At 68.7% G+C, this 54,217-nt stretch carries 59 protein-coding genes (2 of these 59 cut by a window edge); 24 read left to right on the forward strand and 35 right to left on the reverse strand.

The annotated features are described in order from the left end of the window. Positions 1 to 742, reverse strand: the start of a protein-coding gene (locus tag JI746_RS05880) for a transglycosylase SLT domain-containing protein (RefSeq protein WP_201687879.1). 836 nt of this gene lie to the left of the window's left edge; the window shows 742 of its 1,578 coding nt (coding positions 1-742); the start codon lies at positions 740 to 742; its stop codon lies off the left edge, out of view. Further along, positions 739 to 1,512: a hydroxyacylglutathione hydrolase gene (gloB, locus tag JI746_RS05885; protein ID WP_201687880.1), complete on the reverse strand. Its 774-nt coding sequence runs from the start codon at positions 1,510 to 1,512 to the stop codon at positions 739 to 741. The genes JI746_RS05880 and gloB overlap by 4 nt, the downstream gene beginning before the upstream one ends. On the opposite strand from gloB, the gene JI746_RS05890 reads away from it, so the two are divergent. The 6 genes from JI746_RS05890 to JI746_RS05915 all read left to right on the forward strand — a co-directional run bounded on the left by JI746_RS05890 (position 1,511) and on the right by JI746_RS05915 (position 9,039). Continuing rightward, entirely contained in the window at positions 1,511 to 2,344 is an 834-nt protein-coding gene (locus JI746_RS05890; RefSeq protein WP_236599609.1) for a class I SAM-dependent methyltransferase, read from the forward strand. The genes gloB and JI746_RS05890 overlap by 2 nt on opposite strands. Further along, a complete protein-coding gene (rnhA, locus tag JI746_RS05895; protein ID WP_201687881.1) occupies positions 2,341 to 2,787 on the forward strand; it encodes a ribonuclease HI in 447 nt (148 codons plus the stop codon). Before JI746_RS05890 ends, rnhA begins: the two co-directional genes overlap by 4 nt. A 176-nt stretch (positions 2,788 to 2,963) precedes the next feature. Then, a complete protein-coding gene (locus JI746_RS05900) occupies positions 2,964 to 4,331 on the forward strand; it encodes an efflux RND transporter periplasmic adaptor subunit (RefSeq protein ID WP_201687882.1) in 1,368 nt (455 codons plus the stop codon). A 16-nt stretch (positions 4,332 to 4,347) separates the two neighbouring features. Next, complete coding sequence (locus tag JI746_RS05905) at positions 4,348 to 7,497, forward strand: efflux RND transporter permease subunit (protein WP_201687883.1); 3,150 nt, start codon at positions 4,348 to 4,350, stop codon at positions 7,495 to 7,497. Positions 7,498 to 7,682: 185 nt separating this feature from the next. Next, the gene (locus JI746_RS05910) at positions 7,683 to 7,952 is read left to right on the forward strand and encodes a MoaD/ThiS family protein (RefSeq protein ID WP_201687884.1); all 270 of its coding nucleotides are present in this window, start codon (positions 7,683 to 7,685) and stop codon (positions 7,950 to 7,952) included. Position 7,953: 1 nt separating this feature from the next. After that, a complete protein-coding gene (locus tag JI746_RS05915) occupies positions 7,954 to 9,039 on the forward strand; it encodes a WD40/YVTN/BNR-like repeat-containing protein (protein ID WP_201687885.1) in 1,086 nt (361 codons plus the stop codon). On the opposite strand, the gene JI746_RS05920 is transcribed toward JI746_RS05915, so the two are convergent. The 4 genes from JI746_RS05920 to moaA form a co-directional block, all read right to left on the reverse strand. Then, positions 9,036 to 9,422, reverse strand: a complete 387-nt coding sequence (locus JI746_RS05920) for a hypothetical protein (protein WP_201687886.1) — start codon at positions 9,420 to 9,422, stop codon at positions 9,036 to 9,038. The genes JI746_RS05915 and JI746_RS05920 overlap by 4 nt on opposite strands. 112 nt (positions 9,423 to 9,534) lie before the next feature. Next, positions 9,535 to 10,803, reverse strand: coding sequence for a molybdopterin molybdotransferase MoeA (gene moeA, locus JI746_RS05925; protein WP_330892953.1), 1,269 nt, complete (start codon positions 10,801 to 10,803; stop codon positions 9,535 to 9,537). Continuing rightward, positions 10,800 to 11,417: a molybdenum cofactor guanylyltransferase MobA gene (gene mobA, locus JI746_RS05930; protein WP_201687887.1), complete on the reverse strand. Its 618-nt coding sequence runs from the start codon at positions 11,415 to 11,417 to the stop codon at positions 10,800 to 10,802. Before mobA ends, moeA begins: the two co-directional genes overlap by 4 nt. Before the next feature lie 44 nt (positions 11,418 to 11,461). Continuing rightward, a complete protein-coding gene (gene moaA / locus JI746_RS05935) occupies positions 11,462 to 12,577 on the reverse strand; it encodes a GTP 3',8-cyclase MoaA (protein ID WP_201687888.1) in 1,116 nt (371 codons plus the stop codon). A gap of 246 nt (positions 12,578 to 12,823) precedes the next feature. On the opposite strand from moaA, the gene JI746_RS05940 reads away from it, so the two are divergent. From JI746_RS05940 to JI746_RS05950, 3 genes are read left to right on the forward strand one after another with little or no spacing between them, the layout of a single operon-like run. Continuing rightward, positions 12,824 to 13,534, forward strand: a complete 711-nt coding sequence (locus JI746_RS05940) for a hypothetical protein (protein WP_201687889.1) — start codon at positions 12,824 to 12,826, stop codon at positions 13,532 to 13,534. Then, a complete protein-coding gene (locus JI746_RS05945; RefSeq protein WP_201687890.1) occupies positions 13,531 to 14,700 on the forward strand; it encodes a M48 family metallopeptidase in 1,170 nt (389 codons plus the stop codon). The genes JI746_RS05940 and JI746_RS05945 overlap by 4 nt, the downstream gene beginning before the upstream one ends. After that, positions 14,700 to 15,317, forward strand: coding sequence for a hypothetical protein (locus JI746_RS05950; RefSeq protein ID WP_201687891.1), 618 nt, complete (start codon positions 14,700 to 14,702; stop codon positions 15,315 to 15,317). The genes JI746_RS05945 and JI746_RS05950 overlap by 1 nt, the downstream gene beginning before the upstream one ends. Positions 15,318 to 15,338: 21 nt before the next feature. Here JI746_RS05950 and JI746_RS05955 read toward each other — a convergent pair whose 3' ends face one another. The 6 genes from JI746_RS05955 to JI746_RS05980 form a co-directional block, all read right to left on the reverse strand. Beyond that, a complete protein-coding gene (locus JI746_RS05955; protein ID WP_201687892.1) occupies positions 15,339 to 15,971 on the reverse strand; it encodes a DUF799 domain-containing protein in 633 nt (210 codons plus the stop codon). After that, positions 15,968 to 16,327 (reverse strand): DUF4810 domain-containing protein, encoded by a 360-nt coding sequence (locus tag JI746_RS05960; RefSeq protein ID WP_201687893.1) that lies wholly within the window; start codon positions 16,325 to 16,327, stop codon positions 15,968 to 15,970. The genes JI746_RS05955 and JI746_RS05960 overlap by 4 nt, the downstream gene beginning before the upstream one ends. Further along, a complete protein-coding gene (locus JI746_RS05965; RefSeq protein ID WP_201687894.1) occupies positions 16,327 to 16,665 on the reverse strand; it encodes a hypothetical protein in 339 nt (112 codons plus the stop codon). Before JI746_RS05965 ends, JI746_RS05960 begins: the two co-directional genes overlap by 1 nt. Continuing rightward, positions 16,662 to 17,651: a CsgG/HfaB family protein gene (locus tag JI746_RS05970; protein ID WP_201687895.1), complete on the reverse strand. Its 990-nt coding sequence runs from the start codon at positions 17,649 to 17,651 to the stop codon at positions 16,662 to 16,664. The genes JI746_RS05965 and JI746_RS05970 overlap by 4 nt, the downstream gene beginning before the upstream one ends. A 217-nt stretch (positions 17,652 to 17,868) precedes the next feature. Then, positions 17,869 to 19,302, reverse strand: coding sequence for an aldehyde dehydrogenase family protein (locus JI746_RS05975; protein WP_201687896.1), 1,434 nt, complete (start codon positions 19,300 to 19,302; stop codon positions 17,869 to 17,871). Positions 19,303 to 19,333: 31 nt separating this feature from the next. Continuing rightward, the gene (locus JI746_RS05980; RefSeq protein ID WP_201687897.1) at positions 19,334 to 20,152 is read right to left on the reverse strand and encodes a metal-dependent hydrolase; all 819 of its coding nucleotides are present in this window, start codon (positions 20,150 to 20,152) and stop codon (positions 19,334 to 19,336) included. Between the two features lie 78 nt (positions 20,153 to 20,230). Between JI746_RS05980 and JI746_RS05985 the strand changes: the two genes are divergently transcribed. Next, positions 20,231 to 20,815 (forward strand): TetR/AcrR family transcriptional regulator, encoded by a 585-nt coding sequence (locus tag JI746_RS05985; protein WP_201687898.1) that lies wholly within the window; start codon positions 20,231 to 20,233, stop codon positions 20,813 to 20,815. A 93-nt stretch (positions 20,816 to 20,908) separates the two neighbouring features. On the opposite strand, the gene JI746_RS05990 is transcribed toward JI746_RS05985, so the two are convergent. Further along, on the reverse strand, positions 20,909 to 22,975 hold the full coding sequence (locus tag JI746_RS05990) for a sodium-translocating pyrophosphatase (protein ID WP_201687899.1): 2,067 nt from the start codon (positions 22,973 to 22,975) through the stop codon (positions 20,909 to 20,911). A 233-nt stretch (positions 22,976 to 23,208) separates the two neighbouring features. Here JI746_RS05990 and ppa point away from each other — a divergent pair, with 233 nt between their 5' ends. Further along, positions 23,209 to 23,751 (forward strand): inorganic diphosphatase, encoded by a 543-nt coding sequence (gene ppa / locus JI746_RS05995; protein ID WP_201687900.1) that lies wholly within the window; start codon positions 23,209 to 23,211, stop codon positions 23,749 to 23,751. Between the two features lie 113 nt (positions 23,752 to 23,864). Here the strand turns inward: ppa and JI746_RS06000 are convergent, their stop codons facing one another. Then, positions 23,865 to 25,052, reverse strand: a complete 1,188-nt coding sequence (locus tag JI746_RS06000; RefSeq protein ID WP_201687901.1) for a GNAT family N-acetyltransferase — start codon at positions 25,050 to 25,052, stop codon at positions 23,865 to 23,867. Here JI746_RS06000 and JI746_RS06005 point away from each other — a divergent pair. The 3 genes from JI746_RS06005 to JI746_RS06015 are packed head-to-tail and all read left to right on the forward strand — an operon-like array spanning position 25,039 to position 27,581. After that, positions 25,039 to 26,703 carry an NAD+ synthase gene (locus JI746_RS06005; protein ID WP_201687902.1) on the forward strand — a complete coding sequence of 555 codons (1,665 nt, stop codon included), beginning with the start codon at positions 25,039 to 25,041 and terminating at the stop codon, positions 26,701 to 26,703. The genes JI746_RS06000 and JI746_RS06005 overlap by 14 nt on opposite strands. A gap of 22 nt (positions 26,704 to 26,725) precedes the next feature. Then, positions 26,726 to 27,064, forward strand: coding sequence for a P-II family nitrogen regulator (locus JI746_RS06010; RefSeq protein WP_201687903.1), 339 nt, complete (start codon positions 26,726 to 26,728; stop codon positions 27,062 to 27,064). A 16-nt stretch (positions 27,065 to 27,080) separates the two neighbouring features. Beyond that, on the forward strand, positions 27,081 to 27,581 hold the full coding sequence (locus JI746_RS06015) for a cupin domain-containing protein (protein WP_201687904.1): 501 nt from the start codon (positions 27,081 to 27,083) through the stop codon (positions 27,579 to 27,581). Positions 27,582 to 27,707: 126 nt separating this feature from the next. Here the strand turns inward: JI746_RS06015 and JI746_RS06020 are convergent, their stop codons facing one another. From JI746_RS06020 to JI746_RS06040, 6 genes are read right to left on the reverse strand one after another with little or no spacing between them, the layout of a single operon-like run. Beyond that, complete coding sequence (locus JI746_RS06020; protein ID WP_201687905.1) at positions 27,708 to 28,295, reverse strand: LOG family protein; 588 nt, start codon at positions 28,293 to 28,295, stop codon at positions 27,708 to 27,710. After that, entirely contained in the window at positions 28,292 to 28,696 is a 405-nt protein-coding gene (locus JI746_RS06025) for a diacylglycerol kinase (protein ID WP_201687906.1), read from the reverse strand. The genes JI746_RS06020 and JI746_RS06025 overlap by 4 nt, the downstream gene beginning before the upstream one ends. Before the next feature lie 34 nt (positions 28,697 to 28,730). Further along, positions 28,731 to 29,225 (reverse strand): RDD family protein, encoded by a 495-nt coding sequence (locus JI746_RS27570; protein ID WP_236599610.1) that lies wholly within the window; start codon positions 29,223 to 29,225, stop codon positions 28,731 to 28,733. Next, positions 29,222 to 30,040 (reverse strand): DUF3106 domain-containing protein, encoded by an 819-nt coding sequence (locus JI746_RS27575; protein WP_236599611.1) that lies wholly within the window; start codon positions 30,038 to 30,040, stop codon positions 29,222 to 29,224. The genes JI746_RS27570 and JI746_RS27575 overlap by 4 nt, the downstream gene beginning before the upstream one ends. A 12-nt stretch (positions 30,041 to 30,052) precedes the next feature. After that, positions 30,053 to 30,472 (reverse strand): DUF3619 family protein, encoded by a 420-nt coding sequence (locus JI746_RS06035; RefSeq protein WP_201687907.1) that lies wholly within the window; start codon positions 30,470 to 30,472, stop codon positions 30,053 to 30,055. Then, on the reverse strand, positions 30,469 to 31,035 hold the full coding sequence (locus JI746_RS06040) for an RNA polymerase sigma factor (RefSeq protein WP_201688181.1): 567 nt from the start codon (positions 31,033 to 31,035) through the stop codon (positions 30,469 to 30,471). The genes JI746_RS06035 and JI746_RS06040 overlap by 4 nt, the downstream gene beginning before the upstream one ends. A gap of 269 nt (positions 31,036 to 31,304) precedes the next feature. On the opposite strand from JI746_RS06040, the gene JI746_RS06045 reads away from it, so the two are divergent. The 7 genes from JI746_RS06045 to JI746_RS06075 all read left to right on the forward strand — a co-directional run bounded on the left by JI746_RS06045 (position 31,305) and on the right by JI746_RS06075 (position 40,803). After that, positions 31,305 to 33,080, forward strand: coding sequence for an acetolactate synthase 3 catalytic subunit (locus tag JI746_RS06045; protein ID WP_201687908.1), 1,776 nt, complete (start codon positions 31,305 to 31,307; stop codon positions 33,078 to 33,080). A gap of 212 nt (positions 33,081 to 33,292) precedes the next feature. Then, entirely contained in the window at positions 33,293 to 33,784 is a 492-nt protein-coding gene (gene ilvN / locus JI746_RS06050) for an acetolactate synthase small subunit (protein ID WP_201687909.1), read from the forward strand. Positions 33,785 to 33,823: 39 nt separating this feature from the next. Continuing rightward, positions 33,824 to 34,840: a ketol-acid reductoisomerase gene (gene ilvC, locus JI746_RS06055; RefSeq protein WP_201687910.1), complete on the forward strand. Its 1,017-nt coding sequence runs from the start codon at positions 33,824 to 33,826 to the stop codon at positions 34,838 to 34,840. A 181-nt stretch (positions 34,841 to 35,021) separates the two neighbouring features. Beyond that, entirely contained in the window at positions 35,022 to 35,834 is an 813-nt protein-coding gene (gene pssA, locus JI746_RS06060; RefSeq protein WP_201687911.1) for a CDP-diacylglycerol--serine O-phosphatidyltransferase, read from the forward strand. Between the two features lie 428 nt (positions 35,835 to 36,262). Continuing rightward, entirely contained in the window at positions 36,263 to 37,954 is a 1,692-nt protein-coding gene (gene leuA / locus JI746_RS06065; RefSeq protein ID WP_201687912.1) for a 2-isopropylmalate synthase, read from the forward strand. Then, positions 37,939 to 39,489, forward strand: coding sequence for a 2-isopropylmalate synthase (locus JI746_RS06070; protein WP_201687913.1), 1,551 nt, complete (start codon positions 37,939 to 37,941; stop codon positions 39,487 to 39,489). Before leuA ends, JI746_RS06070 begins: the two co-directional genes overlap by 16 nt. A 273-nt stretch (positions 39,490 to 39,762) precedes the next feature. Further along, positions 39,763 to 40,803, forward strand: coding sequence for a serine hydrolase (locus JI746_RS06075; protein WP_236599612.1), 1,041 nt, complete (start codon positions 39,763 to 39,765; stop codon positions 40,801 to 40,803). A 161-nt stretch (positions 40,804 to 40,964) separates the two neighbouring features. Here JI746_RS06075 and JI746_RS06080 read toward each other — a convergent pair whose 3' ends face one another. The 4 genes from JI746_RS06080 to JI746_RS06095 form a co-directional block, all read right to left on the reverse strand. Continuing rightward, complete coding sequence (locus JI746_RS06080) at positions 40,965 to 41,762, reverse strand: IclR family transcriptional regulator (RefSeq protein WP_201687914.1); 798 nt, start codon at positions 41,760 to 41,762, stop codon at positions 40,965 to 40,967. A 51-nt stretch (positions 41,763 to 41,813) separates the two neighbouring features. Further along, a complete protein-coding gene (locus tag JI746_RS06085; protein WP_330892954.1) occupies positions 41,814 to 42,635 on the reverse strand; it encodes an arginyltransferase in 822 nt (273 codons plus the stop codon). Continuing rightward, the gene (gene aat / locus JI746_RS06090; protein WP_201688183.1) at positions 42,632 to 43,381 is read right to left on the reverse strand and encodes a leucyl/phenylalanyl-tRNA--protein transferase; all 750 of its coding nucleotides are present in this window, start codon (positions 43,379 to 43,381) and stop codon (positions 42,632 to 42,634) included. Before aat ends, JI746_RS06085 begins: the two co-directional genes overlap by 4 nt. Before the next feature lie 87 nt (positions 43,382 to 43,468). After that, a complete protein-coding gene (locus JI746_RS06095) occupies positions 43,469 to 43,858 on the reverse strand; it encodes a PilZ domain-containing protein (RefSeq protein ID WP_201687915.1) in 390 nt (129 codons plus the stop codon). Positions 43,859 to 44,050: 192 nt separating this feature from the next. Here JI746_RS06095 and JI746_RS06100 point away from each other — a divergent pair, with 192 nt between their 5' ends. From JI746_RS06100 to JI746_RS06110, 3 genes are all read left to right on the forward strand, one after another. Next, the gene (locus JI746_RS06100) at positions 44,051 to 44,221 is read left to right on the forward strand and encodes a hypothetical protein (RefSeq protein ID WP_201687916.1); all 171 of its coding nucleotides are present in this window, start codon (positions 44,051 to 44,053) and stop codon (positions 44,219 to 44,221) included. 134 nt (positions 44,222 to 44,355) lie between these two features. After that, entirely contained in the window at positions 44,356 to 44,559 is a 204-nt protein-coding gene (locus JI746_RS06105; protein ID WP_201687917.1) for a hypothetical protein, read from the forward strand. 42 nt (positions 44,560 to 44,601) lie between these two features. Continuing rightward, positions 44,602 to 44,991, forward strand: coding sequence for a 4a-hydroxytetrahydrobiopterin dehydratase (locus JI746_RS06110; protein ID WP_201687918.1), 390 nt, complete (start codon positions 44,602 to 44,604; stop codon positions 44,989 to 44,991). Here JI746_RS06110 and JI746_RS06115 read toward each other — a convergent pair. From JI746_RS06115 to JI746_RS06165, 11 genes are all read right to left on the reverse strand, one after another. Then, a complete protein-coding gene (locus tag JI746_RS06115; RefSeq protein WP_201687919.1) occupies positions 44,969 to 45,877 on the reverse strand; it encodes a VWA domain-containing protein in 909 nt (302 codons plus the stop codon). The two genes, JI746_RS06110 and JI746_RS06115, sit on opposite strands and share 23 nt — an antisense overlap. Next, positions 45,874 to 46,413 (reverse strand): MxaK protein, encoded by a 540-nt coding sequence (locus JI746_RS06120; RefSeq protein WP_201687920.1) that lies wholly within the window; start codon positions 46,411 to 46,413, stop codon positions 45,874 to 45,876. The genes JI746_RS06115 and JI746_RS06120 overlap by 4 nt, the downstream gene beginning before the upstream one ends. Then, a complete protein-coding gene (locus tag JI746_RS06125; protein WP_201687921.1) occupies positions 46,410 to 47,426 on the reverse strand; it encodes a vWA domain-containing protein in 1,017 nt (338 codons plus the stop codon). Before JI746_RS06125 ends, JI746_RS06120 begins: the two co-directional genes overlap by 4 nt. Next, the gene (locus JI746_RS06130) at positions 47,423 to 48,280 is read right to left on the reverse strand and encodes a calcium incorporation protein MxaA (RefSeq protein WP_201687922.1); all 858 of its coding nucleotides are present in this window, start codon (positions 48,278 to 48,280) and stop codon (positions 47,423 to 47,425) included. Before JI746_RS06130 ends, JI746_RS06125 begins: the two co-directional genes overlap by 4 nt. Further along, positions 48,280 to 49,128: a DUF58 domain-containing protein gene (locus tag JI746_RS06135; protein WP_201687923.1), complete on the reverse strand. Its 849-nt coding sequence runs from the start codon at positions 49,126 to 49,128 to the stop codon at positions 48,280 to 48,282. The genes JI746_RS06130 and JI746_RS06135 overlap by 1 nt, the downstream gene beginning before the upstream one ends. A gap of 23 nt (positions 49,129 to 49,151) precedes the next feature. After that, positions 49,152 to 50,177, reverse strand: coding sequence for an AAA family ATPase (locus JI746_RS06140; RefSeq protein WP_201687924.1), 1,026 nt, complete (start codon positions 50,175 to 50,177; stop codon positions 49,152 to 49,154). Then, positions 50,164 to 50,520 (reverse strand): hypothetical protein, encoded by a 357-nt coding sequence (locus JI746_RS06145; RefSeq protein WP_201687925.1) that lies wholly within the window; start codon positions 50,518 to 50,520, stop codon positions 50,164 to 50,166. The genes JI746_RS06140 and JI746_RS06145 overlap by 14 nt, the downstream gene beginning before the upstream one ends. 24 nt (positions 50,521 to 50,544) lie before the next feature. Then, positions 50,545 to 51,240: a hypothetical protein gene (locus tag JI746_RS06150; RefSeq protein ID WP_201687926.1), complete on the reverse strand. Its 696-nt coding sequence runs from the start codon at positions 51,238 to 51,240 to the stop codon at positions 50,545 to 50,547. Positions 51,241 to 51,248: 8 nt separating this feature from the next. Further along, a complete protein-coding gene (locus JI746_RS06155; protein ID WP_201687927.1) occupies positions 51,249 to 52,115 on the reverse strand; it encodes a substrate-binding domain-containing protein in 867 nt (288 codons plus the stop codon). Next, positions 52,112 to 52,534, reverse strand: coding sequence for a c-type cytochrome (locus tag JI746_RS06160; RefSeq protein ID WP_201687928.1), 423 nt, complete (start codon positions 52,532 to 52,534; stop codon positions 52,112 to 52,114). Before JI746_RS06160 ends, JI746_RS06155 begins: the two co-directional genes overlap by 4 nt. A gap of 86 nt (positions 52,535 to 52,620) precedes the next feature. After that, positions 52,621 to 54,217, reverse strand: the 3' portion of a protein-coding gene (locus JI746_RS06165) for a methanol/ethanol family PQQ-dependent dehydrogenase (RefSeq protein WP_201688184.1). The gene runs 170 nt beyond the window's last position; only the last 1,597 of its 1,767 coding nucleotides appear in the window; the start codon falls outside the window, past its right edge; it ends in the stop codon at positions 52,621 to 52,623.

Genomic DNA, 54,217 nt, shown 5'->3' on the forward strand with positions numbered 1-54,217 from the left:
CCGGCATCTTCAGGTCGGTGTAGGCGATGCCCAGGCCGGCGCGCTGGTTGCGCTGGATCGCGCGGCTCACGTTGCCTTCGCCCCAGTTGTACGCGGCCAGCGCCAGGTGCCAGTCGCCGAACATGCCATGGAGCTTCTGCAGGTAGTCGAGCGCGGCACGCGTGGACTCCAGCACCGAGCGGCGGTCGTCGCGGAAAACGTTCTGCTTCAGGTCGAAATCGCGGCCGGTCCCGGGCATGAACTGCCACATGCCGGCGGCGCGCGCGCTGGAGACGGCCTGCGGATTGAAGGCGCTCTCGATGAAGGGCAGCAGCGCCAGTTCCGTGGGCATGTTGCGGCGCTCCAGTTCCTCGACGATGTGGAACAGGTACTTGCGCGAGCGGTCCGTCATGCGCTGCAGGTAGTCGGGGCGGGTGGCGTACCACTGCTCCTGCTGCCGTACCAGTTCGTTGTCCAGGTTCGGCATCTTGAAGCCGTCGCGGATGCGCGACCACAGGTCCGGCGGCGGCTCCAGGGCCGCCACGGGCTGCGAGCTCAGGTCCGAGCCCGTGAGCGCCGACAGGTTGCCCGAGGGGATCACCGCGGGTGCGCTGGGCGCGGCCTGCGCAAGCGGGGCGGCCTGCGCCGGCGGCTCCTTCTTCGCCGCACCGAGGTCGGACACGGGCGCGCCCGGCCCCGAGGTGGTGGCACAACCGGCAAGGGCCAGCATGGCGGAAAGCGCGAGCAACTTGTACTTCGTCATCTGAACCCGTTCTTCCATTGGCGCAGGGCCGCGAACACCGCAACCGGATCTGCTTCGTCCGCCCCGTCGTGATCGTGGGCGGCCCGCGCGACGGCCGGAACGCCGGTACGCAGGAAGGGATTGATGCTGCGCTCCAGCCCGATGGTGGAAGGCAGCGTGGGCTCGCCACGCGAGCGCCGCTGCTCGCATTGTTGCCGGTAATGCTCGAGCTGCACATTGTCAGGCTCGACGGTTGTGGCAAATTTCAGGTTTGAGAGTGTGTATTCGTGTGTACAACACACGCGGGTGCCGGCGGGCAGGGCCGCGAGCTTGCCGAGCGAATCCAGCATCTGCGCCGGCGTGCCTTCGAACAGGCGGCCGCAGCCGCCGGAAAAGAGCGTGTCGCCGCAGAACAGGAGCGGCGCGCCATCGACCTCTTCACAGAAGTACGCGATGTGGCCTGCCGTGTGGCCGGGGACGTCGAACACCTGGAAGGTCAGGCCCAGGGCCTGGATGCGGTCGCCTTCGGTGAGGCTTTGCAGCGGCGGCGGAATGCGTTCGCGGGCCGGGCCGAACACCCGCGCGCCGGTCGCGTCGCGCAGCGCATCGAGGCCGCCGATGTGATCGGCATGGTGATGCGTGACTAGAATCGCTTCCAGTTGCAGGCCGCGCCCGGCGAGGAAGTTGTGCACGGGGTCGGCGTCGCCTGGGTCGACGACCAGCGCCCGCTGTCCGTCGTGCAGCAGCCACAGGTAATTGTCCTGGAAGGCGGGCAGCGGGATCAAGTTCATGAGCGACGCGATTATAGGAATGCACGACTGGTTCGAAACCCCGCCCGGCAGGTATCTGCTGGCGTGGGAGCGGGCCGAGTTCGATCGCGCCGTGGCCGACATCTTCGGCTACCACGCGCTGCAGGTGGGGCTGCCGGAGCTCGACGCGCTGCAGGCCAATCGCATGCCGCACAAGTGGCTGGCCCTGAGCGAGGCGAAGTCGCTGCAGTCCCCCGTGAAGCCGGACATCGTCACCAGCTTCAGCGCGCTACCCTTCGAGGAGAACAGCCTCGACCTGGTGGTGCTGCCGCATTCGCTGGAACTGAACGTCGATCCGCACGCCACCCTGCGCGAGGTGGAGCGCGTGCTCGTGCCCGAGGGCAAGGTGGTGATCTGCTGCCTCAATCCGGCGAGCCTGTGGGGGCTGCGCCAGCGGCGCGCGCATCTCTATAGGCGCCTCGGCTTCGGCGAGCTCTACCTGCCGGACGCCGGCGACTTCATCGGCTACTGGCGCCTGCGCGACTGGCTGCGTCTCCTGAGTTTCGAGGTCGAGACCAGCAGCTTCGGCTGCTGGCGCCCGGCCTTCGCCAGCGAGAAATGGCTGGATCGCTTTGCCTGGATGGACGCGGTGGGGGAGCGCTCGTGGCCGATCTTCGGCGCGGCGTACTTCATCGTCGCCGTCAAGCGGGTGCGCGGCGTGACGCTGCTGTCGCCCGCCTGGAAACGCGCGAAGCGCCCCGCCAGGTCGCCCGTGCCGGTCACCAACCGCAGCCGGCGCGAACGGCGCGCCGGCGCGCTGCGCAGCGGCGCGTATTCCGAGCCGGAGCATCGGCAAGCGACACCCATCGAATGAACCAGATCGAGATCTACACGGACGGGGCGTGCAAGGGCAATCCCGGTCCGGGGGGCTGGGGCGTGCTCCTGCGCTCCGGGGCCACCGAGAAGGAACTGTATGGCGGTGAGGCCAGCACCACCAACAACCGCATGGAGCTGATGGCGGTGATCCAGGCGCTGGAGGCGCTCAAGAGGCCGTGCGCCGTCACGCTCTACCTCGACAGCCAGTACGTCCTCAAGGGGATCACCGAATGGTTGCCCGGCTGGAAGGCCAAGGGCTGGAAGACGGCCAGCAAGCAGCCGGTGAAGAACCAGGAGCTCTGGCAGCGGCTGGACGAACTGGTCACCCGCAGCGGGCACGTGGTGGACTGGCGCTGGGTGCGCGGCCACAACGGCCATCCCGGCAACGAACGGGCCGATGCGCTGGCGAACATGGGGGTGCAGAGCGTCCAGCGCCGGTGACCGGCCGTCCGCCGGCTTTGTAAAGCAGCGGTAAAACGACCGAACGCACGCCCCGGCATGCGAGTCTCAGGGGAGGTGCCGATGCTGATCAGCGAACCTGCTGTTACATTGCGTCGTCAGCCGCCAGGAAGGCGGCAGCGCGAGTGCGCACCAGCATTTTCCGTGGATCAGCTCACATGGCCTTGAAGTCCCTGCATACCGCTGTCGCGGCGGTCGTGATCGCCTCTGCGTCCGGCGCCGCGTGGTGGTACCAGCAACCGCACCGCGCTAAAGAGGCCGGCACCGAAACGACCCGGCCGGGCGCTGCGGCCGCGAGCGGCGCACCGGCGAACGGTCCCGCCCGGGCGCCTTCGGTGGAGGTCGCACGGGTGGAGGCGCAACGCATCAGCGACGACGCCCAGGCGGTGGGCAGCCTGCGCTCGCGCCAGAGCGTCATTCTGCGGCCTGAAGTCTCCGGCCGGGTGACGCAGATCAACTTCCGTGATGCCGACCGGGTGCGCCGCGGGCAGGTGCTGGTCCAGCTCGACGACCAGCTGCCGCGCGCGCAGCTGCAGCAGGCGCAGGCCGAACTCTCCATCGCGCGCGCCAACCACAAGCGCAACGAGGAGCTGGTGGAAGAGAAGTTCATCGCGCAGCGCGCGGTGGACGAAAGCGCGGCCAACCTGCAGGTCGCCGAAGCCAAGCTGGAACTCGCCAAGGCCACGCTGGCGCGCCTGAAGATCGTCGCGCCCTTCGACGGCGTGGCGGGCATCCGCAACATCAGCGTGGGCGACTACCTGAAGGACGGCGCGGACATCGTGAACATCGAGGACCTCGATGCGATGTACGTCGACTTCCGCCTGCCGGAGCGCTACCAGGCCAAGGTGCGGCCGGGGCAGGTCGCGCTGGTCGATTTCGATGCGCTGCCGGGCCGGCGCTTCAGCGCACTGATCCAGGCCGTGGACCCGCTGCTGGACGCGAACGGCCGTTCGGTGGGCGTGCGCGGTTGCATGGACAACCGCAATCTCGACCTGCGCCCGGGCATGTTCGCGCGCGTGACGCCCGTGTTCGGCATGCGCGACGACGCGCGGGTCATCCCCGAGGAAGCCATCGTGCCGCAAGGCGGCCGCCAGTTCGTCTACCGGCTCGCCCCGGGGCCCGATGCCGAGACGCGTCGCGCGCAGCGCGTCGAGGTCAAGGTGGGCATCCGCCAGCCGGGCAAGGTGGAGATCACCGAGGGCCTGAACACCGGCGACCTCGTCGTCACCACCGGGCAGCAGCGGATCAAGGAGGACGGCATGGCCGTGCACGTCCTCGACCTCGCCGGCCGCGGCGGCAACGCGGCGGGTGGGCCGGTGGCCGGAGCCGCTGGCGGCACCCAAGCCGGCGCGCGCAACGCGCCGGTCCAGTACGAGATGGTGCCGCTGCGCCCCGGCAATCCCTGCGGCCATGTGGCGAACGCCACGACGCGGCCCGCGGCCCAGCCGCGCCCTGCCCAGGCGCCCGTGCGCCCGGCCGCGCCGCTGCCGCGTCCGGAAGCCAAGCGCGCTTCCGTCGCCGGCTGAGCGCCAGGAGCTTTCCATGCAACTTCCCGAAATAGCGATCCGCCGCCCGGTCTTCGCGACCGTGCTGTCGCTGCTGATCCTGCTGGTGGGGCTGGTCAGCTTCAGCCGCCTGGCCGTGCGCGAGTACCCGAAGATCGACGAGCCGGTGGTGACCGTGAGCACCAAGTACGCCGGCGCGTCCGCCGAGGTGATCGAGTCGCAGGTCACCAAGCCGCTGGAGGATTCCATCGCCGGCATCGACGCGGTGGACGTCATCACCTCCATCAGCCGCCCCGAGCAGAGCCAGATCTCGGTGCGCTTCCGGCTGGAGAAGGACGCCGATGCCGCCGCCGCGGAGGTGCGCGACCGCACCTCCCGTGTGCGCAACCGGCTGCCGCAGGCCATCGACGAACCGGTGATCGCCAAGGTGGAGGCCGATGCCTTCCCGGTGCTCTGGCTGGCCTTCACCAGCGACAGCCGCAGCGCGCTGGAGATCAACGACCTGGTCAACCGCATCGTCAAGCCGCGCCTGCAGACGGTGACCGGCGTGGCCGACGTGCGCATGTATGGCGAGCGCAAGTACGCCATGCGCGTCTGGCTCGATCCCGACAAGCTGGCCGGCTACAACGTGACCACGCAGGACGTGGAGGACGCGATCCGGCGCAGCAACCTCGAGCTGCCGGCCGGCCGCATCGAGTCGCAGCAGCGCGAGTTCAGCGTCACCTCGCAGACCGACCTGGTGCGGCCCGCGCAGTTCGGCGAGATCGTGATCCGCAACGTCAACGGCTTCCCGGTGAAAGTCCGCGACGTGGCGCGGGTGGAGGAGGCGCCGGCCGACGAGCGCAGCGGCATGCGCCTGAACGGCCGCAGCGCCATCGGCACCGGCGTGATCCGCCAGGCCACCGCCAACCCGCTGACGCTGGCGCAGGGCGTGCGCGAGATGATCCCGCGCCTCAAGCAGGACTTGCCGCCGGACATCAACATCGACGTCGCCAACGACAACTCGCTGTTCATCGACCGCTCGGTGCGCAACGTCTACCGCACCATCGTCGAGGCCATGATCCTCGTGGCGCTGGTGATCTTCGTGTTCCTGCGCACCATCCGCGCCTCCATCATCCCGATGATCACGATCCCGGTGTCGCTGGTCGGCACCTTCGCCATGATGGCGCTGGCGGGCTTCACCATCAACACGCTGACGCTGCTGGCGCTCGTGCTGGCCATCGGCCTGGTGGTGGACGACGCGATCGTGATGCTGGAGAACATCTTCCGGCACATCGAGGAGGGGCTGGACCCGTTCTCGGCGGCCATCAAGGGCGCGCGCGAGATCGGCTTCGCCGTGGTGACGATGACGCTGACGCTGGTGGCCGTGTATGCGCCGCTCGCGTTCACGCCGGGGCGCACGGGCCGGCTGTTCGTCGAGTTCGCGCTGGCGCTGGCCGGCTCGGTGCTGGTCTCGGGCTTCGTGGCGCTGACGCTCACGCCGATGATGTGCTCCAAGCTGCTGCGCCACAACCCGAACCCCACCTGGTTCGACAGCCACATGGAGCGCTGGCTGACGGCCCTGCAGAACGGTTATGCACGCGCGCTGCGGTGGATCGTGACGGCACGCTGGCGCCCCGCGGCCGGCGGGCGGGGCGGCTGGCGCGGCAAGCTGCTGCAGGCGCGCTGGCTGGTGATCCTGGTGATGATGACCAGCGCCGGCCTGATCGCCCTGGTGTGGCCCTCGATGAAATCGGAGCTGTCGCCGCTGGAGGACCGCGGCACCATCCTGGCCAGCATCAATGCGCCGGACGGCTCCACGCTGGAATTCACCGACCGCTACGCGCGCGCACTCGAACGCATGGGGCAGCAGTACCCCGAGTTCGACCGCATCTTCGCCAGCCTGGGCAATCCCACCGTGTCGCAGGGCAGCGTGGTGTACCGCACCATTGACTGGGACGAGCGCAAGCGCACCACCCTGGAGATCGCGCGCGAGCTGGGCCCCAAGTTCAACTCGCTGCCGGGCGTGAACGCCTTCGCCGTCACGCCGCCCTCGCTGGGCCAGGGCTTCCGGGAGCGGCCGGTGAACTTCGTGATCCAGACCTCGGACAGCTACGAGAACCTGAACCGCGTCGTGCGGCAGATGCTCGACGAGATCGCGAAGAACCCCGGGATCCAGGGCGTCGACGTGGACCTGCGGCTGAACAAGCCGGAGCTGCGCATCGACGTCGACCGCGCCAAGGCAGCCGACATGGGCGTGAGCGTGGAGGTGGTGGCGCGGGCGCTGGAGACGATGCTGGGCGGCCGGCAGGTCACGCGCTACAAGCGCGACGCCGAGCAGTACGACGTGATCGTGCAGACGCAGGCGAGCGGCCGCACGACGCCGGAGGCCATCGACACCATCTACGTGCGCGGCCGCAACGACACCATGATCCCGCTGTCGGCGCTGGTGAAGACGCACGAGAGCGTGAGCCCGCGCGAGCTGAACCACTTCGGGCAGCGCCGTGCGGCGGCCATTACCGCCAACCTCTCGGCCGACTACTCCCTGGGCCAGGCCCTGAAGTTCATGGACGAAACCGCCGCGCGCGTGCTCAAGCCCGGCTACACCACCGAGCTGAACGGGACGTCGCGCGAGTTCCGCAACTCGCAGGGCGCGCTGGCCATCGTGTTCGTGCTGGCGCTGCTGTTCATCTTCCTGGTGCTGGCGGCGCAGTTCGAGAGCTTCGTCGATCCGCTGGTGATCATGCTGTCGGTGCCGCTGTCGATGATCGGTGCGCTGCTGGCGCTCAAGTGGAGCGGAGGATCCCTGAACGTGTACTCGCAGATCGGCCTGATCACGCTGGTGGGCCTGATCACGAAGCACGGCATCCTGATCGTGGAGTTCGCCAACCAGTTGCGCGAGCAGGGCATGGAGATGGTCGATGCACTGGTGAAGGCCGCCTCGCAGCGCCTGCGCCCGATCATGATGACGACCGGCGCGATGGTGCTGGGCGCAATGCCGCTGGCCTTCGCGCATGGCGCGGGTGCCGAAAGCCGCACCCAGATCGGCTGGGTGATCGTGGGCGGCATGTCGCTGGGCACCTTGCTCACGGTGTTCGTGGTGCCCACGATGTACACGCTGTTCGCGCGCAGGGAGGTCCCCGGCGCGAACAAGGCCGAGGCGAGGGAAGACGCCCTGCTGCACGAAGGCGACCTCGTCGCTAAGTAGCGTCCGGGAAATCGGACATCCAGAACGCAAAAGCCGCAAAGGTTACGCAAAAGCCGCGAAAGGACATCCACTCTTGAATGTCTTTTTTGCGGCTTTTGCGTAATTTCGCGGCTTTTGCGTTCGGTTGTCCGTATCCGTCCCCACCAGTTGACGCCACCCGACGCCCGGTGTGCAATCGCCGCGCCATGCCGACCGTCGAATTCGCCCCCGCGCTGACGCGCCACGTGGACTGCCCGCGCCAGCAGGTGCAGGCGCAGACCCTCGGCGCGGCGCTGGAGGCCGCGTTCCGTGCGGCGCCGGCGCTGAAGGCCTACGTGCTCGACGAGCAAGGAGCGGTGCGCAAGCACGTGGCCGTGTTCCTCAACGGCGACATGCTGCCGCGCGAGACGGCACTGGCGCAGGCCGTCGCGGCGCAGGACCGGGTGATGGTGATACAGGCGCTCACCGGAGGCTGACATGCAGGACATCCACGTCGCGACCCGCAAGGGCCTGTTCACCGTCCGCCGCGCGGCGGACGGCTGGCGCCTGGGGCAGCCCCAGTTCCCCGGCGAACCCGTCACCCAGGTCGTGGTCGACCGCGCCGATGGCGCCTGCTATGCCGCCCTGCGTCTCGGCCACTTCGGCGTCAAGGTCAAGCGGAGCGTGGACGCAGGCGCGAGCTGGCAAGACGTCGCCGCGCCCGCCTTTCCTCCCAAGCCGGCCGAAGGGCCGCTGCAGGACGATCCCACGCCGTGGACCGTCGACCTGGTGTGGAGCCTCGAAGCCGGCGGCGGGCGGCTGTGGGCCGGTGCCATCCCGGCGGGCCTGTTCGTGTCGGAGGACCAGGGCGGCAGCTGGCGCCTGGTCGAAAGCCTCTGGATGCGGCCGGAGCGGCGCGAGTGGTTCGGCGGCGGCTACGACCACGCGGGCATCCACTCGATCGTGCTCGACCCGCGCGATGCCGGCCACTTGACGCTCGCGGTTTCCTGCGGCGGCGTGTGGCAGACGCACGACGCGGGGGGCACCTGGGCGAATACCTCGGAGGGCTTCGACGCCGGGGCGTACATGCCACCGGAGCGCCGCTACGACGGCAACATCCAGGACGTCCACCGCATCGCCGCCTGCGCCGGGCAGCCCGACGTGCTGTGGGCCCAGCACCACGGCGGCATCTACCGCTCGGGCGATGCGGGGCGCAGCTGGCAGTCGCTCGGCACGCCGGCGCCGAGCGCGTTCGGCTTCGCGGTGGCGGCGCATCCGCGCGACCCCCAGCGCGCGTGGTTCGTCCCCGCGCATTCCGACCAGCAGCGCATGCCCGTGGACGGGCGCATGGTGGTCAACGAGACGCGCGACGGCGGCGCCAGCTTCCGCACCCACGCCGAGGGGCTGCCGGCGCGCCACGCCTATCACCTCGTCTACCGCCATGCGCTGGCCTGCGCCGACGACGGCGAGACGCTGGCCATGGGCTCGACCACCGGCGGTCTCTGGGTCAGCGAGGATGGGGGTGCTCGCTGGGAGTGCCTCTCGCGCGACCTGCCGCCGATCGCGGCGGTGCGCTTCGCCTAGTGGACGTGCGCTGCGCCTGCTTCCTCGGGCTCGAGCGGGGCGAAGGCGCGGATCCGGTTGCAGGCGTCGCGCGGCGCCTCGACCGCCGAGAGGTCGCACACGGTGTTGGCCATGCCGCGGCAGCGGCTGGCCGCGTGCTCCCACAGCACGTGGACGGACTTGCTCGAGCCCTTGCGCGCTTCCAGGCGCTTGGCCGAGGCGATCGCGGTCACGCAGGTGCCGATATAGGTGTGGGCGGTGGAACTGCGGTGCCCCATCACCTTCAGGAGGTCGAGGGATTCCCGCGCCACTTCCTCCGGGGGAGCGCCGTTGCCGAAGCCGGCGAAGGCCGCGCCGCACAGGGCGACGAGCGCGAGGGCAGCCCAGAGCGTTCTTTTCAGCATGGTATCCGTCGACACAGATCGTTACAGTAACGCGGAAACGCACGCGGAGGCCATCCCCCGAACGGAGGAGAGGGCCGGACAAACCCGAAGGGCCGGCAGCCAGGCCCAGGCGCTAGAGGGCGCCTTCGAACATCATCACGTCGACGGGATCGCCCGCCGCCACGTTGCCCTGTGCGTGGTGCAGCACGATGAGGCCGTTGGCCTGCACCATGGAGCTGAGCACGCCCGAGCCCTGGTTGCCGGTGGTCCGCACCTGCAGCGTGCCGTCGGCGGCGGCCGCGACGATGCCGCGCTGGTACTCGGTGCGTCCCGGCTTCTTGCGCATCGCCTCGGCGCTGCGCGCCTTCAGGTAGACGGGTGCGGCGACCCGCGCGCCCATCATGCGCAGCAGGGCAGGGCGCACGAAGGCGAGGAAGGTGACCATCACCGCCACGGGGTTGCCCGGAAGCCCGAACAGCACGGCGTCGCCGATGCGCCCGACCGCCATCGGACGCCCGGGGCGCATGGCGATCCTCCAGAACGCGACGTCGCCCAGCTTCTTCATCATGGCCTTGGTGAAGTCGGCCTCGCCGACGCTCACGCCGCCGCTGGTGATGATCGCGTCGGCGCGCGCCGCCGCGTCGCGGAAGGCCTGCTCCAGCAGCGCCGGCTCGTCGCGAACGACGCCGAGGTCGATCACCTCGCAGCCCATTCGCGTGAGCAGCCCGTGCACGGTGTAGCGATTGCTGTCGTACACCGCGCCCTCGCGCGTCGGCTCGCCCAGGCTCAAGATCTCGTCGCCGGTGGAGAAGTAGGCCACGCGCAGGCGCCGGAACACTTCGACTTCGGCGATGCCGAGGCTCGCGACGAGCCCGCAGGCGGCCGGGCCGATGCGGTCGCCGGCGGCCAGCGCCGGCCGGCCCTGCATCAGGTCCTCGCCCTTGCAGCGCCGGTTGTCGCCCGGCTGCAGCAGGCCCGCCGGCACCTCGATGCGGCCGTCGGCGAGCGTCTTCGTGAACTCCTGCGGCACGACGGTGTCGAGTCCCGCCGGCATGATCGCGCCGGTCATGATCTTGACGCACTCGCCGGGGCCGGCCTGGCCCTGCCACGCCTTGCCGGCCAGCGCAGTGCCCACGACCTGCAGCTGCAGCGCCCCGGCGCCGAGCTGGCTGCCCGCGAAGGCGAAGCCATCCATCGCGGAGTTGTCGTGCGGCGGCACGCTGATCGGCGAGACGAGGTCGCGCGCCAGCACGCGCCCGAGCGCATCGAACACGCCGACCTTGGCCGTTTGCGCCACCGGCGCGACCAGGTGGGCGAGGAATTCCCCGACCGCTTCCGCGCTCAGCGCCCGCGGGTCGTAGCCTTGCAGCTGCGCCGCGATCTGCTCGATCGACAGGGTCACGGGGACTGCTCGAGCCGGTGCAGCTCGGTCAAGGTGTTCGCGTTGAAGAAGGCCGAGGGGTCGTCCCCCGCGCGGTCGAAGGGCACGACGATCGTCCTGTGCTGGCCGGTCCAGGCGTCGATCTTGCGACCGCCGCCCTGCGTGAACTGCACCAGGTCTTCCATCAGCTCCACCCGCAGCAGCGAGAACACCGGCTGCGTGCGCACGGCGGCGCCGTCCTCCTCGCGCGCTGCCGCCATGGCGATGTCGGCGTCCTCGCGGTCCAGCGCTTCGGCCAGGCGCGCGACGAGGTCCTGCGGGAACAGGGGCGTGTCGCAGGGCACCGTCACGAGCCAGGAGGTCTCGCAGCGCTCCAGGCCGGTGAGAAAGCCCGCCAGGGGGCCGGCGTAGTCGCCGATACCGTCCGGCCAGACCGGCACGCCGAAGGATTCGTACGCGGAGAGGTTGCGGTTGGCGTTGATCATGATCCCGCCCACCTGGGGCGCCAGGCGCAGCATGGTGTGCAGCGCGAGCGGCATGCCCCGGAAGGTCTGCAGGCCCTTGTCGACGCCGCCCATCCGCGAGCCGCGGCCCCCGGCGAGGATCAGGCCGGTGATGTCGTTCTTGTCGATCATGGCGGCGATGTTACTCGCCGGCTGCACGGGCGAGTCCGGGGCGGTCAGCCGCCGATGTAGCTCATTTCGACCCGCCGCCCGCCGCTGCCGGTATCGGCGGCCATGGTGCCGCGCAGTTCGGAGTAGTGGTCGTCGCGGCCCTGCCAGATGTGGCCGATCGCGGAGGCGAGTTCCTCGTCCGTCGCGCCGCCGCGCAGCAGGGAGCGCAGGTCGTAGCCGTTGCCGGCGAACAGGCACAGGTACACCTTGCCCTCGGTGGACAGGCGCGCGCGGTTGCAGTCGCCGCAGAAGGCCTGCGTCACGCTGCTGATGAAGCCGACCTCGCCGGCGCCGTCGGCGTAGCCCCAGCGCTCGGCCGTCTCGCCGGGGGCACTGGCCTCGAGCTGCGCGAGCGGGAACTCCGCCGCGAGCCGGGCGCGGACCTCGGCCGAAGGCATCACTTCGTCCATGCGCCAGCCGTTGGTGGCGCCGACGTCCATGTATTCGATGAAGCGCAGCACGATGCCGGTGCCGCGGAAGTGGCGCGCCATCGGCAGGATCTCGTGCTCGTTGGTGCCACGCTTGACGACCATGTTCACCTTGATCGGCCCGAGGCCGGCCTCGCGGGCGGCGGCAATGCCTTCCAGCACCTCGGCGACGGGGAAGTCGACGTCGTTCATGCGGCGGAACACCGCATCGTCCAGGCCATCGAGGCTCACCGTCACGCGCTGCAGGCCGGCTTCCTTGAGGGAGCGGGCCTTGCGCGCCAGCAGCGAGCCGTTGGTGGTCAGCGTCAGTTCGGGCGGCGTGCCTTCCACCGTGCGCAGGCCGGCGAGTTGCGAGACCAGGATCTCGATGTTCTTGCGCAGCAGCGGCTCGCCGCCGGTGAGGCGGATCTTGCGCACGCCGTGGGCGAGGAACTGGCGGGCGACGCGCGTGATCTCCTCGAAGCTCAGCAGGGAGGCATGCGGCAGGTACTGGTAGTTCTTGTCGAACACCTCCTTGGGCATGCAGTAGCTGCAGCGGAAGTTGCAGCGGTCGGTGACGCTGATGCGCAGGTCCCGCAGGGGCCGCCCGCGCGCATCGGCCACCAGCCCGGTGGCAGGAACCGGGCGCGCCGGCAGTACCGCACGCAGCGCCACCAGGCGCTGATCGACCAGCGGGATCACGCGTTCAGCCATGCCCCCATTGTGAGGCTGGGCGCATACCCGACGAACTCCCCGGTTTCCCTCACTGCGCGCCTGCGCGAAAACCCTTGTGACCGAAACGGCACGGGCGTGTGAAAACTGGCCGAGGCTGGGCAGTTTTGCGCCGGACGGCCGATGGGCACTGGACCCCGCGCGCGCGCTGCATACAGTCGCACCTGTCGTAGTTTTCCGGTGCGGGTTTTCTCGGGTTCCCGCCCGCATCAGAGGCAGGAGTACCACATGCCCCATTGGCTGACCCGCATCACCCGACCGCTCCTCGCAGCGACACTGCTGCTGGCCGGCGCCGCCTGGGCCGACGACGCGTCCAAGCACCTGGCACCCGGTTTTTCCACCCGCGCCGCGGGCTCGAAGCTCGTGGTCGTGCCCGCCGACATGGAGCTGTACTCGATCAGCGCCGGCGGCGTGATCGAGCCCCGCGCCGACTGGACCGAGGCCGCCCAGAAGAACTTCGTGCAGGCACTGGACGGCCAGGGCAAGCTGCTCGGCCCCGAGGTGTCCCGCCTCGACCTCCCCGCGGCGGACGAGATGGCCGAGATCCTCAGCCTGGAGCGCGCGGTGGCCAGTGCCATCGCCATGCACCACCGCAACGGCGACATGAAGCTTCAGACCAAGGGCGGCCAGCTGGACTGGTCGCTCGGCGACGCCGTGAAGCCCCTGAAGGAGCGCACCGGCGCCGACTACGCCCTGTTCACCTGGGTGCGCGACACCTACGCCAGCGGCGAACGCAAGGCGGCCATGATGGCGCTGGCCCTGATCGGGGCGATCAGCCTCGGCGGCGAGCAGGTCGGCCACGCCTCGCTGGTCGACCTGAACACGGGCCGCGTCGTGTGGTTCAACGAGATCGACCGCTGGAGCGGCGACCTGCGCGAGCCGGCTCCGGCCCGCGAGACGGTCGAGTCGCTGCTGAAAGACTTTCCGGTGCTGAAATGAACGATCGCCGCGCCTTCCTCCGTTCCGCCTGCCGCCACTGCGTCGGCCTGTCTGCGCTGGGCGGACTGTCCGCCATCGCGCAGGACCTCTCCAGCATCCGGGTGCCGCAGCGCTTCGGCCGCCCGGCGGCCGACACCGACGAAGGGGGCCTGTGGGGCCTCATGGACCGCGAGGAGCAGCGCATCCGGCGCAGCCCGCTCACGATCCACGACAAGGCCTTCCGCGATTACCTGCAGGACCTGGTGTGCAAGCTGGCCGGCGACTTCTGCCCGGACGTGCGCGTGTACCCGGTGCGCATCCCGCACTTCAACGCCTGGATGGCGCCCAACGGCATGATGGTCGTGTGGAGCGGCCTCATGCTGCGCGCCGAGAACGAGGCGCAGCTCGCCGCCGTGCTGGGACACGAGCTGGGCCACTACATGGAGCGCCACACCGTCGAACAGCTGCGCGCCCAGAAGGAGCACGCGGTGCTCAGCACGATCGTCGGCCTGGTGGGCGGCGTCGGCACCTTCGTCGGGCAGATCGGCCTGGCGGCGAGCCTGCTGGCCTTCTCGCGCGAGCACGAAGGGCGCGCCGACCGCATCGGCGTGCGCCTGATGAAGCACGTGGGCTACGACGGCCGCGAAGCCGCCAACGTCTGGGACAACCTGCTGCAGGAAATGAAGGTCACCGGCGGCAAGGACGCCGGCAAGAGCGGCGACATCTTCGACACCCACCCGACCAGCGCCGGCCGCCGCGACGAACTGCTGGAGCTGGCCGGCGCCGGCGGCGGCGACAAGGGCGAGGCACGCTACCGCAAGGCGATCGCGCCGCTGCGCCTGGGCTGGCTGCAGGACGAGGTCAAGCGCGGCCAGTACGAGGAAAGCCTGATCCTGTTCGACCGCATGGTGGCCCGCGATGCCAAGGACGCCGAGGCGCTGTACGCGCGCGGCGAGGTCTACCGCCTGCGCGAGGAGGGCGGCGACGCCGAGCGTGCGCTGGCCGACCTGGACCGCGCGAGCCGGCTCGCCACCGCGCCGGCCGAGGCCTTCCGTTCGCTGGGCCTGCTGCACAAGCAGCGCAACGATCCCGTGGCCGCGGCCAAGGCCTTCCAGAGCTACCTCGCGATGGCGCCGCAGGCCGGCGATGCGGCGATGGTGCGCTCCTACCTCACGGAGTTGAAGTGATGAAGCTTCTGTCGGCCCTGCTGCTCGCCCTGCTGCTGGCGGCCTGCACCTCGATGACCAAGGTGGAGGGCGAGCAGGTCGTCAACGAACGCCTGGTCGTCACCGTGCCGGGCGCCTGGAACCGGGTGGTGGACCGCTCCGAGCAGCCGCCTTACGAGAGCTGGACGCAGGAAGGGATCCCGCTGGACCACCTGCGCCTGTGGGGCGCCGTGCGGCCCGGGCAGCCGCTGCTGACCAAATGGGCGACCTACTCGCGGGCGGTGGATGCCAAGGAGCCGCGCGTCCCCACCTTCCGCACCGGCCTCACGCCGGAAAAGCTGGTGAGCCTGTTCGAGGAGGTGTATGCCACGGCCGGCACGGTGAGCATCACCAAGATGGAACCGACGCTGTTCGCAGGCCATCAGGGCGTGCGCTTCGAGTTCTCGCTGGCGCGCCGCTCCGACGACCTGCAGCTGCGCGGCGTGGGCTGGGTCTCGGTGCGCCCGGACCCGCTGTGGGGCGAAGAGCTCTACGCCGCAACCTTCGTGGCGCCGCGGCTGTCGTTCTACGACCGGCTGCTGCCGAAGGCGGAGGAGGTCGTGAAGTCGGCACGGGTGCGGGCGGGCACGTCGTCCTGATGCCAGGTCTTCGGCCTCCTGCTACTGAGCCGTCTTGCGATAGGGCCCGTTCGGAATCGCGTTCGGGCTGAGCAGAAAGACTTCCTGATTGGCCCGCTTTGTCAGGGGCATGTAGTTCGGCGCCGCCCGGGTGATCGCAGCACTCACCACTGCGCTGACAAGGGCGACCATCGGGCTGCCACCGGAATTGTTGTTCTGCGGCGAGTACTGGAGCTTCTTCTTTTCATTCCACAGCTCCGTGCCGTCCTTCGCCACCATCCGGTAGTCGAAGTCGACGGTGACGACGGTCGTCAGCAGCGCGAACTGCGCGTCCCAGCGGTTGATCGTCACATAGAGGACTGCGTCAGCACCGAAGAGCTTCGCGAGCACGGGCGTCGGTTCTTGGTGAATCCGCTCTCCCTCGTAATAGCCTTCCTGTTCCAGCACGAACTTGGTCGTATTCACAGGGAACACATAGAAGCCCTTTTCGGCCACCGGCACCGGCAGCGCGGCGAGAACGTAATTCGGAGCATCGACGTCGAGCGACTTGTTGATCGTCGGCACGACGAGCACGGAGCGCGGCGCGGCTGCGATGAAGGCGGACATGTCCTTCTTGACCGGAGCCGCGCAGCCCACCAGGAGCAGGCAGAAGGCAAGGATGGCTGCAGATTTCATTTCTTCTCTGCCTCGGTCGCGGCCGTACGCTGTATGTTGTTGATGAGGGCGGTCATGAGCTGGCTGCTTTCAGGCCAGGCCTTCTGCTCCTTCGCGTAGAACTCCGCGGCGCGTGACTTCGCTCCGGCCTGGAAGTAGAGCGTGCCCAGTTCGGCATACAGCCCTGGAGCTACCTTCTGGCCTGCACTTTCCATGGCGGCGATGTGCGTCTCCAGCTTCGTTCGCAGGGCCTCGGCTTTGGTCGGATCCTTGTAGCTCGCGTAGAGTGCGTCGTCGTACCCGCCCCAGTTGTAGAGCCCGCGGGCCGCGCAACCCGAGAGAAGGGCGACGGCGGCCGCAATGACCAGATACTTCATCAGAACTCCCTGTTGACCGTGAACGTGCGCTGAACGCCGTCGCCTACATAGAACTTTTCCTCCATGAGGGTGGCACCCATGAATGTCACCTTGAGCATGTGAGTTCCAGGCAGCAGGCGCAGGGCGGCGACCCCATCCATGTAATCGGCCGCCGTGCCCATGTGGATGCCGTCGATGAAGATATGCGCGGATCGGACCGATTCGTCGATCAGACGAAAGGAAATCTGCGGCCGCACATCCGGGATGCCCGCCTTTTCCGTCGGCATCTGCACGCAGCCAACCAGCTGAATACAGGCGATGAGTGCGGCGGCGAGCACGCCGGGCAGGTGTTTCCTCATCGTGCACCTCCATGGCGAACCACCAACTGCTCGAGCTTGTAACCCGCCAGCGAGCCGGAGACGATGCTCGCGACGGATCCTTCGTCCAGTTCAGTATTGCCGAAGAGACCGTCGATTCGGAGATCGGCGACCCGTCGGCCGGGCAGGGTGACGACAGCGCCCGTCTGCGGCGACTTGACCTGTTCCCCCTGCGTGAAGACCTCGAACTGCATCCCCTCGCGGATGCCCTGTGTCTTGCCGCCTCCGAGGAACACCCGGTTCGGTTCCGCCTTCAGGATGTATGTTTGCCAGGGCTGCGACGCCAATGCGGTGGTGAGCCGACTGGTGGCATCGGCCACGGCCTGGCGGATGGCCGTGTCGTTGAGCGTACCGTCGTAGCCTGCCTGAGAGCCGAAGCCGAAAGTGGAAGCGGTTTCTGTCGAGGCTTCACCTGCGCCGGAAGTGGCGAACACGATCTGCGCCGTCTGCACGTCGACGAGGCGAAGATCCACTTTCGCAAACGCCACTTGCTTCTTGCTCGCGGAGACGAAGCCGGATTCGCCGACGGTCTTGCGCCCGAACTCCGTGAGCGACCCGATCACCAGCAGGTTCACACCGATCAGCGCTTGTGCGTCCCCCGTCAGTTGGGCCTCGTCGCGGAGCCTGCCGATGTCTGGCCGCTCGAACACGAGGTACGCACCGGATTCACTGAGCGCCTTGCTCAGGAGATCGGACACCTGTTTGCCCAGCGGGTCGCCATGCTGGTCGCGCAGGAGCGACCGACCGTAGTTGGTTTCGTTCGTGATGCGGCCCAAAGCGATCTTGCGCTTCAGGACGGGGGAAACAGGTGGCTGCGATGCGTAAGACTGCTGCGCCGCCCGTTGCACCGCCAGCGCCGGCGCGGGCTCCTTGGGCGTGATCGGTGGCGTCTGCACGGCACAGCCCGTTGATGCAGCCGCAAGTGCCACGGCCACGAGCCGCCGCGACGCTCGTCTGGATTTGATCATCGCCCCTCCAATTTCTCTATTGGAGGAATGCTGACACATCTACTTACGCTGGGGAAGGCAATTCCTAGTGATTGTGGCGAGGAAGGCCATACCGTTGGCGAAGGCCGACACTGCACTCCCGAAGCGTTCGTGCATGAACAAAGCGGCCCGCGGGCCGCTTTGCCTTTCTGGGCCCCCGCCTTCGCGGCGGTGACGCGCAAGAGCGCGCTGACCCCCTTCACCCGTGCTTGATCGCCACCGTCTTCAGCGTCGTGAATCCCTGCAGCGCCTCGAAGCCCTTCTCGCGCCCGTACCCCGAGGACTTCACGCCGCCGAAGGGCAGCTCCACGCCGCCGCCGGCGCCGTAGTTGTTGATGAAGACCTGGCCGCTCCTCACCCGGCGCGCCATGCGCAGCTGGCGCGCGCCGTCACGCGTCCAGATGCCCGCCACCAGGCCGAAGTGCGTCGCGTTGGCGAGTTCCACCGCGTGGTCCTCGTCGCGAAAGCTCATGGCCGCCAGCACGGGGCCGAACACTTCCTCCTGCGCCAGCCGGTGCGTGACCGGCACGTCGCGCAGCAGCGTCGGTGCCTGGTAGAAGCCGGATTCGGGCGCTTCGTCCACGACGCTGCCCTGCGCCACGACCGGGATGCCGGCGTGCTGCGCGTCGGAGAGGAAGTCCCACACGCGCTGCTGCTGCGTCGCGCGGATCAGCGGACCGACGTCGAGGTCCATCGCCGCCGGGCCGACCCGCAGCTGCGTGAAGGCCTCGGCCAGGCGCTCCAGCAGCGGCTCGTAGAGGCCTTGTTCCACCAGCAGGCGCGAGCCGGCGGAGCAGGTCTGGCCCGCGTTCTGCACGATCGCGTTGATCACGACCGGCAGCGCCGCATCCAGGTCGGCATCGGCGAAGACGATCTGCGGGCTCTTGCCTCCCAGCTCCAGCGTCACGGGGCAGTGCCGCTCGGCCGCCGCCTGCTGGATGATCGTTCCCACGCTGGGACTGCCGGTGAAGCTGATGTGGTCGATGCCCGGATGGCGCGCCAGCGCGTCGCCCACCTCGTGGCCGTAGCCGGTCACGATGTTGATGGCGCCGGGCGGGAAGCCGACTTCGGCGGCCAGCTGCGCCACGCGGATCAGCGACAGGCAGGCGTCTTCGGACGGCTTGACCACGCAGCAGTTGCCCGCGGCGAGCGCGCCGCCGACGCTGCGGCCGAAGATCTGCATCGGGTAGTTCCACGGAATCACGTGGCCCGTGACGCCGTGCGGCTCGCGCCACGTGAGCACGGTGTAGCCCTCCTGGTAGGGCAGGGTCTCGCCGTGCAGCTTGTCGCAGGCACCCGCGTAGAACTCGAAGTAGCGCGCCAGCGCCACCGCGTCGGCCCGGGCCTGCTTCGTCGGCTTGCCGCAATCGCGCTGCTCGATCGCCGCCAGTTCGTCGACGTGCTCGGAAACCTTGAGCGACAGGCGCATCATCAGGCGCCCGCGTTCGGCGGCGCTCAATTTCCGCCAGGGGCCTTCGAAGCACTGGCGCGCCGCATCGACGGCGGCGGCGATGTCTTCCGGCGTGCCGCGCTGGATCGTGTCGTAGGGCTGGCCGTCGGAGGGGTCGATGACCGGCAGGGTGCGCTCGGAAGACGCGCGCACCGGGGCATTGGCAATGAAATGGAACTGCATGGCGCGATTTTGCGCCAAGGCGTGATCGCCCTCAGGTCCGGACGGGGACGTACTGGTCCGCGTGGTCCGCCAGCCAGCGCCGGGACGCCCCGGAATCCTGCTGGCGCGGATGGAAGTCGCGCCGGAAGTATTCCCGCCATGGCCGGTACGTCAGGCGCACCAGCCCGCGCTGGCCGAACAGGTAGCTCGCCGCACTGCGCCAGGTGCTCCACTTCCACAGCGTCCCGTCATGGCGCAGGTTCAGCACGGTCTGGCGCAGCGTATCGAGCAGGAAGATGGTGGTGATCCGCTTCATCCAGCGGATGCGCCACGCGTGGTCCCCGCCCAGCGCCTGGTACAGGTCGAAGGCGGTGCACTTGTGCTCGGATTCCTCGGCGCTGTGCCACAGCCAGAGCGTCGCCAGGCGCGGATCCTGGTCGCCCAGCAGGTCGGGGTGGTGCAGCAGGAAGTCCGCCAGGATGGCGGTGAAGTGCTCGTTGGCCGCGGTGATGGCGACCCAGTGGCGCACGTCCTGGCCTTCCAGCACCTTCAGCCGCTCGCGGGCGCGGGCTTCCCAGTCGTTGACCAGCCCGAGCTTTTCCAGGTGCGCGTTGTAGAGGGAGTGCAGCCGGCGGTGCGTAGCCTCCTGGCCGACGAAACCCTGCACCTCCGCGCGGAATTTCTCCTGCTGCTGCGGCGGCAGGGCCTTGAAGCCGTTGCGCACCGAATCCATGAAGAACTGCTCGCCGACGGGAAAGCTCATGGAGAGCGCGTTGAACAGTGCGGTGCGAAAGGCATCGCCCGCGCACCAGTGGCGGGCGATGGGCGCCTGCAGGTCGACGAGGAGGCGGCGGACGACGAGATCGGTCATGATGGAGCTGTGCAAAAACGCGCTGCGATCCGTCGTGAGGTGTCCGGCTCGCGGTACGATTCAGTACCAAATTTTCCCATGCAGGACTGGGCACTGTCAACTTCGCAGGAACACCGCGGCCGCCTGTTGCGCGGCATGGCCGCGGCCGTGGCGGTGAAGGGCTACGCCGACACGACGATCGCCGACGTCGTGCGGGAGGCGAGCGTTTCGCGCCGCACCTTCTACGAGCACTTCCGCGACAAGGCCGAATGCCTGATCGCGCTCTACGAGGCCGCCAGCCGCAACGCGCTCGGCGTGCTGCGCGAGGCGATCGACCCGGGGCTCGGCTGGGAGGAGCAGGTGGAGCGCGCCATCCGGGCCTACCTCGAGTGCTTGGCGAGCAACCCGCTGCTGCTGCGCACGCTGTTCGTGGAGATCCTCGGCCTGGGACCCGAGGGCCTGGAGGTGCGCCGCGCGATGCACCGCGAGATCGCCGAGTTCCTGATGCAGCTCGTGAACGCGGGCACGGCGCCGCATGCGAGCATGACGCCGGAGATCGCGATCGCCGTCATCGGCGGCATGCACGAACTGGTGTTGCAGGCGATCGAGGACGGCAAGCTCGATGAACTGCCGGTGCTGACGGCGACGGCGACGCGGCTGCTCAAGGCGGTGACGCGCGTGTGAGCGGGTGGTGGCTTGGCGGTGACGCGGATTTGAGCGACGCTCCCCCATGAAAAAGGCCCGCCGAAGCGGGCCGTTTTCACGCGATGGTTCGCGCTACGAATGGAACTTCACCACCAGCGGCACGATCAGCAGCGCCACGATGTTGATGATCTTGATCAGCGGGTTCACCGCGGGGCCGGCCGTGTCCTTGTAGGGGTCGCCCACCGTGTCGCCCGTGACCGCCGCCTTGTGCGCCTCGGAGCCCTTGCCGCCGTGGTGGCCGTCTTCGATGTACTTCTTGGCGTTGTCCCAGGCACCGCCGCCGGTGCACATGGAGATGGCGACGAACAGGCCGGTCACGATCGTTCCCATCAGCAGGCCGCCCAGCGCCTTCGGGCCGAGCACGAGGCCGACGATGACCGGCACCACCACGGGCAGCAGCGAGGGGATCATCATTTCCTTGATGGCCGCCTTGGTCAGCATGTCGACCGCCACGCCGTATTCCGGCTTGGCAGTGCCTTCCATGATGCCCTTGATCTCGCGGAACTGGCGCCGCACTTCGACCACCACCGCACCGGCGGCGCGGCCGACGGCTTCCATTGCCATGGCACCGAACAGGTAGGGAATCAGGCCGCCGATGAACAGGCCGATGATCACCATCGGGTCCGACAGGTCGAAGCTGATCTGGCGGCCGTAGGACTCCAGCTTGTGGGTGTAGTCGGCGAACAGCACCAGCGCGGCGAGGCCGGCGGAGCCGATCGCGTAGCCCTTGGTCACCGCCTTGGTCGTGTTGCCGACGGCGTCCAGCGGGTCGGTGATGTCGCGCACCGAAGCGGGCATCTCCGACATTTCGGCGATGCCGCCGGCGTTGTCGGTGATCGGGCCGTAGGCGTCCAGCGCAACCACGATGCCCGCCATCGACAGCATGGCCGTCGCGGCGATGGCGATGCCATACAGGCCGGCCAGCCAGTAGGCGACGAAGATCGCGATGCACACGCAGATCACCGGCCAGGCGGTGGACTTCATCGACACGCCGAGGCCGGCGATGATGTTGGTCCCGTGGCCCGTGGTGGAGGCTTCGGCCACGTGCTGGACGGGGGCGAACTGCGTGCCGGTGTAGTACTCGGTGATCCAGACCAGCGCGCCGGTCAGTACCAAGCCGACGGCGCAGGCGCCGAACAGCTTCATCTGGCTGCCGGTGGCAGTGATCGCGTCATCGGGCATCAGCCACTTCGTGACGAAGAAGAAGGCGATCAGCGACAGCACGCCGGCCACGATCAGGCCCTTGTACAGGGCCGGCATCACGTTCTTCATGCCGGGCGAGGCCTTGACGAAGAAGCAGCCGATGATCGAGGCGATGATCGACACGCCGCCCAGCGCCAGCGGGTACAGCGCCGCGTTCACCGGCGCCGTGGCGATGAGCAGCGAGCCCAGCACCATGGTGGCGATCAGCGTCACCGCGTAGGTCTCGAACAGGTCGGCGGCCATGCCGGCGCAGTCGCCGACGTTGTCGCCCACGTTGTCGGCGATCACCGCCGGGTTGCGCGGATCGTCCTCGGGGATGCCGGCTTCCACCTTGCCCACCAGGTCGGCGCCGACGTCGGCGCCCTTGGTGAAGATGCCGCCGCCCAGGCGGGCGAAGATCGAGATCAGCGAGGAGCCGAAGGCGAAGCCGATCAGCGGGTTCAGCAGCGTGGCCAGCTTGCGGTCCGGCGTGAGGTTGCCGTTGCCGACCAGGAACCAGTAGAAGGCCGTGACGCCCAGCAGGCCCAGGCCCACCACCAGCATGCCGGTGATGGCGCCGCCGCGGAAGGCGACGTCCAGCGCCGGGCCGATGCCGCGGGTGGCCGCCTGCGCGGTGCGCACGTTGGCGCGCACGGAGACGTTCATGCCGATGAAGCCGCAGGCCCCCGAGAGCACCGCGCCGATGATGAAGCCCACGGCGGTCTGCCCGTCCAGGAAGACGCCGATCAGGATGGCGAGGACCACGCCGACGATCGCGATCGTCCGGTACTGGCGCGCCAGGTAGGCGGCCGCACCGGCCTGCACGGCCGCCGCGATCTCCTGCATGCGGGCGTTGCCCGCGTCCTGTGAGAGGATCCAGCTGCGGGCCCAGAAGCCGTAGACCACGGCTGCCAGACCGCAGACGAGCGCCAGTATGAGCGCCGAATTGCCAGTCATCTAAGTTTCTCCTGTCGTATCGCTTCGGTCGTCGAGGGGGTCTGCAACGCCGCGGAACCCCCGCTGCGTTGCTTCCTCGTGACTCCCGCGCGACGCGGAGACGATTGGCCAACGCGGCGGACTATACCTGTGAAGCGTTTACAGAGAAATGTCGGTGTCAGGAGAGAGTGGCAGCATTGACTAAAATCAGGGTTTCCCCTGAGCGCGCCCTCCTTACTTCAACCAAGCAACCCATGTCCCTGGACCAAGTCACCCCTGGCAAGAATGTTCCCGACGCCTTCAACGTGATCATCGAGATCCCGATGAACGCCGACCCCGTGAAGTACGAGGTGGACAAGGAGACCGGCGCGATCTTCGTCGACCGCTTCATGAGCACGGCGATGCACTACCCGACCAACTACGGCTACGTGCCCAAGACCATCGCCGGCGACGGCGACCCCGTGGACGTGCTGGTCGTCACGCCGGTGCCGCTGATCCCCGGCGTGGTGGTGCCGTGCCGCGCGATCGGCGTGCTCAAGATGCAGGACGAGGCCGGCGACGACGCCAAGGTGCTCGCGGTGCCGATCGACAAGGTGCTGTCCATCTACACCCAGTGGCAGCAGCCCGAGGACCTGAATCCGCTGCGCCTGAAGACCATCGCCCACTTCTTCGAGCACTACAAGGACCTGGAGCCCGGCAAGTGGGTGAAGGTGCTGGGCTGGGAAGGCCCGGAATCGGCCAAGCAGGAAGTGCTGGAGGGCATCGAGGCGTACAAGAAGGCGCACCCGCAGGGGTGAGGGCGCTCGCGCGAGAGCCGCTTTCGTAGGCTGGCGGTGAGCCGCGCAGCGCGCGAACCCCAGCGATGCGCGAGAGCGCTGGGGTTCCGGCGCTGACGCGCGTCACCACCAGCCTACGAATCCGCCGCCGGATCCCCTTGCCGGAAGGGCGATCTCTCCTCGAGATGTTCCATGTACCTCTCGATCCCCCGTCCCTCGCGCTTCAGGAAATCCTCCACCGCATCCGCGAACGCCGGATGCGCCAGCCAGTGCGCGCTGGTCGTCTTCACCGGCATCAGGGCCCGCGCCATCTTGTGCTCTCCCTGCGCGCCGCCCTCGAAGCGGGTGTAGCCCTGCGCGATGCACCAGGCCAGCGGCTGGTAGTAGCAGGCCTCGAAGTGCAGGCAGTCCACCCGCTCCAGCGCGCCCCAGTAGCGCCCGTAGGCGACGCCGTCGCCGATGCCGATCAGGCTGCTGGCGATCGGCTTGCCGCGCCGCTGCGCGACGAACAGCAGCCAGTTCTCCGGCATGTGCGCCGCCATGCGGCGAAAGAAGTCGCGCGTGAGGTAGGGCGCGTTGCCGTGCTCGAGGTACGTGCGCTCGTAGCAGCGATAGAAGAAATCCCAATCGGCCGCTGCGATCTGCGCGCCCTGTGTGTGGCGGAACGTCACGCCCGCCTCGGCCACCTTGCGCCGCTCCTGCCGGATCTTCTTGCGCTTTTCCTGCGTGAGGCTGGCGAGGAAGGCGTCGAAGTCCGCGTAGCCGGCATTCAACCAGTGGAACTGCACGGTGTGGCGCAGCATCAGGCCGGCCCCCGCGCAGGCGGCCACGTCGTCGTCGTCCGCGAACAGCAGGTGCCATGAGGACAGCTTGTTCTTGCGGCACACCTCGAGCACCGCGCGCACCAGCGCGGCCCGCGCGTTCGCGTCGCGCGCCAGCAGCCGCGGCCCGGGCACCGGCGTGAACGGCACCGCGCTCAGCCCCTTGGGGTAGTAGCGCAACCGGTGCTGCTCGTAGGCGTTGGCCCAGGCCCAGTCGAACACGTATTCGCCATAGGAATGGCTCTTGAGATACAGGGGGCATGCGGCCTGCAGTTCGCCGTCGCGCCAGAGCGTGACGAAGTGCGGCGTCCATCCCGTGTCGCGCGTGGCGCTGCCGCTGTCGTGCAGCGCGGCCAGGTACTCGTGCCGCATGAAGGGCGAGCCGCCCGCCAGTGCGAGCAGCGCGTTCCATGCACCCGCGTCGATTTCCGCCGGTGCGCGAAGCACCCGGATACCATAGTCGTTGGAGAAGTCCGGCACGTCCGAAATGACACTCACCATTTGTACTGCCCAGCTCAACGTCACCGTCGGCGACATGGCGGGCAACGCGCAAAAGATCATCGCCGCGGCGCGCACGGCCTACGAACGCGGCGCGCGCCTGGTGCTCACGCCGGAGCTTTCGGTCTGCGGCTACCCGCCGGAAGACCTGCTGCTGCGGCCCGCGTTCATCGCTGCCTGCGATGATGCCGTGAAAACGGTGGCCCGCGAGCTCGCGGGGTTGAAGGGCCTGCACGTCGTCGTCGGGCATCCGCGCGGCGGCGACATCCGCAGCAAGTCGGTGCAGGTGCACATGCGCTACAACTCCTGCAGCGTGCTGTCCGAAGGCAAGGTGCTGGAGGTCTACAACAAGCGCGAACTGCCGAACTACCAGGTCTTCGACGAATACCGCTACTTCACGCGCGGGCAGGGCACCAGCGTGTTCCAGGTCGGCGACGTCAACGTCGGCTTGCTGATCTGCGAGGACGCCTGGTTCGAGGAGCCGGCGCAGCTCGCCCGTGCTTCCGGCGCGCAGCTGCTGGTGGTGCCGAACGCCTCGCCCTTCCACGTGGGCAAGAGCGGCGAGCGCATCGCGCGCATGGCCGAACGGGCCCAGAACGTGGAGCTGCCGATCGTGTACGCGCATTGCGTGGGCGGCCAGGACGAAGTGATCTTCGACGGCGGCTCCTTCGCCGTGAACGCGGATGGCTCGCTCGCCGCGCGCGCGCCAGCCTTCGTGGAGGACCTGTTCTACGTCACCGCCACGCCAGGGACCACCTCCTGGCGCCTGTCCGGCCCGATCGAGGGCGACCTCGGCGACGACGAGGAGCTGTGGCATGCGCTCGTGATGGGCGTGCGCGACTACCTGGGCAAGAACGGCTTTCCCGGCGTGCTGCTGGGCCTCTCGGGCGGCATCGACTCGGCGCTGGTGCTCGCGGTGGCGGTCGACGCGCTGGGCAAGGACAAGGTGCGCTCGATCATGATGCCTTCGCCCTACACGGCGGAGATCTCGTGGCTCGACGCGGCGGAGATGTGCAAGCGCCTGGGCGTGCGCTACGACGAGATCTCGATCAAGCCGATGTTCGAGGCCTTCCTGCAATCGCTCGCCAAGGAATTCGCCGGCCTGCCCGAGGACACGACGGAGGAGAACATCCAGGCCCGCATCCGCGGCGTGCTGCTGATGGCGTTGTCGAACAAGTTCGGCAGCATCGTGCTGACCACCGGCAACAAGAGCGAGATGGCCACCGGCTACTGCACGCTCTATGGCGACATGGCGGGCGGCTTCGCGGTGCTCAAGGACGTGCTCAAGACGGTGGTGTTCCGGCTGGCGCGCTGGCGCAACGCCAACGATCCCTACAAGACCGGCGCGAACCCGATCCCGGAGCGGATCATCACGCGGCCGCCCAGCGCCGAACTGCGCGCCGACCAGGTCGACCAGGACAGCCTGCCGCCCTACGAGATCCTGGACGGGATCCTTTCGCGCTACATGGAGAACGACCAGAGCATCGAGGACATCGTGGCCGCCGGCTTCGACCGCGCCACGGTGGAACGCGTCGCGCGGCTGGTGCGCATCAACGAGTACAAGCGGCGCCAGTCGCCGGTGGGCATCCGCGTGACGCACCGCGGCTTCGGCAAGGATTGGCGGTATCCTATTACCGGAAAGTTCCGCGCCTGAAGACCACCTGGAGAGAGAGTTCATGAAGCAGATCACCGCCATCGTCAAACCTTTCAAGCTCGAGGAGGTGCGTGAAGGCCTGGCGGAGTGCGGCGTCACCGGCCTGACGGTGACCGAGGTCAAGGGCTTCGGCCGCCAGAAGGGGCACACCGAGCTCTATCGCGGCGCCGAGTACGTGGTGGACTTCCTGCCCAAGGTGAAGATCGAGGTGGTGGTGAAGGACGAGGAGGTGGAACGCTGCGTCGACGCCATCATCTCCGCCGCCCGCACCGGCAAGATCGGCGACGGCAAGATCTTCGTCACCAGCGTGGAGCGCGTGGTGCGCATCCGCACCGGCGAGATCGACGAGTCCGCGGTCTGAGCGGGGCGCCGCCGCCATGGCCCTGACACTTGCGGATTTCGCAGCCCGCTGCCACGCCATCCTGGCACGCGATGGCGGCCCCGCGGGCCGCGCCGAAGTCGCCGCGCAGCTGCGCGAGGCGCTGCGCGACGAGGCTTTCGTGGCCGCCCAGTTCGGCCCCGATGCGCCGGAGCGCCGCGTCGTCTATGAAGATCCGCAACTCGGTTTCTGCATCCTCGCGCACGCGTACCAGGGCGCCAAGGAAAGCCCGCCGCACGACCACGCGAGCTCCTGGGCCATCTACGGCCAGGCGCAGGGCGAGACGGCGATGAGCGACTGGGAACTGGTCGAGCCCGCAACGCCGGAGCAGCCGGGGCGGGTGCGCTGGCTGCGCGAATACGTGCTGCGGCCCGGGGACGCGCATGTGTACAACGAGGGCGACCTGCATTCGCCGAGCCGGGCCGGGCCGACGCGGCTGATCCGGATCGAGGGGATGAACCTCGAGAACGTGCGGCGGCTGAAGTACCGGCCGGTGTGAGCGCCCCTCGTGGGCTGGTGGTGAACCGTAGGCTGGTGGTGAGTCGCGAAGCGCGAACCCCAGCGCTTCGCGCATCGCTGGGGTTTCGCTGCGCTCCACCGCCAGCCTACGAACCCCGCCGACCCCCTAGATCTCCGCCGTATCCACCCCGCCCGGGCTGCTGCGCGCAGCCTCCACCAGCTTTTCCAGCAGCGCCTCCAGGTCGTCGCCGATCGTCAGCAGCTCCATCTGCCACTCGCTCATGAAGCCGCTGTCCACGCTTTGCTGCAGGAACTGCAGCAGCGGCTGGTAGTAGCCGCCCAGATCGAACAGCCCCACGGGCTTGCGGTGGAAGCCGAGCTGCTTCCACGTCCAGGCCTCGAAGAATTCCTCGAAGGTGCCGATACCGCCGGGCATGGCGAGGAAGGCGTCCGCGCGTTCGGCCATGAGGCTCTTGCGCTGGTGCATGTTGTCGACGATGTGCAGCTCGGTGCAGTCCTGCTTGGCCCATTCGCGCTCCACCATGGAGCGCGGGATCACGCCGACCACCCGGGCGCCGGCCTCGAGCGCAGCGTTCGCCATCACGCCCATCAGGCCGTTGTTGCCGCCTCCGTACACCAGCTGGCCGCCCTGTCGGCCGATCCAGCGGCCGACCGCGGCGGCGGCGGTGGCGAAGCCCGGGTCTGCGCCGGTCCGCGAGCCGCAATAGACGCACAGGGAAAAGGCAGGATTCATGCGGAGAAGAAGCGCACCAGCGCCGTGAGCCAGACGCCGCCGGCGAAGAAGAGCGACAGGAAGACCGCCGCGCTCGCCATGTCCTTGGCGCGCTTGGACAGCGCGTGGCGCTCCAGGCCGATGCGGTCGATCGCGGCCTCGACGGCGGTGTTGAGGAGCTCCACGATCATCACCAGCACCACCGAGCCGGCCAGCAGCGCAACCTCCACCCAGCCGGCCCCGATGAAGAAGGCCAGCGGCAGCATCACGAAGGACAGGCAGGCTTCCACCCGGAAGGCTGCTTCGTCCCAGCCGGCGCGCAGGCCGGCCAGGGAATAGCCGGTGGCGTGCCACACGCGGTTGAAACCGGTGCGGCCCTTCTGCTCGTTGGCGAACTCGGGCAAGGCGTCGCGGTGGGACATGCCCGCATTGTCGCCGACCGGCCCGCGGCCCTCCTCAGGCGGCATCGACGAGCCGCGTGCCGGCCCAGGCGTCGTGCCAGAACTGCCGCTGCGGATGCAGCCGGCTGAGCCACGCCCAGACCAGCACCCAGCCGAAGAAGGCGGCCGTGACCGGTTTCCAGTCCACCAGGTGCTGCTGCGCAAAGGCGGCGACCGGCGGCAGCACCCAGATCGAGCACAGCACGTAGCGCAGCGCCGCCCGGGCAGGCGTGAGGGCCTGGCCATGGCGGTCGACGATGCGCATGCGCCAGGTCTGCATGGGCAGGGTGCGCCCCTTCACCCACGACCAGGTGAAGTACAGGCCCAGCACCACGGTGATCACGGCGCCGAGCGCCTGCCGTCCGTACAGGGCATGGCGCATCTGCGTGACGACGGAGAACACGAAGGCGGTCACCATGGCGAGCCCGAAGGCCAGGAAGGCCTCGTAGAACAGGGAGGCGAGCCGGCGCCGCAGGCTGGGCGCGACCAGTCCGGAGGCGGGCAGGCTCAAGGCAGGATCGGCGCCGGTGGCGGTGCCGGTGCCACCGGCGGCGGCGGCGCTTGCACCTGCGGCTGGGGCTGCGGCAGCAGCGTGTTGTTGTCCACCTGGCCGGGCACCCCCGCGATCCTGGCGGCGTTCTCCGGCTTCTTCGGCTTCGGGATCCGCGCCAGTTTCTGCTGCGGGACCGGCTGCACCGCCACGGCGGTGGGGGGCGGCGGCGGCTTGGCCGCCACGGCGCCGGCGGCGAGCTTGCGCTTTTCCTCCGCCGACAGGTTCTGGTAGGCCTCCCATTTGGCGCGCTTGTCGTCGGTGTTGAGCTTCTGGCTTTCGGCGAAGTTCAGCCGCGCCAGCGTGCGCTGCTGCGGCGAGAGGGCCGCCCATTCCGCCATGCGGCTGTGCAGGCGAGCCTGCTCGCCGGGCGGCATGCTGGGATAGTTGGCCGACAGGGCCAGCCACTTGCGCTTGTGGGCCTCGCCCAGCACGCGCCAGGTGCCCGAGAGAGGGGCCAGGGACTGCTGTTGCTGCGGCGAGAGTTCGGCCCAGGTGGGGCTGGATTCCGCGCGCGTGGCCGGTGCCGTGCGCACCGGTGCCGAACGCATCGGCGCCCGGGTGGAAACGGAAGGCTTGCTCGCCTGGGCCACGGTGGCCGCCGGCGCCGGCACGGGCACGGGCGCGGCGGGGGCAGCGGCGGCAGGTGCAGCGCCGGGAGCGGGTGCGGGTTTCTGGAGGGCCGGTGTTACATCCGCTGCCGCGGCACCCAGCACCACGCCCACGGCAGCGAGGCCGGTGGCGATGGCGAGGCGCAGGCGGGCGGCGGGCTGCATGGTCCGGGCTGCTTACTCGCCGCGCCCGGACTGCTTCAGGAACTGGACGAAACCGGGGTCGGCATAGGCTGCCGGCGGGAGGTCGTCGGTGAGCAGCGCAGTATCGACTTCGGCCAGCTCGCTGGCGCGGCGGTCCGTCTGGACGGTGTGGATCAGCACCAGGCCGCCCGCCAGCACGACGAGCGGCAGCACGGAGGCGATGCGGTACAGCCACGGGCGCCTGAGCGCCAGCGACGCCGAGGCGCCGCGGCCGACCACGGTGGGCGCGACGGCGGGTTTCTTGCGGGCCTCGAGGGCGCGCACGCGCACGGCCCGCAGACGTTCACGGACCTCGTACGGCAGCTCTTGCGAGCCCGCCGACAGGCGCATGGCGACCGCGCGGCCGAACTGGTCTGCCTGGCGCTGGGCGAGCAGTGAGTCCGTGATGGTCATAAGTGGATCCCTTTTGCCTTCAGTGCCTTGCTGAGGGCGGCGACCGCCCGGGAGCAGTGCGTCTTGACACTGCCTTCCGAGCAGCCCATGGCGGCAGCGGTTTCTGCAACATCCATGTCCTCCCAGTAACGCATCATGAAGGCTTCGCGTTGACGGGCAGGCAGCTCCATGATCTCCGTTTCGATCTCTCGCAAGATCTGGGCCCGGCGCGTGGCGTCCTCGGCGCTCTCGACCTGCTGTGACTGATCGGCGGAGGCGTAAGTTTCCAGCAGGTCGAATTCCCCCTCATCGGAGGCGGATTCGAAGTCGCTCAGGTTGGAGAACAGCGCATTGCGCGTCTTCTGGCGGCGGAAGAAGTCGAGGGTGCAGTTCGACAGGATCCGCTGGAACAGCATGGGCAGTTCGGCCGCCGGCTTGTCGCCATAGTGCTCCGCCAGCTTCATCATGCTGTCCTGCACGATGTCCAGCGCTGCTTCTTCCTCGCGCACGTGGTAGACGGTGCGCTTGAAGGCACGTTTCTCCACGCCCTGGAGGAAGTCCGAGAGTTCGCGTTCGGTGGCCAAGGAGTCCGGTGGGGCGGCGGTGAGCTTCGGGTTATGTGTCGCGTGCAGGCAGCAGGCGCAGCCGGGCAACCCGAAATTATGGCACCCCCGGGTCTGGCGCTCTTCTGTTGCAGTGCGATAATGCCAGCGCAAGTCACAGGCAAACGAGTCCTGGTCCGGCGGTGCGACGCGCCCGCCCATGGCCCGGTGCTCTAAGTCCCGAAGCTGCCCCACAAGGGCGGGCGAAGGGGCACCCCAAGGTTCGTAGTGCGAAACCCGAAAGGTTGATCATGGAAATCACAAGGACGGAGCTGAGCTCCGCGGCCGCCGCCTCGGCAGGCCAGACACAAGACCTCCGCGGCGCCGAAATCCTCGTCAAGTGCCTCCAGGCCGAGAACGTCAGGTACGTCTGGGGCTATCCCGGCGGCGCCGTGCTGCACATCTACGACGCGTTCTACAAGCAGGACACGATCCAGCACGTCCTGGTGCGCCATGAGCAGGCCGCCGTGCACGCGGCCGACGGCTATGCCCGCGCGACCGGCGACGTCGGCGTGGCGCTGGTGACCTCGGGCCCCGGCGTGACCAACGCCGTCACCGGCATCGCCACCGCCTACATGGATTCCATCCCGATGGTGATCGTCACCGGCCAGGTGCCCACGGCCGCCATCGGCATGGACGCCTTCCAGGAGTGCGACACGGTCGGCATCACCCGCCCCATCGTCAAGCACAACTTCCTGGTGAAGGACGTGCGTGAGCTCGCCGAGGTGATGAAGAAGGCCTTCCACATCGCCCGCAGCGGCCGCCCCGGCCCGGTGGTGGTGGACATCCCCAAGGACGTCTCGTTCAACAAGACGCCCTACACCGGCTACCCCGAGAAGGTGGAGATGCGCTCGTACAAGCCCGTCTCCAAGGGCCACAGCGGCCAGATCCGCAAGGCGGTGCAGCTGCTGCTGGCGGCCAAGCGCCCCTACATCTACACCGGCGGCGGCGTGGTCCTGGGCAACGCGACGCAGGAACTGCGCACGCTGGCCGACATGCTGGGCTTCCCGGTCACCAACACGCTGATGGGCCTGGGCTCCATGCCCGGCACCGACCCGAAGTTCCTGGGCATGCTGGGCATGCACGGCACCTTCGAGGCCAACAACGCCATGCAGAACTGCGACGTGCTGCTGGCCGTGGGTGCGCGCTTCGACGACCGCGTGATCGGCAACCCGAAGCACTTCGGCTCCTACGAGCGCAAGATCATCCACGTCGACGTGGATCCCTCCAGCATCTCCAAGCGCGTGCGCGTCGACATCCCGATCGTCGGCGACGTCAAGGAAGTGCTGAACGAGCTGATCGCGCAGATCCGCGAATCCGGCGTGAAGCCGGATGCCTCGGCCCTGGGCGGCTGGTGGGAAACGATCGAGGGCTGGCGCAAGCGCGACTGCCTGCGCTACGACCGCGGCAACCGCGACGTGATCAAGCCGCAGCACGTGATCGAGACGCTGTGGAACATGACCAAGGACGTGGAAACGTACATCACGTCCGACGTCGGCCAGCACCAGATGTGGGCCGCGCAGTTCTACAAGTTCCCCGAGCCGCGCCGCTGGATCAACTCCGGCGGCCTGGGCACCATGGGCGTGGGCATTCCGTACGCGATGGGCATCAAGCTGGCCAAGCCGGACTCGGAGGTGTACTGCATCACCGGAGAGGGCTCGGTGCAGATGTGCATCCAGGAGCTTTCCACCTGCCTGCAGTACAACACGCCGATCAAGGTCGTCTCGCTGAACAACCGGTATCTCGGCATGGTGCGCCAGTGGCAGCAGCTCGATTACGAGGGCCGCTACTCGCACAGCTACATGGACGCACTGCCCGACTTCGTGAAGCTGGCCGAGGCCTATGGCCACGTGGGCATGCTGATCGAGCACCCGAAGGACGTCGAGCCGGCCCTGCGCGAAGCGCGCAAGCTGAAGGACCGGACGGTGTTCATGGACTTCCGCACCGACCCGACCGAAAACGTCTGGCCGATGGTGAAGGCCGGGCAGGGCATCACGGAGATGCTGCTCGGTTCCGAAGACCTGTGAGTGCGGTAGGCCTGCAAGAAAACCTTCAACGCAGAAACCGCAAAAGCAGCGCAAAAGCCGCAAAAGATTCATGAGGCTTTCTTTCGCGGTTTTTGCGCGACCTTTGCGGCTTTTGCGTTAGATCCCTTCCATCCACCCCAAGACGAATCTATTGCCCGCCGAGCCCGCTGCTTACCGGCAGCGGGGGAGGGCGGCGAAAAGAGGAATCAGACATGAAGCACATCATTGCCGTGCTGCTCGAGAACGAGCCCGGCGCCCTCTCGCGTGTCGTGGCCCTGTTCTCGGCCCGCGGCTACAACATCGAATCGCTCACCGTGGCGCCGACGGAAGATCCGTCGCTGTCGCGCATGACGATCACCACCGCCGGCTCCGACGACGTGATCGAGCAGATCACCAAGCACCTGAACCGCCTCATCGAGGTGGTGAAGGTCGTCGACCTCACCGAAGGCAGCTACACCGAGCGGGAGCTCATGATGGTGAAGGTGCGCGCGGTCGGCAAGGAGCGCGAGGAGATGAAGCGCATGGCGGACATCTTCCGCGGCCGCATCATCGACGTGACCGACAAGAGCTACACCATCGAACTCACGGGCGACCAGTCCAAGAACGACGCTTTCCTGGTCGCCATCGACCGCAGCGCGATCCTGGAGACGGTCCGTACCGGCGCCAGCGGCATCGGTCGCGGCGAGCGGATCCTCCGCGTGTGACCCCATCCCCCAAAGCACATAGTTTTTCTGGAGAGACTCATGAAGGTTTATTACGACAAGGACTGTGACCTGAGCCTGATCAAGGGCAAGACGGTCGCCATCATCGGCTACGGCTCGCAAGGCCACGCCCACGCGCAGAACCTGAACGACAGCGGCGTGAAGGTCATCGTCGGCCTGCGCAAGGGCGGCGCCTCCTGGCCGAAGGTCGAGAAGGCCGGCCTGAAGGTCGCCGAAGTCAGCGAGGCCGTGAAGTCCGCCGACGTCGTGATGATCCTGCTGCCCGACGAGCAGATCGCCACCGTCTACAAGAACGACGTCGAGCCGAACATCAAGCAGGGCGCATCTCTGGCCTTCGCCCACGGCTTCAACGTGCACTACGGCCAGGTCGTGCCGCGCGCCGACCTGGACGTGTGGATGGTCGCGCCCAAGGCCCCCGGCCACACCGTGCGCAGCACCTACACCCAGGGTGGCGGCGTGCCGCACCTGGTGGCCGTGCACTCCGACAAGTCGGGCCGTGCGCGCGACCTCGCGCTGTCGTACGCGATGGCCACCGGCGGCGGCAAGGCCGGCATCATCGAGACCAACTTCCGCGAGGAGACCGAGACCGACCTGTTCGGCGAGCAGGCCGTGCTGTGCGGCGGCACCGTGGAACTGATCAAGGCCGGCTACGACACGCTGGTGGAAGCCGGCTACGCGCCCGAGATGGCGTACTTCGAGTGCCTGCACGAGCTCAAGCTGATCGTGGACCTGATCTACGAAGGCGGCATCGCGAACATGAACTACTCGATCTCCAACAACGCGGAGTATGGCGAGTACGTCACGGGCCCGAAGATCGTCACGGAAGAGACCCGCAAGGCGATGAAGCAGGCGCTGAAGGACATCCAGACCGGCGAATACGCCAAGAGCTTCATCCTGGAAAACCGCGCCGGCGCCCCGACCCTGCAGTCGCGCCGCCGCCTCAACGCCGAGAGCTCGATCGAGGTCGTGGGCGAGCAGCTGCGCGCGATGATGCCCTGGATCAAGAAGAACAAGCTGGTGGACCAGAGCCGCAACTGATGCACCTGTAGGCTGGCGGTGACCGCGCGCCGCCGCGCGCCGGGAACCCCAGCGCTTGCGCGCATCGCTGGGGTTCACGCGCTCCGCGGTTCACCGCCAGCCTACGTCCAAGCAACCGACGCCCGCGCCTCACGGTCGCGGGCGTTGTTTTTCCGTTCCTGCGGGCGCTTAAACTCTCCCCATGCACGACGGACACGAAGACGACCACTCGGCAGACGGGGTGGTGGTGCGCAAGCGGCGCAAGGGCATCTACATCCTGCCCAACCTCTTCACGCTGGCCGCGCTGTTCGGCGGCTTCTACGCGATCGTGATGGCCATGAACGGCCGCTTCGACCTGGCGGCCGTGGGCGTGTTCTGCGCGATGGTGCTGGACAGCCTCGACGGCCGCGTGGCGCGCATGACCAACACGCAGAGCGCCTTCGGCGAGCAGATGGATTCGCTCTCCGACATGGTCTCCTTCGGCGCCGCGCCGGCGCTGATCGCCTACGAGTGGGGCCTCAAGGGCCTGGGCCGCTGGGGCTGGATCGCCGCCTTCGTCTACTGCGCCTGCGCGGCGCTGCGCCTGGCGCGCTTCAACGTCAACACCGCGGTGATCGACAAGCGCTACTTCCAGGGCCTGCCGTCGCCGGCGGCAGCGGCGCTGGTCACCGGTTTCATCTGGCTGATGACGGAGTACGAGGTGCGCGGCTTCCAGGTGGCCTGGGTGATGTTCGGCGTGGCGCTGTACGCGGGCCTCACGATGGTCACCAACGTGCCGTTCTATAGCTTCAAGGACATCCAGATGAAGAAGAGCGTGCCCTTCGCGGTGATCGTGCTGATCGCCCTGGGCATCGCCGTCATCAACATCTATCCGCCCGCCGTGCTGTTCGCGATCTTCGTGATCTACGGCCTCTCCGGGTATGCGCTGTACTTCTGGCGCAAGTCGCGCGGAGAACGCGCCAGCGTGATCGCCACGTCGACCGACGAACCGGAGGAGAGCGGTCTCCACCGGTGATTCGCGGGCGGGGAGCGTGCCCTGGCGGTGAGTGGTACGCCGGTGATTCGCAGCGATGCGCCAAAGCGCTGGGGTTCGGCCTTCGGCGCTCACCGCCAGCCTACCCGACACCGTTCGCCCCCGTGCCAGATGCTGGCGGTGATTCGTAGGCTGGCGGTGAACCGCGAAGCGCGTGAACCCCAGCGATGCGCGAAAGCCCCTCGCCCCCGCGCTAGAAAACCCTGATGCGGAATCCGCAAAGTCCTGTGTTACAGTCAACCGCATGAACCGTATCGCGCTGGCCCTACTACTCATCCCCCACGGGCGGAGACGGTAGCGCGCGCGCGTATTCCCGGACAGACGGCCCGTTTGCACCAGCAGCGGGCCGTTTTTCTTTGGGGCTGCCGGTTCCACCACCACGATCCCACCAAGCGAGAACACCGATGCCGATGCTGAAGAACCCCGCGAGCAAGTACCGCCCCTTCGCGCCCGTGCGCCTGAACGACCGCACCTGGCCCGACGCGGTGCTGACGAAGCCCCCCGTGTGGTGCAGCGTCGACCTGCGCGATGGCAACCAGGCGCTGATCGAGCCGATGGACATCCCGCGCAAGCTGCGCATGTTCGAGACCCTGGTGGCGATCGGCTTCAAGGAGATCGAGATCGGCTTCCCCTCGGCCTCGCAGACCGAGTTCGACTTCGTGCGCAAGCTGATCGAGGAAGACCTCATCCCCGACGACGTCACCATCCAGGTGCTGACGCAGGCGCGCGAGCCGCTCATTCGCCGCACCTTCGAAGCGCTGCAGGGCGCGCGCCGCGCCATCGTGCACCTGTACAACGCCACCGCGCCGGTGATGCGCAGGGTGGTGCTGGCGCTGGACGAGGACGGGATCGTGGAGCTCGCCACCTCGCAAGCGAGCCTGTTCAAGGAACTCGCTGCGCAGCAGCCCGCCACCGAGTGGATCTTCCAGTACTCGCCCGAGATGTTCTCCGGCACCGAGCTGGCCTTCGCCAAGCGGGTGGTCGATGCGGTGACCGAGGTCTGGCAGCCCACGCCGGCGCGCAAGTGCATCGTCAACCTGCCGTCCACGGTGGAACACTCCACCCCGAACATCTTCGCCGACATGATCGAGTGGATGCACCGCCACCTGGCGCGGCGCGACGCCATCGTGCTCTCGGTGCACCCGCACAACGACCGCGGCACCGGCACGGCGGCCGGCGAGTTCGCCGTGATGGCCGGCGCCGACCGCCTCGAAGGCTGCCTGTTCGGCAACGGCGAGCGCACCGGCAACCTCGACCTCGTGAACGTCGCGCTGAACCTCTACAGCCAGGGCGTCGATCCGGGCCTGGACTTCTCCGACATCGACGAGGTCCGCCGCACCGTGGAGCACTGCAACCAGTTGCCGGTGCACCCGCGCCACCCGTATGTCGGCGACCTGGTCTACACCTCGTTCTCCGGCTCGCACCAGGATGCCATCAAGAAGGCCTTCGCCGCGCGCCGGGAGGACGAGCCCTGGGACATGCCATACCTGCCGCTCGACCCGAAGGACCTGGGGCGCAGCTACGAGGCCGTCATCCGCGTCAACAGCCAGTCCGGCAAGGGCGGCATCTCCTACCTGCTGGAGAGCGAGTACGGCCTCGAATTGCCGCGCCGCCTGCAGATCGAGTTCAGCCAGGTGGTGCAGGCCGTGATGGATGCCAGCGGCAAGGAACTCTCGGCGCAGGACCTTTGGACGCTGTTCGGCAACGAGTACCGCATCGGCCGCGCGCAGGTGGCGCACCAGGTGCTGGAATCCGGCGCCCCGGGCGAACGGGTCACCCTCGAAGCGGACGTGCGCATGGCCGACGGCCGCGCGCTCGCGGTGACCGGAGCGGGCAACGGCCCGATCGATGCCTTCGTCGAAGGGATGAGCCAGGCCATCGGCGAGCCGATCCGCGTGCTGGACTACCATGAGCATGCGATCGCATCGGGCGCCGACGCGCGCGCCGTCGCCTACCTCGAGTTGCGGGTCGGCGACCGCACGCTGTTCGGCGTCGGCATGGACGGCAACATCGTCTCGGCCTCGCTGAAGGCGATCGTCTCGGGCCTGCAGCGCGCCGGCCTCGCGACCGAACAAGAGGAATCCACATGGCAGACCAACTGATCATCTTCGACACGACGCTGCGCGACGGCGAGCAATCGCCCGGCGCCTCGATGACCAAGGACGAGAAGCTGCGCATCGCGCGCCAGCTCGAGCGGCTGCGCGTCGACGTGATCGAGGCCGGGTTCCCGGCCAGCTCCAACGGCGATTTCGAATGCGTCCAGGCGATCGCCCAGGCCATCAAGGAGTCGGTCGTCTGCGGACTGGCACGCGCCAACGACCGCGATGTCTCGCGGGCGGCCGAGGCGCTCAAGGGCGCGGCCCGCGCCCGCATCCACACCTTCATCGCCACCTCGCCGCTGCACATGGAAAAGAAGCTGCGGATGACGCCCGAGCAGGTGCTGGAGCAGGCGAAGCAGTCGGTGCGCTTCGCGCGCAACCTCTGCGCCGACATCGAGTTCTCGCCCGAGGACGGCTACCGCAGCGAGATCGACTTCCTGTGCCGCGTGCTGGAGACGGTGATCAACGAAGGCGCGACCACGATCAACGTGCCCGACACCGTCGGCTACGCGGTACCGGAGTTGTACGGCAACTTCCTGAAGACGCTGCGCGAGCGCATTCCGAACTCCGACAAGGCCGTCTGGTCGGTGCACTGCCACAACGATCTCGGCATGGCGGTCGCCAATTCGCTGGCGGGCGTCAAGCTCGGTGGCGCGCGGCAGGTCGAATGCACGATCAACGGCCTGGGTGAGCGTGCGGGCAACTGCTCGCTGGAAGAGATCGTGATGGCCGTGAAGACCCGCAGGGACTACTTCGGGCTCGACGTGAACATCGCCACCGAGCACATCGTGCCGGCCAGCCGCATGGTGAGCCAGACCACCGGCTTCGTGGTGCAGCCGAACAAGGCGGTGGTCGGCGCCAACGCGTTCGCCCACGCCAGCGGCATCCACCAGGACGGCGTGCTCAAGGCCCGCGACACCTACGAGATCATGCGGGCCGAGGACGTCGGCTGGACGGCCAACAAGATCGTGCTGGGCAAGCTCTCCGGCCGCAACGCCTTCAAGGCACGCCTGCAGGAACTCGGGGTGCAGATGGAGAGCGAGGCCGACATCAACGCCGCCTTCGCGAAGTTCAAGGAACTGGCCGACCGCAAGAGCGAGATCTTCGACGAGGACATCCTGGCGCTGGTGAGCGACGAGGCGGCCACGCACGAACAGGAAACCTACCGGCTCGTCTCGCTGCGCCAGCACAGCGAAACCGGTGAGCGTCCGCATGCCGAGGTCGTGATCACCGTGGAGGGCCGCGAGGTGCGCGGCGAATCCGACGGCAACGGTCCCGTGGACGCGTCGCTCAAGGCGATCGAGACGCACGTCAGGAGCGGGGCGGAGATGGTGCTGTACTCGGTCAACGCGATCAGCGGCTCCACCGAAAGCCAGGGCGAAGTGACGGTGCGGCTGTCGAACTCCGGGCGCATCGTCAACGGCGTGGGCGCCGATCCGGACATCGTGGTCGCCTCGGCGAAGGCCTACCTGAGCGCCTTGAACAAGTTGCACAGCAAGGTCGACAAGGTCCCGGCGCAAGGCGGCGGGCCGCTGTAGCTCCCGGCCCGGCGCTCCGGCCGGGCCGCGCCTGACAACCAACTCCTGAGCCATCGCGTTAGCCAGCTGTGCCGGCGGCGCAACCGTGTCCGCGGAAAAAATGACAGTCAGGACTGGGGGATTTCCCTCACTGCACAGGCAGGGCGTGAGCTTATGTTCCTAAGTCATTGATTTTTGTAAACATTGCCCCCAAACGCGCCGCTGCAGAAGTACACTTCGTCCCGTGGTGTCAGTTGTGTCCTACACCCACCGTCGTTGCTGGAGTACCCGACCTTGAACCGCCTTGTCCACGCGATCGCCATCAGTGTCCTGGCCCTGTCGCTCGCGCCCGTCGCTGCCGACGCCGCCCCGCACAAGCGGGTGGCCAAGAAGGAGGCCCACGCCAGCATCGTGAAGCGTGCCCGGGTCAGCAAGACGTACACGGTCCCCCGCAGCCCGATGGTCGCCCGGCAGAGCCGTTCGATCGTGCGCCTGGCGCCGGCCAAGCCTTCCTTCGGCGAGATGGCCGGCCTGCACGCCACGCAGGATGAGCTTGACCTGCGCTCCAGCGTCGCCCTGGTGATCGACCAGGACTCCAACGAAATCCTGCTGCGCAAGAACGATTCCGCCGTGCTGCCGATCGCCTCCATCACCAAGCTCATGACGGGCCTGGTCATCAGCGAGGCCAAGCTGCCGATGGACGAGGCGGTCACCATCAGCCAGGACGACGTCGACACCGAGAAATTCACCGGCTCGCGCCTGCGGGTCGGCGCCACGCTGACCCGCGGCGAGCTGATGCAGCTGGCGCTGATGTCCAGCGAAAACCGCGCCGCCCATGCGCTGGGTCGCACCTATCCCGGCGGCCTGAATGCCTTCGTCGAAGCCATGAACAGCCGTGCGAAGCTGCTGGGGATGAACGACACGAAGTACGTCGAGCCGACGGGCCTGTCCAGCCGCAACCAGTCGAGTGCGCAGGATCTGGCGCGCCTCGTGGCCTTCGCCTCCAACGATCCGATGCTGCGCGAGCTGACGACCACGCCCGAGCGTCAGGTCGAAGTGGGCAACCGCACGATGCAGTTCCACACCACCAACCGCCTGGTGAAGAACCCCGCCTGGGAGATCGGCCTGCAGAAGACCGGCTACATCGCGGAAGCAGGCCAGTGCCTGGTGATGCAGGCCAAGGTGGCCGGCCGCAAGCTGATCATGGTGTTCCTGGATTCCGCCGGCAAGCTGAGCCGCATCGGCGACGCCGAACGCGTGCGCAAATGGGTCGAAACCCACTCCCCCAGCGGCCTGCCGAGCCCCAACACGATCATCCGCCAAGTCAACGGGTAGACGCCGCGCGACGGTCGGGACAACCAACAACCAGAACGCAAAAGCCGCAAAGGTACGCAAAAGCCGCAAAAGACATCCTTGATGGGGATGTTCCTTTGCGGCTTTCGCGCTTCTTTTGCGGCTTTTGCGTTCTGGCTGTCCGGCTGTCCTGTTCCAGGTTCTTACGCCGCCAGCCGCTCCGTCGGCGGCTTGTAGCCCAAAGCGGCGGAGATCGCTGCGGCGGTCGTCTGCAGCTTCGACAGCCAGCTTTCGTCCAGCCGGTCGGCGGGGGCCGAGATCGACAGGCCGGCGATCAGGCGCGCCTGGTCGTCATAGATGCCGGCGGCCATGCAGCGCACGCCCAGCTCCAGTTCCTCGTTGTCCCGCGCGATCCCGTACTGGCGGGCCTTGGCCAGCTCGCGTTCCAGGATCGGCAGCTGCGTGATGCTGTTCTTCGTGTGGCCGGCCAGGCCAGTGCGGGTGGCGTAGGCGCGCACGCGCTGCGGATCGTCCACCGCCAGGAACAGCTTGCCGGTGGACGTCAGGTGCAGCGGCGCCCGGCCGCCGATGGCGCGCACCACCTGCATGCCCGAGCGCTCGCTGTACGCGCGCTCCACGTAGACGATCTCGTCGCCCTGGCGCACGCTCAGGTTCACCGGCTGCTGGATCTGCTTGTGCAACTCGCGCATCGGCGCCAGCGCGGCGTCGCGCACGTTCAGCCGCGCCTTCACCAGGTTGCCCAGTTCGAGCAGGCGCATGCCCAGGCGGTAGCTGCCCGCCTCGGGGCGGTCCACGAAGCGGCCGGTGGCCAGGTCGTTGAGGATGCGATGCGTGGTCGACGGGTGCAGGCCCGTCTTCTCGCTGATTTCCTTCAGGGAGATGGCTTCTTCCCGCGAGGCCAGAACGTCGATCAGCGCGAACATGCGCTCGATCACCTGGATGGTGGGGGTGGCGGGAGCCGTGGAGTCGGTTTTTCTCATGGGGACCGTAGTATGCCCCCGTATTTTATCTTGTGAAACCGAGCCGCGGCTTCAGCGGGGTTTGTCGCGGCGCAAAGGTCGTGGCGGTGCGACGGGCCGCGGCAGGGCCGCCGCGGGCAGCGGGGGCAGGGGCGAGCCGTCGCCGCGCTGCCATTGGCCGTCCACCAGCACCTCGTGCGGGTGGAAGCGCGACTTGTAGTTCATCTTCGGGCTTTCCTGGATCCAGTAGCCCAGGTACACGTGCGGCAGCTTCAGGCGCCTGGCCTGGTCGATCTGCCACAGCACGCTGTAGGTGCCGTAGCTCGAGGTCGGATCGGGTTCGTAGAACGTGTACACGGCGGAAATGCCGTCGTTCAGCACGTCGAGGATGGAGACCATGCGCAGCGGGCCGATGCTGCCATCCGGCTGCTTTTCCCGGAATTCCACCAGCCGCGAGTTCACGCGGCTTTGCAGCAGGAACTGCGTGTACTGGTCGATGCTGTCGTGGTCCATGCCGCCGCCGGCATGGCGCCCTGTCTGGTAGCGCAGGTACAGGTGGTAGTGCTCGGGCACGAAGCACAGCTTGAGCACCCGGGCCTGCAGGTTGCCGTGGCGCGCCCACGCGCGCCGGTGGCTGCGGCTCGGATGGAAGTCCTCCACCAGCACGCGCAGCGGCACGCAGGCGCGGCAGCCGTCGCAATAGGGGCGGTAGGTGAACATGCCGCTGCGACGGAAGCCGCTGGTGACCAGGTCCGAGTAGGCGTCGTTGTGGATCAGGTGGCTTGGCGTCGCCACCTGCGAACGGGCCTGCTTGCCCGGCAGGTAGCTGCACGGGTACGGCGCCGTGGCGTAGAACTGCAGCGTCTGGAGCGGAAGGTCCTTGAGGTGCGTCACGCGGGGGTCGTGGAGGGCGGCAAGACTGCGTCCCAGTATACGGGCTCGAATTGCCATGGTGCACTGTTGCGACGCGCCTGTGCGGCCACTTCCCGAACAAATTCGTCCCGCGGGATCTCGCGCGCCCCCAGCGAGGCGAGGTGCCGGGTGTTCTGCTGGCAGTCGATCACGCTCACCTGCGCCTGCCGGCTCCAGGCGACCAGCGCCGCCAGCGCGATCTTGGAGGCGTCCGGCACGCGGGTGAACATCGACTCGCCGAAGACGGCGCGGCCGATCACCACGCAGTACAGGCCGCCCACCAGCCGCCCGTCCATCCAGGTCTCCACGCTGTGGGCGAAGCCGGCGCGGTGGAAGGCCTGGTAGGCCTGCACCATCGCCGGCACGATCCAGGTCCCCGACTGGCCCGGGCGCTCGCTGGTGGCGCAGGCGCGGATCACCGCGTCGAAGTCGGTGTCGAAGCGGATCTCGCACTGGGCGTCGGCGACGAACTTCGCCAGCGTCTTGCGGAACGACCGGTGCAGCCTGAATTCCGCGGTGAACAGGACCATCCGCGGATCCGTGCTCCACCACAGGATCGGCTGGCCTTCGCTGAACCACGGAAAGATGCCGTTGGCGTACGCGCGCTGCAGGCTGTCGATGTCGAGCGCGCCGCCGGCCGCCAGCAGGCCGGGCGCCGGCTGCCGCTGATCCCAGGCCTGCGCCGGATCGGGGAAGGGGTCGCCAGGTTGGAGCCAGGGCAGGTGCATCGGGGTGGGCACTGTCACGCGGGAGGTGATTGTGCCCGGCCGGCGGGGCTCGCGTCCGCGGCTGGAGGAAATCGGTCGAGCGCTTTCCTAGGGCGCGCCGCGCAGCGGCCGCGGCACTCCGGCGGCGGGCTGCACCGTGTCGGCGTTGGCCACCGACACCGGCACCAGCTGCGGCCGCGGCAGCAGGCGGGCGCCGATCCGGAAGCCGCCTTCGGCGGGCTCGCTGCGCACCACCTCGGCCTCGCAGCGCAGCGGGTACTGCTGGCCGTCCAGCAGGTACTCGATCACGACCTGCACGCGCGCGCCGCTCTCGTAGCTGCGCTCGGAAAGGAAGGAAAGGCCGTTCGCGCTGATGTCCCGGGTGGTCGCCGGCGCCCCATCCACGCTCACGGGCATCGTCGCCCCGAAGCGCTCGGCCTCCCTGCGTTCCCGGCGGGGCCGCAGCGGGACCGGGATGGTGACTCCGTGTTCGGGCATGGAACTGTTCCTCGTGAACCCCGACCGTAGCCGGCGACAGGGACTGGTTTGTAGTCCGGCGCCGGGCCGACGCGTCGGACGCGGCGGATTCATGCGCGGCTTCAGTGGCGACTACGCGCCGCGAAGGCGCATTCCGACAAGACGGGCGCAGGCCGCATTCCAGCATGCGCTCGTCCCGTCGAAGGAGCCGACATGCCGCACGACAGCCGTGAAGCACGCGCTGAAACCCTCCAGGTGCTGATGCCGTGGGGATCCCCCCTGGCCGAAGGCGAGGACCCGGTGGCGGCGACGGCCTTCTGGCTCGCCGGTGGCGCCTCGCTCCTGCTATGGACGGCGGTGGCCCTGCTGCTGACCTCGGTCTAGCACTCCGGTCCTGCGGTCTGCTTGCGCTGGCCGGGCGACAGCGCGGAAAAGTCCACACTGGCGGGCGTGAAAAAAACAGGATCGTGCCGGCCGTCTGTGCCAAACTTCAGGTCATCCTGAACGCTTCCGACTTCATGCGCAGCCCGCACGTCCCCGATTCCCAAGCGCGCCTGCTGCCGGCCGGCCGGCGCTGGGGCTTCGGCGCGCACAGCGTGCTGCCCTACCTCTCCTTCGCCCTGCAATCGCGCCCCGGCCAGGCGCCGGGCGAATCGATCCGCAATCCCGTGTTCCCGCAGATGGAGAATACGCTGCCGGTCCTCCTGCGCCGCTCGCACTGAGCGGCGCGCAGGATGGCGCGTGCTTCTTCGATGGAGGCTCGCATGGCCCAATGGCGCAAGGGTTCCCCCGACGAGGTCTACTCCGAAGAGGAGATCACGCAGCGACTCGCGGCCGAACTTCCGGCCTGGTACTACGAGGACGGCTGGATCCGCCGCAAGTACAAGACCACCGGCTGGAAATCCACGCTGATGGTGGTCAACACCGTCGGCCACCTGGCCGAGGCCGCATGGCATCACCCGGACCTGGCCGTGTCGTACGCCTTCGTGGTCGTCAAGCTGGTCAACCATTCGGCCAAGGGCGTGACCGACAAGGACTTCGCGCTGGCGCGCAAGATCGAGGAAGTGCTGATGTGGCGGCCCGGCGGCGAGGAGGGCTCGCCGCTGGAGGGCACGCCCGAGGATCCGCGCTTCAAGTACCTGAAGTACGACTGAGGCGCGGCCGCCCGCCACCGAAGGCATCGGGCCGGAAATATACGCACAGCAGGGCGAGCGCGAGCAGCGCGGGCACGGCGCGCAGGTCGGTGGCCACGCTGGCGCGGCGCGCGAGTTGCGGGTCGCGCATCAGCGCCGCAAGCTGCCCCGGATCGCGCAGGGCGCTGTAGCCCAGGCCGGTCTGGGCCGCCAACGCGCGCAGGTGCGGCTCGCGCAGCTCCGACAGGTGTTCGCGCGAGGGCGGCTGGCCCGCCGGCACGTTGCGCTGGAGCACGTCGCCGGCGCGCCAGTAGCCGATGCGGTTGCCCTCCGCATCCGTGCGCGGGATGGGCTGCGGCACGCCGGCGCCTATCCCCAGCAGCCAGCCGCGTACCTGCCCCGCCTGGACGTCGTCGAAGCGAGGGAAGGCGGTGAGCGGCGGCGACTCGTGGCCATCGGTGAGGAACAGGATCGCAGGTTTGCCCTGCAGCTCCTTGGCGGCGCGCAGCGCCCAGAACACGCCCTTGGCGACCTCGCTGGCGTTGCCCCAGCGGATGCGGCCGTCGATCTCGGCCAGCGTGGCAAGCAGGTCGTTGTAGTTCTCGCAGACCTCGATCGGCGCCAGCAGCAGCAGGGTGCGGTATTCGGTGAACGCGGCCCAGCCCACGCGGGAGCCGCAGGGCAGCTCGCGCAGGGCGCGTCGCGCCGCCGCGCGGGCAAACTCCAGCCGGCTGACCGGCGCGCCGTCGATCTGCGCGTCCTCCACGTCCATGCTCTGCGTGATGTCGAACACGAGGACGGTGTCCGCCACGTTGCGCGGCAGCGGCACCGGCGGCATGAGCAGCGCGACGAGCAGCAGCAGCGTCGCGCCGGCGAGCAGGGGCGCGTCGCGCAGCAGCGCCTTCACGGCAGGTCGCTCCGCATCGCGGGCGCGGTAGTCAGGACGCGTTCGCGCTCCACCGGCGGTGCGTTGTCCTCGCCGAGCTGCTCGTCGACCTCGGGCGCGATGCCCAGGGCGCGCTCGAGGTTGTAGCGCGCGTCCCAGTCAGCGGGGTCGTCGCGCAGCGCATCGCGAAAGCTCTGCTTGGCAAGTTCGACCAGCGGCAGCGCGTCGCTCGCGTGCTTGGTGCCGTTCTTCAGTGCCTCGCGCAGGTGCAGGTTGCCCAGGTTGTACAGGACGGCGTGCCGCAGCGGCCCGTGCTCGCCCTGCAGCAGCGCCTTGTGCGCGGCCAGCGCCGCCTCGTAGCGGCCGGCGCCGGACAGCGCCAGTGCCTGGGCGAAGCGCGCTTCGGCGAAGTCGCTGGGGGCCGCGCTGGCGTCGGCCTGCGCGATCGCGCGGTTGATGCGCTCGGCCTGCACCATGCGCACGGCCTGCCACGCCGCGGGCACGGCCAGGGCGAAGCTGGCGGCGGCGAACAGGAGGTGAATGGTGCGGCGCTTCATTGCCAGGCCCGCAAGGTGACGGCGCGCAGCGCGAAGAGCAGGGCGCAGCAGGCGATTGCCGTGGCGAGCGCGGCAGCGCTGAAATCGCGCCGCGGCACGCGCTCGGTGAAGTCCAGCGGGAAGTTCTGCTGCCGGCCCACGTCTGCCACCGCCCGTGCCACGCTCTCCGGGTCGTCCGCCTCGTAGGCGCGGTAGGCGCCGGGCAGGGTCTGGAAGAAGCGGTGCAGGGCGATCTCCGGCACGGCTTCGTTGGCCTCGCCCGGCGTATCGAGCTTGAGGCTGTTGACGGAGCGCAGGTAGATCCAGGCCAGCGAGACGCGGTTGCGCAGTGCCGCCGCGTGCACGCGCTTCTTCGTGGCGGCATCGAGCCGCGCGCCGCCGTCGGACACCAGCAGCACGATGCGGCTGCCGGTGTAGGCGCGCTGGTCGTACTCCGCGATGGCGGCCAGCAGGGCGCGCCCGACGTCGGTGTCCGCCAGGCCCCGGCCGACGCTGCCGGCCGTGATGCCGGCCTGCACCACCGCGTCGTGCTGCGTGAAGCGCACGACGCGCATCGGCTGGGTGCTGAAGAACATCAGCGAGAAGCGGTCGTCCGGCCGTTCGCCGACGAAGCGCGCCAGCAGTTCGCGCGCGACCTTGCCCTTGGGCTCGCCGCGGGAGCCGGCCTGGTAGCGCAGGTTCAGGGGGTCGATGGTGCGCCAGTCGGCCGGCAGCATGCGCTCGTCCATGCTGCGGCTGCGGTCGATCAGCAGCACGATCTCGGCGCCGCGGCCGCTGCGCTGCACCAGCGTTTCGGGCCGCATCGGCCCGGCGATGGCGAGGACGATCGCCAGCAGGGCGGCCATGGCCAGGAGCCGCCACGCCCGTCCGAGCGCGGCGCCCAGGCGGTCCGGCGGCAGCCAGCCCAGGTGGGGCAAGACCAGCGCCTGCCGCCGGCGCGGCAACAGCGGCAGCACCGCCAGCGGCAGCAGGACCAGCGCCCAGGGGTGCGCGAATTCGAGCAGCGCGTTCATGGCGCATGCCGCCGTTCGAGCCGGCTGAGCCCTGTGCACAAGGCCTGCGGCGACACGGCATCCGCGGGCAACCCGGGGCCGAAGAAAAGCTGCGCGGACTGGGCGTAGAACGCCTCGATCTGCGGCCGCAGCGGCTGCAGGTGCGGCGCGCGCTGGAACAGCGCGTCCAGCGTCCCCGCGTGCACGACCCGTCCCGCCGTGCGGTCGAAGGCCTGGTGCAGCGCCTGGAAGGCCGCCGGCGCGCCGGCCTGCTGGCCGCGCAAGGTGCGCAGGGCCCTGGTGAAGGGCAGGGCCGTGCGGGCCCGCCATGCGCTCCAGCCCGCATACGCCAGCCAGCCGGCCAGGCAGGTGGCCAGGGCGGCGAGCCACAGCGACAGCGTGCGCTGCATCGCCGCGGTGTCGATCACCGGGGCCGGCCGGTCGGGACGCAGCGGCAGCGACTCGGTGGGCGCAACGGGCGCGGTGAGCGGCCCTATGCTGAGGGCGGCGGGTGCGATGCGCAGCGGCGCGGCACCGGCGGCGCCCGCCAGTTCCCAGCGCGGGACGGCGACCGTCGCCAGGCTGCGGGGCGCGTTGACGACCTGGTATTCCACCACCAGCCAGCGCGCGCCGTCCGGGGCGGCTTCCACGCGTGCCGTGCGCCGTTCCAGCCAGGCGCTCACGCGTGCCGGGCCGGGCAGCGTCGCCGGGGTGAAGGCGCGGCCTTCGCGTGCCAGCAGCACCTGCTGCACCGCGATGTCGCCCACGGTGTAGCCGAAGGGGCGCGGCTGGCGCACCACGGCGTCGCCGGCGTCCGCCAGCACCGCCGCGGTGAAAAGCACCGCGGCGAACGCGAGGGCGCGGCACCATTGCATCACGATCCCTCGCACAGATGCTCCGACAGCGCCTGCGCGTCGAAGGCACCCTGCAGGTAGAACGGCCGCAGTCCGTGCGCGCCGAACAGGCGGTCCAGTTCGGTGCGGCGCGCGAGCACCGCCTCGCGCCAGCGCGCGCGCAGGGCCGGGCGCAGCCACACGGTGCGGCCGCCGCCGCTCTCGGCGTCCCGCAGCATCGCCAGGCCGTCGCGCGCGGGCGGCTCCACTTCCGCCGGGTCCCACACCACGAGGGGGACGACGAAGGCCGGCAGCAGCATGTCGAGGACGTCGTCCAGCCCGGCCAGCGGCCAGTGGAAATCCGACACCAGGAACACGATGCCGCTGCGCCCGGCGATCAGCGTGGCGGCTTCGCGCAGGCCGGCGATGCCGCCCGGGCCGCCCTGGCTTTGCAGCAGCAGGTCGGCCAGCATCTCGCCCATGCCGCGGTGGCGCCAGGCGGCGACGCGCAGTTCGGGGTGCTCGGCGCGATCGAAGGCCACCATGCCGACGGCGTCGCCGACCCGGAAGGCGCTGTGGCCGAGGGCCTGCACGAACGCGCCCACCACTTCCAGCTTGCCCGGGGCGCCGAAGCGCATCGAGGCGGAGACGTCGACCAGCAGGCGCACCGTCATGGCGGCGCGCTGCCGGTTCACGCGCACCAGCCAGTCGGACTGCAGGCTCGCGATGCTGGCGCGCAGGTCCAGCCGGCGCGGGTCGGGCCGGGCATACAGGCTCAGGTGGGTGACGAACTCCAGTCCCGTGCCCAGGCCGCTGCCCGCGTGGGTGCCGGTGCGCTGGCCGGCCACCCGGTGCGGGGAGCGGTAGCGAAACTCCGGCACGGCGCTCATGGTGGGATTCGCCGCGAGGGGGTTCAGCGCGGCGTCGGAACGCGCTGCAGGAGCTGCGCCGTGAGCGCCTCGGCGATCTGGGCGTGGCGCATCTCGTACAGCGGCGAGAAGAACACGCGGTGGCCCATCACCGCCGGGAACACCGATGCGATGTCGTCGGGGATCACGTGCTCGCGGCCGGCGAACCAGGCGGCGACGCGGGCGGCGCGCACCAGCGCCATCATGCCGCGCGGGCTGGCGCCGGAGAGCATCAGGCGGTCCATGTCGACGCCCTCGATGCGCACGTCGAAGCGCTGCGGCGCGTGCGTGGCCTCCCACAGGTCCATCACGTAGCGCTGCAGGGCTTCGCTGACCAGCACGCTTTCCTGCACCAGCACCGCGATGTCGTTCAACTCGCGCCAGGGCACGATGCCGGGCTCCACGCGCGCCAGCAGCGCCTCGGTGTCGTGGAAGGCGGGGTCGAAGACGATGGCCCGCCGCGCCGCCTCGTCGGCGGGCGCGGCCATCCGCAGCTCGAACATGAAGCGGTCGCGCGCTGCCGCCGGCAGCTCGAAGGTCTCCTCGCGTTCGAGCCGGTTGCGGTCGGCGAACACCGTCATGTGCGGGAAGCGGAATTCGCGGTTGAACGCCGTCACGGTGCGTTCGGCCATCGCGCGCAGCAGCAGCGCCTGCACCTGCGGCCGCGCCCGGTTGATCTCGTTGAAGAAGAAGGTGGCAAGCGCGTCCTCGTGGCGCAGCAGGGGGCCGGGCTCGATGCGCGGCTTGCCCGCTTCGTCGACGTAGGTGTGGTACACGAGGTCGCCCGGCATCAGGTCCACCGTGCCCTCCACGCGCTCGAACTGGCCGCCCACCGCCCGCGCGAAGGCGCGCAGCACGGTGGTCTTGCCGACGCCGACGTCGCCTTCGAGCAGCACGTGGCCGCGCGCGAACAGCGCCACGTTGATCATCCGCAGCGCCTGCGGCTGGCCGACGACGGCGCGTGCGACCTCGGCCTCGATGCGCAGCGCCCGCGCACGCCAGCCGTGCAGCAGTTCGTCAGCGTGGGTCATCGAGGAGGCAGCTCTTGCGCGCCTGCGCCTGCAACTGGCGGAACTTGCGGATCTGCACCTGCAGCGACTCGACGTCGCGGATGTAGGAGCCGCGTTCGCCGCCGATGCTGGTGGCCTTGGAAGCCGTGCTCATGGTGACGAAGTCGTCGTAGGGCACTTCGGCGGCGATCCGGTCGATCACGCAGGAGCACTTGTTCACCATCTCGTAGTGGCCGCCGGGGTGGTCGTGGATGCACGACTCGACGTAGGTGACGCGCTCGGAGGTCGGGTAATCGTGGGCCTGCACGCAGGCGGGGGCGGCGAGCAGCGCCGCGAGGAAGCAGTGGAGCGCGGGAATTCGCATGCCGGGTTCTCCCTGAACGGGGTTCTAGTTCGTTTCGGCCATGGTGAGCGTGCGCGAGGCGCGCGGCGCGGCACCCGCCGAGGCGCCGGGCAGCAGGGCGCGCAGCTGGTAGACGCCTCCCGGCACCGCGTCGGAGAGGAGGATCGTGTATTCGGTCGCCGCCTGGTCCTCGAAGCGGTTGCGGAAAGGGTCGTCGGCGAAGGGCGCGATGCGCACCAGCCGCGCCGGCACGTCCTTTGCGCCCCAGCGGATCGTGGTGTCCGAAACCGTGGCCGCGTCGACCAGCGACTGGCGGATGCGCCGGCGGAAATGCGCCGCCTGGCCGTTGGTGGTGCGTTGCAGCCGCCGTACCTCGCCTTCCAGGAAGTACAGCACCACCGGATTGCCGCGGGCCTGCGGGATGTCCGGCAGGTTCACCGCCAGCGCTCCGGTGAGGTAGTCGCCGTGCACGTCGCAGCAGCCGGCCGCGCCCTGGCTCAAGGTGATGACCGCGCGGTCCGTCACGCGGGGCTTGCCCTCGGCCTCCTCGACGTAGACGTAGCGCAGCGCGCCCGGCTGGCGCGTGTTGGCCAGGTGGTCCTGCTGGAACACGAGCCGCTCGGCCGCCGACGGCTCGGGAGCGGCGGGCTGGGGCTGCGGCTGGGGCTGGGTCTGGGCGAACACGGGCGGCACGGCCAGCGCCAGCCAGGCCGCGGTGCAAAGCAGGCTGGCCCTCCGCATGGCGCCGCTCACTTGACGGCCGTCGGGGTGGCTTCGTCCACCAGCGGCACCCCGTACTCGCGCAGGATCGCGAGGATCTCGACGCGGTGCCTGGCGATCAGGTCCTCGATCTGCTTCTTCCACTTCGGCTCGCCGTAGCGCACGCCCATGGCCATGGCGAAGTCGAACGGCAGGCCGGGCTCGGACTTCATCGGTGCGACCAGGAGTTCGGGCGACTTCACGCGGCGGGCGAAGTAGCTGGCGATGGGACCCCAGACGATGGCGGCGTCGATGCGGCCCTGCGCCAGTTCGCGCTCGATGATCTGGCCGGGGTACTGCTCCGGGTCGGGGCTCATCATCGCGTAGGGAACGCCGCGGTCGACCAGGCCATGGCGCGCCAGCCACATCGATGCGGGCGAGCGGTCGTACACGCCGATGCGCAGGGTGCGCAGGCGCTCCGGCGGCAGCGCGAGCAGGTCCTCGGAGCTGCGCACGGCGTCCATGCCCTTGCCGCGCGGGAACACCAGGGCGTAGGTGGAGCGGTAGTAGGGCTTGGTCGCGGAGACCTGGTCGAAGCCGGCCGGCACGCCCATCACCACGTCGCAGCGGTAGGCCTCGTCGGGCAGCTTGAAGCGCAGCGTGTTGCGGATGAAGGCGAGCCGGTTGGGGAACGAGTAGTAGGTGACCGGCAGCCCGAGGTCGCGGGCGAACAGCTCGGCGATCCTGTTCTCGAAGCCCTCGCCGGCGAGGTTGGAGAACGGCATGTTGTTCGGGTCCTGGCAGACCCGGAACGCCGTGCGCGGAGAGTCGTCGGGCAAGGCCTGTGCGTGGGCCGCGTTGCCGGTCCACCCCAATGCGGCCAGCGCGAGGGCCGCGAGGGTACTTCGGGCCGTCATGAGCCGACTTCCATGGGCTCCACGCGGGCGCGCGTGATGGCCCCGTCGGAACGCCCCTTCAGGTAGGCGTAGAGGGCGTCGAGGTTGGACATCACCGTCTTGTTGGTGGCAAAACTGACCATCCCCTTGTCGAGGCGGCCGTTGGTCACGGTCGTGACGAATTCTTCCTTGGTGAGGGTCTTCAGGCTGTTGATCAGGGAAGGGCCGACCAGGCCTTCCTGGTTGGCACCGTGGCAGCGGTCGCAGGCTGCGGCACGCCAGGTGCGAAAACCTTCCATCGTGAACTTGTCGACCTTGTACCCATCGACGACCTTGTAGGGCTTGTCTTGGCCCGCGGCCGGTGCCGGTGCCTGCGCCGCGACGGTGGCCGCCGCCAGGGGCAGCGCCAGCAGGAGGGCGCGTGCGATGTTGGACTTCATGTTTCGGACTCCCCTTCCGGACTGCGATTTCGAATTGGGAAAGGCGATCGCGCGAACGAGCCGCGCGATCGCCTTGTTGCACCTGCTCAGTTCGGCAGCGTGAAGACGGTCAGTGATCCGCCCAGTTCGGTGTACTGGTTCAGTTCGCGGTAGCCGCCCACGGCGCCGAGGCCGTCGGTGTCCTTCTCGAGGCCCGCGGCCATGCCGATGCCGGCCCAGCCACCGATGCCCGAGAACACGCCCATGTACTGCTTGCCCTTGTGTTCATACGTGAACACGTTGCCGATGATGCCCGAGGGCGTCTTGAACTTGAAGAGTTCCTTGTTGATGTTCTTCGCGTCCACGCACTTCAGGTAGCCTTCCAGCGTGCCGTAGCAGGACAGTCCGCCCGCCGTGTTGAGCGCGCCGCTCCAGACGGAGAACTTCTCGGCCTTGGTCTGCACGATCTTGCCGGTGCCGGCGTCCCAGGCGATGTAGTTGCCCAGGCCACCATGGCTCTGCGGGGCAGGGTACATCGACAGGGTGGCGCCGACGTAGGGCTGGCCGGCGGTGTATTCGACCTTGAAGGGCTCGTAGTCCATGCAGACGTGGTTGGTCGGCACGTAGAACAGCTTGGTGTTCGGGTCGAACGAGGCCGGTTGCTGGTCCTTCGAGCCGAGCGCCGCCGGGCAGACGCCCTTGGTGTTCACGTCCGGTCCGTTGGCCGCGGTCGAATACTTCTTCACCGCGATCGGGCGGCCCGACTTCATGTCGATGCCGGTGGCCCAGTTCACCTTCGGGTCGTACTTTTCGGCGACCAGCAGTTCGCCCGTGGTGCGGTCCAGCGTGTAGCCGAAGCCGTTGCGGTCGAAGTGCACGAGCGCCTTGCGCGGCTGGCCCTTGACGTTGATGTCCGCCAGGATCATCTCGTTGACGCCGTCGAAGTCCCACTCGTCATACGGAGTCATCTGGTAGACCCACTTGGCCATGCCGGTGTCGACGTCGCGGGCGAAGATGGTCATCGACCACTTGTTGTCGCCCGGGCGCTGCGCCGGGTTCCAGGTGGACGGGTTGCCCGTGCCGTAGTACATCGTGTTGGTGGCCTTGTCGTAGCTGTACCAGCCCCAGGTGGTGCCGCCGCCGATCTTCCACTGGTCGCCCTGCCAGGTCTTGAGCGAGGAGTCCGGGCCCACCGCCGCCATGCGGCCGTCGGTCCAGGTCATCGTCTTCTGCGGGTCCATCAGCATCTCGGCGTCCGGGCCGGTGCTGTAGGCGCGCCAGACCTGCTTGCCGCTGTTGATGTCGTAGGCGGTGATGTAGCCGCGCACGCCCCATTCGCCGCCGCTGATGCCGGTGATGACCTTGTCCTTGAAGACGTGGGGGGCGTTGGTGTTCACCGCGCCCAGCTTCGGATCGCCGTTCTTCACCGACCAGACCACCTTGCCGGTCTTCGCGTCGAGCGCGACGAGCATGCTGTCGGCCTGCTGCAGGAAGACCTTGCCTTCGGCATAGGCCAGCCCGCGGTTGACGGTGTCGCAGCACATCTGCGGGATCACGGCCGGATCCTGCTTCGGCTCATATTTCCAGATCAGCTTCTGGGTGTTCAGGTCCATCGCGAACACCTTGTTCGGGAAGGGCGAGTGCAGGTACATCATGTCGCCGATGACCAGCGGCGAGCCCTCGTGGCCGCGCAGCACGCCGGTG

The organism is Ramlibacter alkalitolerans, assembly GCF_016722765.1.
Lineage (GTDB): Bacteria > Pseudomonadota > Gammaproteobacteria > Burkholderiales > Burkholderiaceae_C > Ramlibacter > Ramlibacter alkalitolerans.

Coding starts and splice junctions, on each gene's coding strand:
- JI746_RS06110 (WP_201687918.1), top strand. CDS start 44,602: ATGGCCCAATGGCGCAAGGGTTCCCCCGACGAGGTCTACTCCGAAGAG.
- gloB (WP_201687880.1), bottom strand. CDS start 1,512: ATGAACTTGATCCCGCTGCCCGCCTTCCAGGACAATTACCTGTGGCTG.
- JI746_RS06015 (WP_201687904.1), top strand. CDS start 27,081: ATGGCCCTGACACTTGCGGATTTCGCAGCCCGCTGCCACGCCATCCTG.
- JI746_RS06155 (WP_201687927.1), bottom strand. CDS start 52,115: ATGACGGCCCGAAGTACCCTCGCGGCCCTCGCGCTGGCCGCATTGGGG.
- JI746_RS06140 (WP_201687924.1), bottom strand. CDS start 50,177: ATGACCCACGCTGACGAACTGCTGCACGGCTGGCGTGCGCGGGCGCTG.
- JI746_RS06070 (WP_201687913.1), top strand. CDS start 37,939: ATGGCAGACCAACTGATCATCTTCGACACGACGCTGCGCGACGGCGAG.
- mobA (WP_201687887.1), bottom strand. CDS start 11,417: ATGATCGACAAGAACGACATCACCGGCCTGATCCTCGCCGGGGGCCGC.
- JI746_RS05945 (WP_201687890.1), top strand. CDS start 13,531: ATGAACGATCGCCGCGCCTTCCTCCGTTCCGCCTGCCGCCACTGCGTC.
- JI746_RS27575 (WP_236599611.1), bottom strand. CDS start 30,040: ATGCAGCCCGCCGCCCGCCTGCGCCTCGCCATCGCCACCGGCCTCGCT.
- JI746_RS06145 (WP_201687925.1), bottom strand. CDS start 50,520: ATGCGAATTCCCGCGCTCCACTGCTTCCTCGCGGCGCTGCTCGCCGCC.
- JI746_RS05905 (WP_201687883.1), top strand. CDS start 4,348: ATGCAACTTCCCGAAATAGCGATCCGCCGCCCGGTCTTCGCGACCGTG.
- JI746_RS05980 (WP_201687897.1), bottom strand. CDS start 20,152: ATGACCGATCTCGTCGTCCGCCGCCTCCTCGTCGACCTGCAGGCGCCC.
- JI746_RS06130 (WP_201687922.1), bottom strand. CDS start 48,280: ATGCAATGGTGCCGCGCCCTCGCGTTCGCCGCGGTGCTTTTCACCGCG.
- leuA (WP_201687912.1), top strand. CDS start 36,263: ATGCTGAAGAACCCCGCGAGCAAGTACCGCCCCTTCGCGCCCGTGCGC.
- rnhA (WP_201687881.1), top strand. CDS start 2,341: ATGAACCAGATCGAGATCTACACGGACGGGGCGTGCAAGGGCAATCCC.
- JI746_RS05915 (WP_201687885.1), top strand. CDS start 7,954: ATGCAGGACATCCACGTCGCGACCCGCAAGGGCCTGTTCACCGTCCGC.
- JI746_RS06005 (WP_201687902.1), top strand. CDS start 25,039: ATGACACTCACCATTTGTACTGCCCAGCTCAACGTCACCGTCGGCGAC.
- JI746_RS05910 (WP_201687884.1), top strand. CDS start 7,683: ATGCCGACCGTCGAATTCGCCCCCGCGCTGACGCGCCACGTGGACTGC.
- JI746_RS05955 (WP_201687892.1), bottom strand. CDS start 15,971: ATGAAATCTGCAGCCATCCTTGCCTTCTGCCTGCTCCTGGTGGGCTGC.
- JI746_RS05990 (WP_201687899.1), bottom strand. CDS start 22,975: ATGACTGGCAATTCGGCGCTCATACTGGCGCTCGTCTGCGGTCTGGCA.
- JI746_RS06020 (WP_201687905.1), bottom strand. CDS start 28,295: ATGAATCCTGCCTTTTCCCTGTGCGTCTATTGCGGCTCGCGGACCGGC.
- JI746_RS06095 (WP_201687915.1), bottom strand. CDS start 43,858: ATGCCCGAACACGGAGTCACCATCCCGGTCCCGCTGCGGCCCCGCCGG.
- JI746_RS06100 (WP_201687916.1), top strand. CDS start 44,051: ATGCCGCACGACAGCCGTGAAGCACGCGCTGAAACCCTCCAGGTGCTG.
- JI746_RS06000 (WP_201687901.1), bottom strand. CDS start 25,052: ATGGTGAGTGTCATTTCGGACGTGCCGGACTTCTCCAACGACTATGGT.
- JI746_RS05950 (WP_201687891.1), top strand. CDS start 14,700: ATGAAGCTTCTGTCGGCCCTGCTGCTCGCCCTGCTGCTGGCGGCCTGC.
- moaA (WP_201687888.1), bottom strand. CDS start 12,577: ATGGCTGAACGCGTGATCCCGCTGGTCGATCAGCGCCTGGTGGCGCTG.
- JI746_RS06025 (WP_201687906.1), bottom strand. CDS start 28,696: ATGTCCCACCGCGACGCCTTGCCCGAGTTCGCCAACGAGCAGAAGGGC.
- JI746_RS05960 (WP_201687893.1), bottom strand. CDS start 16,327: ATGAAGTATCTGGTCATTGCGGCCGCCGTCGCCCTTCTCTCGGGTTGC.
- JI746_RS06045 (WP_201687908.1), top strand. CDS start 31,305: ATGGAAATCACAAGGACGGAGCTGAGCTCCGCGGCCGCCGCCTCGGCA.
- JI746_RS06010 (WP_201687903.1), top strand. CDS start 26,726: ATGAAGCAGATCACCGCCATCGTCAAACCTTTCAAGCTCGAGGAGGTG.
- JI746_RS05940 (WP_201687889.1), top strand. CDS start 12,824: ATGCCCCATTGGCTGACCCGCATCACCCGACCGCTCCTCGCAGCGACA.
- ilvC (WP_201687910.1), top strand. CDS start 33,824: ATGAAGGTTTATTACGACAAGGACTGTGACCTGAGCCTGATCAAGGGC.
- JI746_RS06150 (WP_201687926.1), bottom strand. CDS start 51,240: ATGCGGAGGGCCAGCCTGCTTTGCACCGCGGCCTGGCTGGCGCTGGCC.
- JI746_RS05975 (WP_201687896.1), bottom strand. CDS start 19,302: ATGCAGTTCCATTTCATTGCCAATGCCCCGGTGCGCGCGTCTTCCGAG.
- ilvN (WP_201687909.1), top strand. CDS start 33,293: ATGAAGCACATCATTGCCGTGCTGCTCGAGAACGAGCCCGGCGCCCTC.
- JI746_RS06135 (WP_201687923.1), bottom strand. CDS start 49,128: ATGAGCGCCGTGCCGGAGTTTCGCTACCGCTCCCCGCACCGGGTGGCC.
- JI746_RS06160 (WP_201687928.1), bottom strand. CDS start 52,534: ATGAAGTCCAACATCGCACGCGCCCTCCTGCTGGCGCTGCCCCTGGCG.
- JI746_RS05965 (WP_201687894.1), bottom strand. CDS start 16,665: ATGAGGAAACACCTGCCCGGCGTGCTCGCCGCCGCACTCATCGCCTGT.
- JI746_RS05985 (WP_201687898.1), top strand. CDS start 20,231: ATGCAGGACTGGGCACTGTCAACTTCGCAGGAACACCGCGGCCGCCTG.
- JI746_RS05900 (WP_201687882.1), top strand. CDS start 2,964: ATGGCCTTGAAGTCCCTGCATACCGCTGTCGCGGCGGTCGTGATCGCC.
- JI746_RS06125 (WP_201687921.1), bottom strand. CDS start 47,426: ATGAACGCGCTGCTCGAATTCGCGCACCCCTGGGCGCTGGTCCTGCTG.
- JI746_RS05970 (WP_201687895.1), bottom strand. CDS start 17,651: ATGATCAAATCCAGACGAGCGTCGCGGCGGCTCGTGGCCGTGGCACTT.
- JI746_RS06105 (WP_201687917.1), top strand. CDS start 44,356: ATGCGCAGCCCGCACGTCCCCGATTCCCAAGCGCGCCTGCTGCCGGCC.
- ppa (WP_201687900.1), top strand. CDS start 23,209: ATGTCCCTGGACCAAGTCACCCCTGGCAAGAATGTTCCCGACGCCTTC.
- JI746_RS05920 (WP_201687886.1), bottom strand. CDS start 9,422: ATGCTGAAAAGAACGCTCTGGGCTGCCCTCGCGCTCGTCGCCCTGTGC.
- JI746_RS06080 (WP_201687914.1), bottom strand. CDS start 41,762: ATGAGAAAAACCGACTCCACGGCTCCCGCCACCCCCACCATCCAGGTG.
- JI746_RS06120 (WP_201687920.1), bottom strand. CDS start 46,413: ATGAAGCGCCGCACCATTCACCTCCTGTTCGCCGCCGCCAGCTTCGCC.
- pssA (WP_201687911.1), top strand. CDS start 35,022: ATGCACGACGGACACGAAGACGACCACTCGGCAGACGGGGTGGTGGTG.
- JI746_RS05890 (WP_236599609.1), top strand. CDS start 1,511: ATGAGCGACGCGATTATAGGAATGCACGACTGGTTCGAAACCCCGCCC.
- JI746_RS06035 (WP_201687907.1), bottom strand. CDS start 30,472: ATGACCATCACGGACTCACTGCTCGCCCAGCGCCAGGCAGACCAGTTC.
- aat (WP_201688183.1), bottom strand. CDS start 43,381: ATGCACCTGCCCTGGCTCCAACCTGGCGACCCCTTCCCCGATCCGGCG.